The following is a 57,671-nucleotide window of genomic DNA, read 5'->3' on the forward strand; positions in this document are numbered from 1 at the left end:
TAGATAAGCTCTTGATGTTCATAATGATCTCAGTAACATCCTCTTTAACACCAGGAATAGAACTGAATTCATGCAAAACGCCGTCGATTTTTACCTGACTGACTGCAGCTCCCGGTAAGGAAGAAAGCATGATCCTTCTTAAGGAATTACCTAAAGTCGTGCCATAACCTCTTTCAAGCGGTTCAACTACAAACTTGCCATATTTCTTGTCTTCTGAGATCTCAGCGATCTCAATATTTGGTTTTTCAAAATCGAACACTAATAGCCCCTCCTTTTGGGTATTTTGTATCGAGGGTCTTATACTCAAACCTTGCCCGGAGGCCAAGGACCCCCGGGCGAAAGCCGGCTGCTATGAACAGACTTTCAATTATTTGGAGTACAACTCGACGATAAGCATTTCATTCACTGGAACATCAATCTCATCTCTTGTTGGTAACTCTTTAACAGTACCACGTAAATTCTCATGGTCAACATCAAGCCAAGCTGGTACTAAACGTCCTGCTGTGGTCTCCTGAACACTTTTGAATCTTGCATTGGTTTTGCATTTTTCTTTAACTTCGATCACATCTCCAGCCTTAACTAAGAAGGAAGGAATGTTTACGCACTTACCATTTACAAGAATGCTCTTGTGGTCAACCATCTGTCTGGTCTCTCTTCTTGTTCTTCCGAATCCCATACGGAATACTACATTGTCAAGTCTTCTCTCAAGAAGGGTCATGAGGTTTTCACCTACTAAACCATTCATTCTTTCAGCCTTAGCATAGTAGTTACGGAAAGGTTTCTCAAGAACGCCGTAGATGAATTTGGCTTTCTGCTTTTCTCTTAACTGAACGCCGTACTCACTCATCTTTCTGTTCGCTCTTTTTAATTCTCTTTTTGATTTTTTATCTATTCCTAAATAGATCGGATCAAGACCAAGGGATCTACATCTTTTAAGAACAGGAACTCTATCAACTGCCACTGTAATTACCTCCTAATTAAACTCTTCTACGTTTTGGTGGACGACAACCATTATGTGGAACTGGTGTTACATCCTTTATGCTGGTTACTTCTAATCCGCATGCCTGAAGTGCACGAATAGCTGCTTCACGGCCTGAACCAGGACCTTTAACCATAACGTCTACTGATTTTAAACCATGTATAAGAGCCGCCTTAGTAGCAGTTTCTGCCGCCATCTGAGCTGCATATGGAGTAGATTTTCTTGAACCTCTAAATCCCAGACCGCCAGCACTTGCCCATGATAATGCATTACCCTGTGTATCTGTTAATGTCACAATTGTGTTATTAAAAGATGACTGGATATGTGCTTGTCCGCGTTCAACGTTTTTCTTTACGCGCTTTTTTGTCACTTTTTTAGTAGTGGACACTTTTTTAGCCATTTTAAACTAACCTACTTTCTTTTTACTTGCTCCGCCCTGCCCTCATCGTAAGAGCCGGCGCAGGGTACGAATATCGAATCCTGTTATTCCTGTTTTTAAAACATGTAACGTGATTCTGTATTGTTGTTAATAATGATGTTCTTTTCCCTCACGGTCAAAGAACGACTTTGCCCGATAAAGCGGGGCACGCTGTCACACTAAGTTCGTGAGATACCTCACTAAGTGTTCAATGCCTATTTCTTCTTATTTGCTACAGTTTTTCTTGGGCCTTTTCTTGTTCTTGCGTTGGTCTTTGTCTTCTGACCACGAACAGGAAGGCTCTTTCTGTGACGAATTCCGCGGTAGCAACCGATTTCCTGAAGTCTCTTGATGTTCATAGCGATTTCTCTACGTAAATCACCTTCAACAGTCTGAGTTCCAGTAATTACTTCTGCAAGTCTTTTCACTTCGTCATCTGTTAAGTCCTTAACACGAGTGTCAGGATTAACGCCTGCTTCTGTGAGAATGCGGTTTGAACTTGTTCTACCAATACCGTAGATATAAGTTAAGCCGATCTCAACACGTTTTTCTCTTGGTAAATCAACACCTGAAATACGAGCCATTTGTGTAGTACACCTCCATTAATATTTTTTAACCTTGTCTCTGCTTATGCTTAGGATTTTCACAGATTACTCTGATACTGCCTTTTCTCTTGATGATTTTGCATTTTTCGCAAATCGGTTTGACTGATGATCTAACCTTCACAGCAATTCTCCTTTCCGTTATGCGCTCTTTCGCATTATGCACTTAACGCCCTTTATATAGACGTTTACGTGTAAAAGCGCTCCCCGACACTTGGCGAGCTCTCTTGCGAGCCTAGTGACGATGGAGTCTCATCTTGCAAAGAGCCTTCTGAGTATACCCGCAGTGTGTTTTATATAAAACCAGTGCTGCCTTACAGGCAATATACACCCAGTATTTCAACAAAGTCGCTCCAGCATTATACCACTAATCATGCAAAAATGCAAGCGCTTTTTCCTATATATTTATTAACCCTTTACCCTGGTGTGTCATGGTAAAATGGGTTCTTTCCGGCAAATAAATGCCTTATTTGTCTCTCCAGATGATTCTTCCCTTGCTTAAATCATAAGGGGACATCTCGATCGTTACCTTATCTCCTGGTAAAATACGAATGTAGTTCATACGGAGCTTACCGCTGATGTGGGCCAATACCTGATGACCATTCTCCAGCTCAACCTGGAACATGGCATTGGGAAGTTTTTCCACAACGGTTCCTTCAATTTCAATAACATCTGCTTTTGACATAAAGCTTACCTCCTAACAACCTGTTCTTCTCTTTTGAAACATCGGATGAAATATTTAATCTCTTCATCGGTGACTTTTTGTTCCGCCCGGATCTTTTCTCCAGGGGAATGCTTCTCCCATGCAAGGGCTTTTACATGCTTTTTCTTTTTCTTCTTTGGACAGTCAAGACACCGGTATTTTCCGTCCACCAGATATATATATTCGTCTTCTTCTTTTAATATGAAGAAATAGCTACCTTTATCGCGTCCCGCGATTGACTGTACCAGTGATCCTGCTTCTAATTCCATGGGCACTTCCTTACTTATTACCGGTAACCAGACTTAAAATCTCTGGTTCGCCTTCTGTAATCAGAATGGTATTTTCATAGTGGGCAGATAAGCTTCCGTCCTCTGTTACAACGGTCCAGTCATCATCAAGCCATTCTACTTCCGGTGTTCCTTCATTGATCATCGGTTCAATGGCAAGGGTCATTCCTGGCCTCAATATAATTCCTCGTCTTCGTTGAACAAAATTCGGTATCTCAGGCTCTTCATGGAGGTTCGCTCCAATTCCATGCCCTACCAGATCACGGACAACACCATAGCCAAAACTTTCTGCATATTTTTGAATCGCAGCAGATATATCACCTAGATGATTGCCAGATTTTGCAAATTTAATCCCTTCGAAGAAACATTGTCTCGTCACTTCAATCAGCTGGCCTGCATTTGGAGTAATTTCTCCTATGCCGTAAGTCCTGGCAGCATCGGAATGGTATCCCTTGTAAATGACGCCTGCATCAAGGCTTACGATATCACCTTCCTCTAAAAAACGCTTCTTACTTGGTATTCCATGGACCACTTCATCGTTTACAGAAACGCATATGGACGCTGGATAACCATTATAGTGTAAAAAGGAGGGGATACAGCCGTAGCTTCTTATGATTTCTTCTCCCAGATGGTCGATATCCCAGGTTGTCATTCCAGGCTTTAAGGCCTTTGAAAGTTCTTCATGGGTAATGCTGAGAATCCTTCCGGCTTCTCTCATTCGTTCTATCTCTCTTGCAGATTTAATCGTAACTGACATAAACTATGCTCCTAAAATAGAAACGATATCAATAAACACCTTACCTAATTCCTGGGTACCGTCGATATCCACTAACATGCCCTCATTCTTATAATAATTAATGAGAGGCTTTGTCTGGTCGTGATAAACGGCTAAGCGTTTTTTTACCGTCTCAGGTTTGTCATCGTCTCTTAACACAAGCTCTGAACCGCAGATATCGCAAACACCCGCAACTTTACTTGGGTTAAATACAACGTGATATGTAGCACCGCAGGAAATGCATGCGCGGCGGCCGGACATTCTGCTGACGATATTTTCATCTGGTACATCAACATTTATCGCAAAATCAATCTTCTGCCCCATTTCAGAGATAGCTTTTTTTAAGCATTCTGCCTGCGGGATGGTTCTTGGGAATCCGTCCAGCACGTATCCGTTGTTACAATCTTCCTTCTGAATACGGTCTATAAGCATACCTATAGTGAGTTCATCTGGAACAAGTGCCCCCTGATCCATATATTCTTTTGCCATTTTTCCTAGTTCTGTTCCGCCCTTTATATTAGAACGAAAAATATCTCCGGTAGAAATGTGCGGAATCTGATATTTTTCAGATATCTTTTTCGCCTGAGTACCTTTACCGGCACCAGGGGCACCTAACATGATGATCTTCATCAACAGTCCCTCCTTGGAAACATAAGGTTAAATAGCACAAATTCCAAGAGAAACACGCATGACGTGTTTCCCTTGGTTCGTGCTTTAATCATTCAAAAATCCTTTATAATTACGTACAAGCATCTGGGATTCAATCGCCTTTAATGTCTCGAGCACAACACTGACAATAATAATAAGTGAAGTACCCCCGAAGGATAAATGGCTTACACTAAATAAACCTGAGACCATAATCGGGATAATACAAATAATCGTCAAACCGCATGCACCTAAAAATACGATATAGTTTAAAATAGAGTTAAGATAATCGCTGGTCGGCTTACCTGGGCGGATACCCGGGATAAAACCGCCTGACTTCTTCATGTTGTTCGCTACTTCCAACGGATTGAAGGTGATGGATGTATAAAAATATGCAAAGACAATGATAAGAGCCACGTAAACGATCATACCTATGGAATAAAAAGGTCTATCCACTTTAAACCAACTGGAAGAATTAAGTGCAGTTAAGATGTGTCCACCAATACTGTTGTAGTCGATCCGGCTTCCAAAGAACTGGGAAATAACAACCGGGAAAGACATGATGGAAGAAGCAAAGATAACCGGGATAACACCGGCAGTATTTACTTTGAGAGGAATGCTGCTGGCCTGACCGCCAACCATCTTCCGCCCCTGCATCTTTTTAGAATACTGTACAGGAATTCTTCTCTCGCCACCCTGAAGGATAACGACAAAAACAACAATCGCTACAATTACCGCTAAAATGATAATGGCTGCTATGGCTGCCAATGCAACGGACTTACCAGTCATGAATCTGGTATATAAAGTGGAAGCATCGGAAGGGAAGCTTGAGATGATGTTAAATAACAGGACGATGGAAATACCATTTCCCACACCATTCTCTGTGATACGCTCACCAATCCACATAAGAAGCGCACTACCGGCAGTCATAGTAGCAACTGCTATGATAACACTTAAGACATTAAAGTCTCTTAACAGCCCCTGGCCGCCGAATCCTATCGCCATAGCGACGGACTCGATTAATGCCAGACCAACTGTTACATAACGGGTGTATTCTGCAATCTTCTTTCTTCCATCTTCACCATCTTTTTGCATTTCCTCAAGCTTGGGGATTGCAATAGTTAAAAGCTGCATGATAATGGAAGAAGTAATGTAAGGGGTAATGCTCAGGGCGAATACGGACATGTTAGTAAAAGAACTACCTGTCATAGCGTTGAAGAATCCAAACGCATCGTTATTCTGCCGAGCAAAAAAATCTTTAAAAAAGCTTGTTTCAACTCCTGGAATCGGTAACTGTGAACCAATTCTAGTAACCACCAGCATCAGGAATGTAAAGATAAGTTTCTTTCTTACATCCTTGATCTTGAATGCATTACGGAGTGTTTTCAACATATTAGATCACCTCGCAGGTTCCACCTAAAGCCTCGATTTTGGTTTTTGCGCCTTCGCTGAAAGCATCTACCTTTACTGTAAGCTTTTTGGTTAATTCTCCATTTCCAAGGATCTTAACTCCGTCACGCGGATTCTTAACGATTCCGCTCTCTAATAAAGTCTCAACAGTAACAACTGTACCATTGTCAAAGTTCTCTAAAGCACTTACATTAATACCGATAATCACTTTAGAATTTCTATTTGTGAAGCCTCTCTTAGGAATACGTCTGTATAAAGGCATCTGACCACCTTCAAAGCCAGGTCTTGTAGCTCCAGAACGAGCTTTCTGTCCTTTATGACCTTTTCCTGCTGTCTTACCGTTACCTGAACCATGGCCACGGCCTCTTCTGAAGTTATCGCTGTGTTTAGAACCTAACGCAGGCTGTAAATTTGATAAATCCATCGCTTGCACCTCCTTACTGTATTTTCTTAGATCTCTTCTACTTTTACTAAATGACGCACGCTGGCGATCATACCTCTAACCGCTTCGTTATTCGGCATCTCAACTGTTTTATTAAGCTTCTTTAAGCCTAATGCTAAAACAGTTGCTTTGTGCTTCGGAACTGCACCGATCGGGGATTTCACCAATGTGATTTTTAATTTATCTGCCATCTTCTTATCCTCCTTAGCCTAAAATCTCTTCAACAGATTTACCGCGAAGTCTTGCAACTTCCTCAGGAGTCTTTAACTGAGTCAATCCTTTGATTGTAGCTAAAACAACATTAGTCTTGTTGTTAGAACCCATAGACTTTGTACGGATATTTTTAATACCTGCAAGCTCAACAACTGCACGAGCAGGACCGCCTGCGATAACTCCAGTACCTTCGTTTGCTCTCTTAAGAAGTACAGATGCACTTCCGAAGTTGCCGATTAAGTCATGAGGAATACTATTGTTTTCATCGATCGGAACACTGACCATATTCTTAACAGCAGCCTCTTTTCCTTTACGGATTGCTTCTGGAACTTCACCAGCTTTGCCAAGACCTGCACCTACGCGGCCGTTGCCATCGCCAACGACTACTAAAGCAGAGAATCTCATGGTACGTCCACCTTTAACGGTTTTAGATACACGCTTGATAGCAACTACTCTGTCGTTTAATTCTACTTGATTTGCATCAACAATTGTACGTTTCACGCTGTCATTCTCCTCTCTACTTAGAATTCCAGACCAGCTTCTCTTGCTGCGTCTGCCAATGCCTGAATCTTACCCTGATATATAAAACCGCCTCTGTCAAAGACAACTTCCTTGATACCTTTTTCAATTGCTCTCTTAGCAACTACGGTACCTACATATGCTGCAGCATCAACGTCGTTAGTTTTCTCTAATTCTGCCTTTACTTCTTTTTCTACTGTAGAAGCAGCGACTAAAGTCTTACCAACTGTATCGTCAATAATTTGAGCATACACATGATTATTGCTTCTAAACACAGCTAAACGTGGTCTTTCTGCAGTGCCTGCAAAACGATTACGTAATCTGTTGTGCTTTTTAACGCGAACTTCGCTTCTTGACTGTTTGCTAACCATCTTTACACTCTCCTTAATTATTTCTTACCAGTTTTACCAACTTTACGTCTGATAACTTCGTCAGCATACTTAATACCCTTGCCCTTATAAGGTTCAGGTCTTCTCTTATCTCTGATTTCAGCAGCGTACTGGCCAACTTTTTCTTTATCGATACCTTTAATGAAAATGATGTTCTGACCTTCCATTGTAGACTCAATGCCTTCTGGATCGATCATTTCTACTGGATGAGAATAACCAAGAGACAGGATCAGCTTGTTGCCCTGCTTCTGAGCTCTGTAACCAACACCGTTGATTTCAAGCTTCTTCTCATAGCCGCTAGTAACACCAACAACCATGTTGTTTACCAGTGTTCTAGTCAGACCGTGTAAGGATTTCATTTTCTTTAAGTCATTTGGTCTTGTAACTACGATATGACCATCTTCTTCTTTGATAGCCATCTCTACAGGTAAATCTCTCTCAAGAGTTCCCTTAGGACCTTTTACAGTCACTTTATTATTTTCTGCGATTGTTACAGTTACGCCTGCTGGAATCGCGATAGGCATTCTTCCGATACGTGACATGCCGTGTACCTCCTTAAATTCTCGGAAGGAACGTTGCGTTCCCTCTGTTTTCAGATGCTTTTTCTTATTACCAAACGAATGCCAGAACTTCTCCGCCTACACCCATGGAACGAGCTACTTTATCAGTAATCACGCCCTGGTTTGTGGAGACGATAGCAATTCCTAAACCGCCAAGTACTTTCGGTAACTCCTCTTTGTTTGCGTATACACGTAAACCTGGTTTGGAGATTCTCTTAATACCTGTAATGATTTTTTCGTTTTTGTCTTTACCGTACTTTAAGGTAATCCGGATTGTCTGGAATGCACCGTCTTCTACGATATCATATTTTTTAACGTAGCCCTCTTTCACAAGGATATCAGCAATAGCTAATTTCATCTTGGATGCAGGTACATCTACTGTATCATGTTTTGCAGTATTTGCGTTACGGATTCTTGTAAGCATATCTGCGATTGGATCGCTCATTGTCATTTTGAATTGCCTCCTTCCTTAATTTACCAGCTAGCTTTTTTAACGCCTGGGATCTGACCCTTATATGCTAATTCACGGAAGCAGATTCTGCAGATTCCGTATTTTCTTAAATAAGCATGTGGACGACCGCAGATTCTGCAACGATTGTATTCTCTTGTGGAGAATTTTGCAGGTCTCTGCTGTTTGATCTTCATTGAAGTCTTAGCCATGGAATATTCCTCCTACTATTTTGCAAATGGCATATTGAATAATGTCAAAAGTTCACGGGCTTCTTCGTCTGTCTTAGCGGTAGTAACAAAAATAATGTCCATACCTCTTACCTTGTCAACTTTATCGTACTCAATTTCAGGGAAAATGAGCTGCTCTTTAATACCAAGTGCATAGTTTCCTCTTCCATCAAATGCATTGGCATTAACGCCTCTAAAGTCACGTACACGAGGAAGTGCAAGGTTGATCAGACGATCAGCAAACTCATACATTCTCTGGCCACGTAATGTAACTTTACATCCGATCGGCATACCTTCTCTGAGCTTGAAGTTAGCAATTGACTTCTTAGCCTTAGTTAAAACTGCCTTCTGTCCGGAGATGATCTCTAAATCTCTAACAGCAGAGTCTAAAACCTTGGCATTGTCTTTTGCTTCACCAATACCCATATTGATGACAATCTTGTCTAACTTCGGTACTTCCATAACATTCTTATATCCAAACTTCTTTACCATAGCTTCTACGATCTCTGTCTGGTAAATATCTTTTAATCTAGCCAATTTTTATTCCTCCTCTCCAAATTAGTCGATTACCTTACCGGTAGCTTTTGCAACACGTACTTTTTTGCCGTCTTTAACTTCAAAGCCAACTCTTGTAGCTTTTCCGTTAACAACAAGCATAACATTGGAAATATCAAATGCAGCTTCTTTCTGCACGATACCGCCCTGTGGGCTGCCTGCGCTAGGCTTAACATGCTTTGTGATCATGTTTACGCCTTCCACTGTTACTTTGTTGTTCTTTGTGTCAACATGAAGAACTTTGCCCTGTTTGTTTCTATCTTTACCTGCGATAACCTTAACCAGGTCGTCTCTTTTAATTTTATGCACAGTCCGACACCTCCTTATAATACTTCTGGAGCTAAGGAAACAATCTTCATGAACTGCTTCTCTCTTAACTCTCTGGCAACCGGTCCAAAGATACGAGTTCCTTTTGGAGTCTTGTCATCTTTGATAATTACGGCAGCATTCTCATCGAACTTGATATAGGAACCGTCTTTACGGCGTGCGCCCTTTACAGAACGTACAACAACGGCCTTAACAACGTCGCCTTTCTTTACAACACCACCAGGTGTTGCATCTTTAACACTGGCAACGATAACATCACCAATACTAGCATATCTTCTTGTAGATCCACCCATAACACGGATGCAAAGAAGTTCCTTTGCACCGGTATTATCAGCAACCCTTAATCTGGTCTCCTGCTGAATCATGCCTGTTACTCCTTCCTAAAAATAAATTATTTCGCTTTTTCGATAATCTCAACAAGTCTCCATCTCTTATCTTTGGACAGGGGTCTTGTTTCCATAACTTTAACGGTATCGCCCATGTTGCAATCATTCTTCTCATCATGAGCTTTTAATTTATACGTTCTTTTTACGATCTTGCCGTATAAAGGATGTTCTACATGGTCTTCGATAGCAACTACGATAGTCTTATCCATCTTATTGCTTACAACCTTACCAGTACGGGTTTTTCTAAGATTTCTTTCCACGTTAGGTATTCTCCTTTCGAGTTTATGGCCTCCTCGGCCCTATCTATAAGTTTACACGCACTCGTGTGTGTCATGCTTTAAAAATCACAACTTAAGCTAACTTTGCCTTCTCAGCGATAACAGTCTGGATTCTGGCAATGTTCTTGCGAACATCTTTGATTCTGCTTGTGTTGTCAAGCTGATTGGTCGCATTCTGAAATCTTAAATTGAAAAGTTCTTTCTTTGCAGCTACTAATTCTGTATTCAGTTCAGAAACTGATTTTCCTTTTAATTCTTCTACATACTTATTAGTTTTCACTGTCATTCACCGCCTTCTAAATCTGCTTTAGCAGCAATCTTACATCTGCATGGTAACTTGTGCATAGCAAGACGTAAAGCTTCACGTGCTGTTTCTTCAGGTACTCCAGCGATTTCGAATAATACACGGCCTGGTTTTACTACTGCTACCCAGTATTCCAGACTGCCCTTACCGGAACCCATTCGGGTCTCTGCTGGCTTTGCTGTTACAGGTTTATCCGGGAAAATCTTAATCCAGACTTTACCACCACGCTTAATGTAACGTGTCATGGCAATACGAGCTGCCTCGATCTGGTTAGATCTGATCCAGCATGGCTCTAAAGAAACCAGACCGAATTCACCGTTGCTGATCTTATTGCCTCTTAAAGCTTTACCAGCCATGTTTCCACGGAACTGTTTACGACGCTTAACTCTTTTAGGCATTAACATTATTTTACGCTCCCTTCCTTGTTTCCTTTAGTTGGAAGTACTTCACCATTGTAGATCCAAACCTTAACACCGATCTTACCGAAGGTTGTATTAGCCTCAGCGAAACCGTAGTTAATATCTGCTCTTAATGTCTGTAACGGAATAGTTCCTTCGCTGTAGAACTCTGTACGAGCCATATCTGCACCGCCAAGACGGCCAGCAACTGCGGCTTTAATACCTTTAATTCCAGCCTTCATAGAACGACCCATAGTAGATTTCATAGCACGACGGAAGGATACACGGTTCTCTAACTGCTGAGCGATAGATTCAGCAACTAACTGAGCATCTTTATCCGGTCTCTTGATCTCTTTGATGTCTACGAATAACTTTTTATCTGTAAGCTTCTGAACTTCAACCTTTAACTTCTCGATTTCAGATCCGCCTTTTCCGATCACAACACCTGGTTTTGCTGTGTGGATAATAACTTTAACGCGGTCAGATGCTCTTTCAATTTCAATATTAGAAATGCCAGCGCTGTATAATCTCTTTTTCAGGAATTTTCTGATCGCATAATCTTCTACTAAGTTGTCTGCGAAATCAGCTTCAGCATACCATTTTGAGTCCCAGTCTTTAATAACACCGACTCTTAAGCCGTGTGGATTAACTTTCTGTCCCATTCTTTGCCTCCTTATCTTTCATTAAGCACGATCGTGATGTGGCTCATTCTCTTTTCGATTCTATAAGCGCGGCCCTGTGCTCTAGGTTTTACTCTCTTCATTGTCGGTCCCTTGTTTGCAAAACATTCTTCAACGTAAAGCTTTGCTGGGTCCATGCCGTTATTATTCTCAGCGTTAGCTGCTGCTGATTTTAATAACTTCTCTATTAAAGTAGAAGCGTATCTTGGATTGTAAGTTACAATACCAAGTGCTGACTGAACGTCCTTGCCTCTGATAGCGTCTAATACGAAACATGCTTTCTGAACGGAAACTCTAGCATAGGATAACTTTGCTGACGGTCTTTTGTCCTTATCGGCATTTCTCTCTCTTTTAATCTGGCTTCTATGTCCCTTAGCCATGGTAAATCCTCCTTTCAACTATAACGCCCTTTGGGAGCCTATAAGACTGCCCGGAGGGAGTTTGTTTCTTTCATTACTTACGGCCAGACTTCTTCTCGTCTTTGCCATGTCCTCTGTAAGTTCTAGTAGCAACGAATTCTCCCAGTTTATGTCCAACCATATCTTCTGTAACATATACCGGAACGTGTTTTCTGCCATCATGAACTGCAATTGTATGTCCAACCATCTGCGGGAAGATAGTAGAACGGCGAGACCAGGTCTTAATTACCTGCTTCTGTCCTGCTGCGTTCATAGCATCTACTTTTTTGAGTAAATGAGCATCTGCAAATGGTCCTTTTTTAAGTGAGCGAGCCATAGATTCTAACCTCCTTCAATTATTTAACGGTCTTTCCATCTCTTCTTCTAACGATTAACTTGTTAGACTGCTTGTTTTTCTTTCTTGTCTTTAAGCCAAGTGCTGGTTTGCCCCATGGTGTACTTGGACCTGGACGGCCGATACCAGTCTTACCTTCACCACCACCGTGTGGATGGTCATTCGGGTTCATAACAGAACCGCGGACTGTAGGACGGAATCCCATGTGACGTTTTCTACCAGCTTTACCGATATTGATCAGGTTATGATCTCCATTGCCTACAACACCGATGGTAGCTCTGCAGTTGATTGGAACCATTCTCATTTCGCCGGAAGGTAAACGAAGAGTTGCGAACTTGCCCTCTTTCGCCATTAACTGTGCGCCGTTACCAGCAGAACGTACTAACTGACCGCCTTTTCCTGGGTAAAGCTCAATGTTATGAACCTGAGCACCAACCGGGATCTTGCTTAATGGTAAACAGTTACCTACTTTTGCTTCTGCGTTCTCGCCGCTCATAACCTTCATTCCGTCTGTTAAACCAGCAGGAGCGAGGATATATGCCTTTGTACCATCAACATAGCTGATCAGAGCGATGTTTGCTGTTCTGTTTGGATCGTACTCGATACCAATTACAGTTGCTGCAACACCATCTTTGCTGTTTCTCTTGAAGTCGATGATTCTATATTTTCTCTTAACGCCGCCTCCGCGATGTCTAACTGTGATTTTACCCTGGTTATTACGGCCGGCTGTCTTCTTGATGGTCTTGCTGATCAAGGACTTCTCAGGAGTATCTTTAGTGATTTCGCTGAAATCAGAACCGGTCATGTGTCTTCTGGAAGGGGTATATGGGTTATACTTTTTAATTCCCATGATTATTTCTCCTTTCAACGCCGCCTGGCGTATCTTAAATATCGTGATATAATGTTCATCACATAGGTTGACTGATAGTCTTTTGTCTGCTCTCTGACGGTGCAAAAGATACTCCTCACACTGTTCGGAGTATCCGCTGTCACACGAAGTCCGGATAACCGCTCTTTCGTGCTTCACGCGTCATCAGGCTTCCATATCTTACAGTCCTTCGAAAATTTCGATCTCTTTGCTGTCAGCTGTTAACTGAACGATAGCTTTCTTTGTCTTAGAAGTCTTACCGAAAGTCATACCTCTTCTTTTGGTCTTACCATCTAAGTTCATAGTGTTCACGCTGGCAACTTTTGTGCCTGGGAACATCTTCTCAACAGCTTCCTTGATCATAGCCTTGTTAGCATCTGTGTGTACAATGAATGTATACTTCTTGGACGCCATAGCGTTCATGCTCTTCTCGGTTACTACAGGCTTCTGGATTACGTCGTAATACTTAATATCTGCCATTATGCGTACACCTCCTCGATTGCTGCAACAGCAGTCTTGGTAGCAACAACTGTGTTGTACTTTAAGATATCGTATACGTTGATTGTGTTAACGAAAGCAGTCTTAATAGAAGCAATGTTTCTTGCGCTCAGTACTGCGTTAGAGCTGTCATCACCAACAACAACAAGTGCTTTGGATACCTTTAAGTTATTTAATACAGTCTGGAATTTCTTTGTTTTGATCTCATCAAACTTTAACTCGTCAACAACGATGAACTTATTCTCGTTCACTCTGCTTGTTAATGCAGATTTAAGAGCAAGTCTTCTTTCTTTCTTGTTCAGTCTGATTGTATAATCTCTAGGAGTTGGAGCGAATACAACTCCACCGCCTGTCCACTGTGGAGATCTTGTTGAACCCTGTCTTGCGTGACCGGTTCCTTTCTGCTTCCACGGTTTTCTTCCGCCGCCGGATACTTCAGCACGTGTTTTAGCTTTCTGTGTGCCCTGGCGCTTATTTGCAAGCTGGCTTACGACTGCCATGTGTACGAGATGCTCATTTACATCTACGCCGAACACTGCATCGTTTAACTCTAATGTGCCAACTTCTTTACCTTCCATATTGTAAACAGATACGTTTGCCATCTGTATGATCCTCCTTTCTTATAAAAGCATTAGTTAGCTGCTTTTACTGTTTCCTTGATTGTTACTAGAGACTTCTTTGGTCCTGGTACAGCACCTTTAACTAAAATCAGGTTGTTTTCAATGTCAACCCTAACGATTTCAAGGTTCTGGATTGTGATTCTCTTGTTACCCATCTGACCAGGCATCTTCTTGCCCTTGAATACCTTACTTGGATCAGAAGCAGCACCATTGGAACCAGCATGACGGTGGAACTTAGAACCGTGAGCCATAGGTCCTCTGGACTGTCCATGTCTCTTAATAGCACCCTGGAAACCTTTACCTTTGGAGATTGCGGTTGCATCAATCTTATCGCCTGCAGCGAAGATATCAGCTTTGATTTCGTCTTTAACAGAATACTCGGAAGCATTCTCAAGCTTGAATTCTCTTACATATCTCTTGTAAGAAACTCCGGCCTTATCAAAATGGCCTTTTAATGGCTTGCTAACAAGTTTTTCTCTCTTATCAACATAACCAATCTGTACTGCACTGTAACCATCGTTCTCAACGGTCTTGATCTGTGTTACTACACAAGGACCAGCCTGAAGAACTGTTACTGGAGTTAATACTCCGTTTTCATTGAAGATCTGTGTCATTCCGACTTTGGTAGCTAAAATACCCTTCTTCATGTTTTTACCTCCTGTTTGTTAATTCTACAGCGGATTGCTTTCGCAATCATCCTAGAACAGTCCAATATACGTGGAACACTATAACTCTGCCTGGCAGAGATGTTGATTCCTTACAGGAAAAAGTGTTGCTTCTATATTAAAACCCTTCAGGATATTACCTAAATTGTTTCTGATGAAGATTATTTGTTCTTCATCTTGATATCGATGTACACACCTGCAGGCATTTCCAGTCTGGATAATGCATCAACAGTTTTCTGGCTTGGTGTGATGATATCAATAAGTCTCTTGTGAGTTCTCTGCTCGAACTGCTCTCTGGAATCTTTGTATTTGTGAACCGCTCTTAAGATGGTTACCACTTCCTTCTTGGTTGGTAACGGCACCGGTCCGCTCACTTTAGATCCTGTCTTTTTTACAGTGTCGATGATTTTGCCTGCTGACTGATCAACTAACTGATGGTCATAGGCCTTTAATGTGATTCTCATTACTTGACTTGCCATAAAAAAAGTCGCCTCCTTTTCGCACTTAATAGAAGTACGACAAGCGGTGACTGTACACGTTCCCGTGTGTGTCCTCCAGGACCTCACACAGACTTTCTCTTTCAATTACAGAGTTTTAAATTGTACAGTGACTTGTCGCCAGTTTCCTAACTTGACATTCGCTCCGCGGAAAACCTGCTTATACAAGCAGCAACCTCACGCTTCAACGCTATCATGCCACAGCCTTAACAGAATAACATACTTTTTTTCCCATTGCAAGAGGTTTTTGCATTTTTTTTCTAAAACTAAGCCATGCAGAAAAAGATAAGTCATTTCCCCGTGTGAGCTCGCTCACAAAGAGGAAATGACTTATCTTTTTCTATAGGGCGCAGCCCGTGAATGAATCATTTGGCGTCAAATCATTTTATCTTTTACCAGGCATCAGGCCGCCAAATGATGAATTCCATGTCTGACCTCCATCCTACTCCCTGATCTCTCCATCCTACTGCCAAGCCGGTTCCACAGGTTCTTTCCCTTCATTCCCCTTAGGATTCTCATCATCCACCTTAATCAAATTCCCATTACTCCCGGTCTTATACTTAACACCATCCGCACTTTTAACGGTAGTATTCTTAGAAACTCTCCCAGAAGTATTAACCACATATGTAGTCTTTGTACTGCCAGTAGGAATTGCAATCGGATCATATTTATTCCCGTCATCCGCACACTGAAGCTTTCCCATATAATAAAGGTAGCCATCCTTCACCCCAGTATACCCACGACCACTGTCACTAAAGTAATAAGTAGTATCATTGCCATCGCCCTCCACTACTTTCACCTTCCCCTTTTGCATGGTACTTGTTTTCTTATCCCCAAAATAAAAAGCAGTATAATCAGAAGACCCGCCAATGGATACCTTCTGAAGTCCATACACCGGATTCCCCAGCTCATTAAACAAATATGTCTTATCATTAATCTTAGTTAAATCAGAAGTTCTTGCCTCGCCCTCTTTCGGTCCAGCTTTTGGAACACCTGCCGTAGAAAAGTAAAACCACTCTACATTCTCTTCATAACCGGAAATATCTCTGGGGGGTTCTACCGAGTACCAGCCCACTCTTAATTTCCCATTAGCATCATAGTACTTATAATTCTGAATCTCATGTTCCGCGTTATCAATTCCAACATTCCTCCAGCCAGTCTGAAGGGCACCATCTGAATTAAAGCAATAAGCAACCCCATCAATCTTATAGGATCCATAATCACCGCTTGAATCCTTAGGAACGTACTTTTTTCCATTGTCACCAAAATAATACCATAACTTGCCGTCATCACTGTCTCCAGGATTTACCCTTCCGGATTCTTCATTGCTTCCAGGGGGATAGAGCTTCTGCCAGCCTGTCCTCATGGCGCCGTCTGTTCCACAGTAATACATGTCATCTAGGACCCAGCCCGTCTGCATCTCACCATTGGAATCAAAGTAATACCACTTGTTATTGATCTTTGACCAATTGTCCATAATGGCTTTCCCGCTGCTTCCAAAATAATACCACTTATAGTTGGCAGAACCGTTATCCTGGAACTTCATCCACTTGTCTGTCACTAAAATTCCGTTGGAATCCACATAATAGGTATTCTCCACCCATGAATTAAGTGCCATCTCACCGTTGGAATTTAAGTATCTCCAGTTGTTGTCCTCACCCTTCTTCCAGGTGTTGGTTACTTTATTCCCGCTTTCGTCCACATACACCCAGTTGTTACCGGAAGCTGATTTCTCCCAGCCTGCCCAGGCGTTCACGGTCGGAACATGAACCGCCAGCACTGCACTTGCTGCCAGTACAATGAGACCTTTTCTTTTCATATCTTCACTCCTTACAGGGATTTCCTTTTCTTGCTAATTTCATTTTAACAATTATTCTCAGATTATTCAACTGTTTTAATCTTTCGATTCTATTACAAAATTATTGCTCTGTATCTCCATATGGTCATAAATATGAAAGAATACATAAGAATAAACAATATTTATTACATTCATCAGGAAGAATCCGCTAAAAGGGCTTATCACAGGAAAAAGGCGGGCCCGGCAATGCCGGGAACCCGCCCAATCTATAAAATATGAAAGAATGCTCACGCACTCTGTCAGTTACAACGATTATTTCTGCATCCACAATTATTTCCGCGCCCGCAGTTTCCGCATTGATTTCCGCAACGGTTACAACGATTGTTGCAGCGATTGCACTGATTTCCACAGCGATTTCTGCAGCATCTGCGGTTGGAGCAATTGTTAAAGCAGATATTTCCGAAGCTGCCGCAGCCATTGCAAAATCTGTAATTGCCCCAGCAATTGAGCCCACAGTTCCCTATACAAAAGCCCATACGTAAACAACTCATTAAAATTCACCTCTTTAAGCGATTTATACTATATTATATAGGACATAGCACAAAGAGGTGATTAAAGCCGTCCAAAACCTGTTTTGAGCCGTACTTGACGGTGATAGCTCTTTCCAGTATAATCATAGAATCGTAGGAAATATAGGATTGTTAGATAGAAAGGTTGGCACCGATTATGTGGATTGCAGACGGCTGGAAAGATTATGAAATTATAGATTGTTCAGAAGGAGAAAAACTGGAGCGCTGGGGAAATTATATTCTTGTTCGTCCTGACCCTCAGGTTATCTGGTCCACTCCAAAGACAGAAAAGGGCTGGACCAAGATGAATGGCCATTATCACCGAAGTGCAAAAGGCGGCGGTGAATGGGAATTCTTTCACCTGCCGGAGCAGTGGACCATTAGTTATAAGGAGCTGACATTTCAGCTTAAGCCCTTCAGCTTTAAACATACAGGACTCTTCCCGGAGCAGGCGGCAAACTGGGACTGGTTCCGTGATAAAATAAAAAAGGCCGGACGGCCTGTAAAGGTATTAAACTTATTTGCATACACCGGAGGCGCTACCTTAGCTGCCGCAAAAGCCGGAGCTTCTGTCACCCATGTGGATGCTTCCAAGGGAATGGTCGGCTGGGCCAAGGAGAATGCCCGCTCCTCTAATTTAGAATCTGCAAACATTCGCTGGATCGTAGATGATTGTGTGAAGTTCGTGGAAAGAGAAATCCGCAGAGGCAGTAAATACGATGCCATTATTATGGATCCTCCTTCCTATGGAAGAGGACCTAAAGGCGAGATCTGGAAGATTGAAGATGCCATTTACCCATTGGTTCAGCTTTGTTCTCAGCTTCTTTCTGATACTCCGCTGTTCTTCCTTATTAATTCTTATACAACAGGACTGGCACCTTCTGTATTGTCCTACATGTTATCCACGGAAGTTGGTGCGAAACATGGTGGCAAGGTTGAGGCCGGAGAAGTTGGACTTCCAGTTACCAAAACAGGTCTGGTACTTCCCTGTGGTGCATCAGGACGATGGTCATCGACCTCCGTTTAATAAGCACCAGATCCTTGGGGTGAATCTCCGTAAGAAACAAGCGATATAATAGCTAAAAAAAACGCATATGACCGGCATGAATAAAAAGATTCCAATAGGAATTTCCGGAAGGGACGGGAGCAGAAATGCTCCTGTTTTGTTTATCAGTCTCACCATGGCAAAATGTATGGCATAGAGGAAAAAGTTCTGCTTCATCCATTCCTTTGCTTCAAACAGAAGAAAATCTGGTACTATAAGCCATAAGGCCACGGGAACAAACAAGCGAAATAACACGACAGAGGCTGCCATCTCTCCCGGTGCTTCCCCAGGAAAGTCAAAGCCGTATACCAGATAAGATAAAATAAGCAGCAAAAAACCGGCGAAGAACTTCTTTCTATCCCAGCTTTTTTCTACAATCTCTTTTCCATGAACTGCTGCAAAGGCTCCAACCGAATAATAGAGCATGGCATCCAGATTTACAAATCTCAACTCAACACCTGCATAAATAGCAAAGAAGATACCCAGGATAAATATTCCCCCTATTACTTTCTTCTTTATTATAAGGTAGATGAGAGGTGCCAGTATTACAAGGATTATGAGCTGATTCAAATACCAGAACACGTAATTATAGGTATAATGAAGAACCGCATCCACAGCCTTAACGATGGAAAAAGGAATTCTCCCCTTACCCATAATATCTCTTATCACAGGAATCCTGCTTCCTATAACATATCCAAGATAATATAGAAAATTCCATACAATATAAGGAACCAGTATACTGCGTATCCTGGAGTTCCATTTGGGCCAAAGCAGCTTCAAGGCAAAGGTTCGAAAGAAAAGGTAGGAAGAAATCAAAAAAAAGCCAGGCACAGCCACCTGCGCGATGGTATCTCCTAAAAAGCGCTCCAGATAATCGGTACGGTAGGCGGTTTTGGTAGCACCTAAAAATAGCACTGCGTTATAGGAGTGGACCCAGATAACCAGAACACTAAAGAAAAAGGTAAACCAGATGATTTTATTTCTAAACTTCTGCTCTTCCATAGGTCCTCCTTTCTTCCTTATCTAATAGTAAATGATTAACACATCTTATCCAGGACTGATGCCGATACCTTCTCATTATTCCTGTCACACTGTTCAAAATACCTTCTATAATATTCCGTATACATTAAGTCGATGAGAAATAGCTGGCTGATTTCAGAGGAGGTAGACCCACCCTGAAGAGGACCTTCATTGGCACCGCATAAAAGAGTCATATCTGCAAAGGATGTAAGAGGCGATTTTAAGAACCTGGTGATGCAGATGGTAACTGCTCCTGCCTTTTTTGCAAGCTCCGCAGTATGTATGGTATCCTTAGTGGAACCGGAATAGGAAAAAAATACGGCTGCCTCTCCCTCTGTCATCATGGAAGCCGCCATGGCCTGCATATGAGCATCCTGAAGGCAGAACACCTTCGGCTCTATTCTCATAAACTTATTTGCAGCCTTTAGGGCAGATATCATACTGGCTCCAACTCCAAAAAAGCAGATCCGTTTCGCCTCATATAGAGCATCAATGACCTTGCCAAACTGCTCCTCATTTAAAAGAGAATATGTCTCTTCCAGAGCACTCATATTCGTATTAAGTACTTTTCTGGAAACCTCCTGAAAGGAATCCCTTAAGCTGATGTCTCCTTCTAAGCGTCCCTGACCGGTCGTCTCATCGTGGAGGCTTAAAGACAACCTCATCTTAAATTCCTGGTAGCCCTTTAAATCTAAGGTCTTACAAAAACGGAACACACTGGTATCTCCTACCTCACACGCTTCCGCAAGTCCGGTGATTGACATAAACAGGACCTCTCTGGAATTTTGCAGGATGTAGTCTGCTACCTTTTTCTCCGCCTTAGTAAATTGGTTGTACTCCAAACGGATTCTGGTTAAAAAATCCCCCTTCATATTATATACGCTCCTTTTTATCCTTATCTCATTTCATTTCATTTCCATTCCGACATCCGGAACCGGAAATAAAATAATTGGTGATATCTCTTGGCCTTGTTATGGCACTTCCTACCACTGCCGCAAATGCACCAGCAGAAAATGCTGCCTTTAATTGCTCTGGTGTCCAAATGCCTCCTTCTGCAATGACCGGCCTTTTTATGTCCTTCGAAAGCTGTTTCATTAATAAAAGATTGGGAAGCTTCTCATCTTTTGTCTCCTGGGTGTATCCGCTTAGGGTAGTTCCGATTAAATCAAAGCCAAGGAAAGATGCTTCCATTCCCTCCTCATAGGTGGCACAATCCGCCATGAATAACTGATTGGGGTATTTTTCCCGGACTTCTTTCCAAAAGTCTTTGAGAGTTTCTCCCCCAGGCCTCCGTCTGCTGGTGGCGTCAAGGGCAATGATCTCTGCCCCACAGGAAACCAGCTCATCTACTTCCTTTATGGTTGGAGTTATATATACTTCACTTCCAGCGTATTCCTTCTTTACGATTCCAATGACAGGAAGCGTTACCGTTTCCTTAATGGCTTTAATATCTGCACTGGAATTGGCCCGGATTCCCACTGCACCGCCCTCTTTTGCCGCATATGCCATTCGGGACATAATATAAGAACTGAAGAGAGGTTCATCCTCAAGTGCCTGGCAGGATACAATCAGGCCGCCCTTTAGCTTATGAAGAATTTCTTCTCCCATAATCTGCCCCCTTTCCATTAATAGAACAATCATATCATAAACAAAAAATATATTTCAATATAATTCAATCAGAAAATTATTTTCTTATATCAAGTCTATTTAAGTTTAAATTCAGTTAAGGGACACAACTTAGTGGTATACTTCTATTATTTCATATACAAAGGAGGAAACAACATGAGTATTTCTAATGTATCTGGTAGTTCCACCCAAGATTATCAAATGGAAATTCAGCTGCAAAATGAAAAAGAAAAAAAAGCTGCGGAACAAGCTGCATCCCAACAGGTACAGGTTACAGCGTTAACTGAATTAGGAGGAACCGCTGCTCCCAATGTACAAACACAATCTTCATCAATAAAACAAAGCCAGGATACCATTGAGATCAGTGCAGAGGGCCGAGCTTACCAGCAAAAATCCCAAGCTGCAGCTATAACCGACTCTACCGAATCAAATGATTCAAGCAGCCAGAACCTGACTGGTCTTACAGAAGATGAAATACAAAAGCTGGTTGATAAAGGGACCATAACTCAGGCTCAAGCAAATGCCGAATTGTTAAAGAGAGCTTCAAAAGAGGATCAAAAGGAAATGTCTGCTGATATGAAAGACCCCGAACTTTATATGGATGACGAATCATAAATGGAAAACCCGGTTGAAAGCCGGGTTTTCTTCTCGTTAAACTCACCAGAAAAATATTCTTTTTTTTCACATAATTTTGAGACCTGACGCGTAGGGTTTATGGTATAATACCAATAGTTTCAATGAATGCTTCATAGTAAGGAGAAAGAAACCATGAAAAAAAGAACTAGAGCCGCAGGTCTGTCCCTTGCCATTTTGATTGCCGGCCTTTCCTTTCACTTCACTGCCGGAACACCGTCAGACAATCACTCAGGGACCAAACCAGAGCTCCGCTCGTTTTCAACCGACGAAGGACAAGCCCTTCACCCCCTGGCCATAGGACCCGGACTTGTCAATCTTTCCCCGGCCGATGAGTTTTCCACCTACCAGTGGGGATTTAAAAATGACGGGGAATTTCGTCTTGTGGAATTAAAATCAAAATTCCAGGCCGTTGACAACGTTTATGACGGGTTAAAATCCAGCATGGGCCTTGGACTTCCAAAGCCTGGCCCAGGAGATTATGAATCTAAGGTTACAAAAGCAGTACCAGGAATTGATATTGATATACAGCCCGCCTGGGAGCTCTATGATAAGGCAGGAGAAAAACGTTCTGTGACGGTTGCTATCATAGATACAGGCATTGATATACGACATCAGGAGCTTAAGGACGCCATCTGGACAAACCCTGGAGAAATTGACGGCGACGGCCTGGACAATGACGGAAATGGCTTTGTAGATGATATACACGGCTGGAATTTCTACTCCGGAAACAACAAGGTGTTCTCCGGCAATGAAGACAGCCATGGGACCCATGCAGCTGGTACCATAGGGGCCGCAAGGGGTGCTTACGGAATTGCAGGAATTACGGATAACAAATACGTTAAGATCATGCCTATAAAAGCACTTGGCGGAAAGGAAGGAACCGGAACTCCTGAAGCAGTGATTAACGCCATCCGCTATGCGGAAGCCAATGGTGCTTCCATCTGCAATCTTAGCATGGGAACCTCGGCCTACAGCGAAGAACTGGCACAGACCATTAAAAATTCTCACATGCTGTTCGTTGTCTCCTCTGGAAATGGAGGAATCTCAGGCCTTGGTTACGATACGGATGCAAATCCTGTTTATCCTGCCTCCCTTCCCTACGACAACGTAATCGCCGTAGCCAATATTCTTTTTGATGGAACCTTAAGTAAGGATTCCAACTTCGGGGCAGCCAGCGTGGATATTGCCGCTCCCGGTACTTATATCTTAAGCACCATTCCAAATAACAAATACGGGTTTATGAGCGGTACCTCCATGGCCGCTCCTATGGTAACCGGAGTGGCTGCCATGGTATATTCTTACCGTACCGATATTGCCTTATCCGATGTAAAACAGATTCTTATGAATTCCAGCAGAAAGCTTGATTCATTAAATGGAAAGGTAGCCAGCGGCGGTCTTTTAGACGCATACAGCGCCCTTAACTGGAAATAAATAAACGGCAGCAAGGATTATATTCCTGCTGCCGTTTCTTTATTTATTTCTTTCTTTATTTCTCAATGGACTTCCAACGGAAATCCGGAACTACGTCAGACCACTTTTGAATTCCAATGATGGATTTTGCAAACTCTGTTGTTTCCAGAGTGTATTTCTTCTTATCAATATCCTTAAATACCTGCCAGATCTTCCGGCGCTTGGTTGCTACAATATTGTCGCCCTGGTTCATAGCACATTCCCAAAGACCAAAGGACAGTCCGCTTCTAACTTCCAGAGGCGCATCCACCTGACGGCTTAAGATATAAGCATCAATGTAAGGATTGCTGTCAACCAGGTAATAGGAATAAGCGAATGCTGCAGCCTGAACCTGTGGGATATTGCCTCGTGACTGGCTGGTAGCTGTAAATCCCTGCTCCGTAAGTATGATATGGCGTACATGGCCGGTAGGAGACTTTAATGCATCCTGAGCCATATAGTTGGTAAGGGTAGTCAAGTTTTTAAAGTTGATGACAGGGGAGTTATAATCATTGGTGATCAGTCCTGTTTTATCATCATCCCAGAACTCCGGCTCTGTCATTGGGCATGGATATGGGTGATAGGAAAGTCCCCAGTCCATCTGACCCTGATCATTGGCGATGGAGTTAAAGGTATCTACAATGGCTTTTCCGCCGTATTTTACCTTGTTATCAATCTCATTGTTCCAGTTGTAATCCAGGGAGTAATATACCCTGTCATTGGCACTGGTACTCTTAATCGCTGTATAGAACACGCGAAAAGCATTTTGATACGCCTGAACATAGCTGGTAATATCTCTGGCTCCTACGTAGTTCCATTGCTGGTTATTGATCTCATTTCCAATAATCCAGTTTGAGATCTTTCCGCTGTTAGGGTTGGAACCACTGTAGCGTTCTGCCAGGAAAGAAGCAATGGCTCTGGTCTGATCAAGTCCTTCGGGAGTCGCTGTATTAAACATATAATAAAATGCTGTGGAACTTTTCTTTGTGCCGGGGTAGATGAGGTTCGGAGTTTTATCATTCCATCCGTTTAAGATAATAGCTGTAACAGTCATTCCTTTTCCGGACAAGGCGCTGATGGTCTCATCATATCCTTTAATTACATTCTTATCAAAATGATAGGTCTTACCATCAAACTGATAATCAATGCCTTCACCAAGAATCTGATGGAAAGCGATATTGGTAGCAACATGCTTTACACCTAACTCAAAGGCATCCCCTAACATATTTAACTCAATGTTTAATCCCTTTTTCGTAAGAGGAGCGTTGAAAGCTGTGGTATTGGCTGCAACCATCTCAGGGTTTGTTATGTAATGAGGCTTGCTAACTTCTATGTATTTGGTTCCATCCCATACAGCCACTACGAATTTGCTGTAAAGTCTGTCCTGAGGGGTATTCCTGTTCAGTGGAAATGTAAAGGTAACCGTACTGTTTGGTGAAGCCTTTGCCGCGTAATCCGTTCTTCCATCCAGGTTGGACTGATAAGGCTGCAGCTCTACCAGATAAAGAACTCCGTCTGTTCCTTCCATGTTTGCAGTGTTTGAAATTTTAACGGTCACATTATTTTTATCTGAATTGATGAGACAGGACTGAATTTCTGCCTGTACTCCTGCCGAGCCCACATCTGCAAGTGAAACAAAGGCAGTCGCACAGCATAAAAATGCAGCGGAAACAAGTCCGGTTAAGGCCCTGCCTATCTTTATTCTCTTCATGTTCGCATTCCTCCATATTGTCATAATCACGTCATTTAAGATTCCTTACAATGATAACCAATTTCCCTGATATTTACAATAACGATTTTATTACTTATTTGTAATAAAACCTTAAGGCTTCTGCGAATTCAGAAAGAAAAACAGGGCAGGGATTTCATTTAAAATCCTATGCCCTGCCCTCTTATTTCAGACAATTATTTTATTATTTTGCCGATTCCGGATACAGAAAATCTGCCAGAGCTTCCATACAGTCAAAGGTTCGGTACCCTCCACCCATAAGCTCATTGTACTCAACGGTTATTATTTTCTTATTTTCAATGGCCTTTACACTTTTTATTACGTCATTGGAAAGCATGGACTCCACTGCGTTCTTATCATTTTCTTCATTATGGGTACCAAGGACATAAACAATGACATCAGGATCCATGGAGATCAGATTCTCTGCGGACAGGGCGCTTCCGCCTTTTTCCAATATATTCTCAGCATGAAGACGTTTTAACAGATCATTTTGAAGAGAGGCATTTTTTCCATAACCGCCAAAGCTTCCATCCTTATAATTTACCATAAGAAGTACCTTTAATGGCTCTCCCTCAACAGATTTTAAACGCTCTTCTGTCTTAGCAAGGCGTGCGGTAAAATCATCCGCCATTTTCTCTGCCTGCTCTTCTTTCTCAAAGATCTTACCAATGTTCCTTATATCTTCTATAATAGATTCCATTGTAATATCCTGATCCATTCGGGTAGACTCCTGAGTATAGGCGGCAATGCCCATATCATTTAAGTCGCTGACAGAACCAAGTGTTTCGGGGGTAAAGGATTTTACTCTTCCCACTACAATATCCGGTTCCATGCCTACTACCTTTTCCTTGGATATATCACGCTTGTCCGCCAATACGGGAATGGCATCATAAGCAGCTGCTAAATCCTCTGTAGTAGGATTGTCCTTTAAAACGGTTGCTATGATACGGTCGCCAAGTCCAAGTTTTAGTAAAAGCTCCGTGCTTGTCTGATTGTTGGTTATTATCTTCTGAGGTGCTTTTTCTATCTTTTGCTCATGGCTGGTTCCGTCTGCATCATAGGCGAAATATGTAATCGGAAAACCAGAGGTCTTTTCACTAGCTGAAGTCTGTGATTCTGCTGCCTGCTCTGTAGTTACCTGTTCCGCAGATGTCTGTGTCTCAGAAGCGGACTCTGTTTTACCATTTTGGGCGGTACATCCTGCGGTTGCGACAGCGATTGCACAAACGGCTGCCATAGTTAGAAACATTTTCTTTTTCATTATTAATCTCCTCTTTTTATTATGAAATCATATATTGAATGGCCAACTGACCTGTCTTTTCATCAACGGCCACCGACGCACTGACATCATAAATGTCCCGTATCATCTCTGTTGTAATCACATCTTCTGGTTTGCCCTGTCCCATTACCCGGCCATCTTTTAGCATATATATGGTATCGCAGAACATGGAAGCCAGGGAAAGATCGTGAAGCGCTGCCACGACGCAGATATCAAGCTGCTTAACAATGGACAGGACCTGAAGCTGATATTTGATATCCAGATGGTTGGTCGGCTCATCCAGTATCAGAATCTTTGGCTGCTGGGCCAATGCTCTGGCTAAAATGATTCTTTGCTTTTCTCCTCCGGACAAGGTGGAAAATTTTCGTTTGGAGTAAGACTCCATGCCCACTTTTTTAAGAGCATCGGAAACGATCTCATAATCTTCCATGGTTTCCTGCTCCAGTCTCTTTTTATGCGGAGTACGCCCCATCATAACAATTTCTTTTACGGTAAATTCAAAGCTTACCTGATTAAACTGGGATACTACCGCCATATTTTTGGCTCTTTCCTTTTCTGGTATCAGGGAAATGTCCTTTCCATTCATAAGTACCACTCCACCGCTTGGCTTTAAAACCCGATAAATTGCTTTTAACAGCGTGGACTTTCCGCTCCCATTAGGACCTAAAAGGCCGGTAAAGTGATGGCTTTCTCCCTTTAAGGATATGCCCTTTACAATCTCTGTGCTTCCTATATTCACTCTTAAGTCTTCTACATTCAGTTCCATTCTTTATCCTCCTTATCCTTCCCGGAAGGAATAGCTTTTCCGTACCAGAATATACACAAAGAACGGCGCACCAATGAGTGCAGTGACAATTCCAATGGGAAGCTCTGAATTGGGAACGGCGATTCTTGCAAAGGTATCCGCCCAAATCATGAAAACAGCACCTCCCACGGTACAAAGAGGTGTCAGTCTCCGGTGGTCAGCACCTGCCACAGCTCTGGTAATATGTGGAATGATAAGTCCAACAAATCCGATAATTCCGCAATAGGCAACCAGCACTCCGGTTAATAAGGAGGCTGCCACCATATACAGCCTTCGGTACTTAGCAACTGGAATTCCAAGAGTCACCGCAGCTTCATCCCCAAGAAGGAGAGTGTTTAAGGTTCTGTATTGAAATAGAAATCCCACAAAACAAATAATGGTAAGGACAACTGGAAAGAAGATATTCTGCCATTTTGCCCCTGCAAGAGAACCCATGGTCCAGAATTTTACGCTCTGCATTCCCTGGGCATCACCTGCCATAAATATGATAAAATTACTGAGGGCATTACATAGAGCATTGACTACAGTACCGGAAAGCACCAGCTTGGAGCTTGTCATCTTACTTCCCATGGAAGCCAGCATTAACACGCAAAATGCTGCTAACAGTGCGCCTGCGAACCCCCAGAAGGAACTGGCATTGATGGAGAGCCAGCTAAGGGAACCGATACCAAGCATGATGGAAAAGGTGGCGCCTAAGGATGCACCAGATGAAATTCCCAGAATATAGGGCTCTGCCAAAGGGTTCTGAACTGCCGCCTGCATTGCCATACCGCAAAGAGAAAGCCCGGCTCCCACCGCGGCACCAAGAATCACACGGGGAAAACGTATTTCCCAAATGATATTAACCTCTGAAAGACGACTTGTGAGGGCTGGATCCATCTGTATTCCAAAAAGCTTATCCAAAAGGATTGCATAGGTATGAGACGGCATTATTTTCATGGAGCCAAATGACATGGACAATACAACGGACAAAAGGAGCACAAATACCATTCCCGCTAGCATCAGCCCAAAAGCCTTACTGCTCTTTTGATTTTCTATGTATGCCTCTGAAATATGTTGATTCAAAGAGTAGGTCCTCCTTCTATCTTATTAGCTATAACTAACCGTAGATTATTATACGGATTGATGTTCAAAATAGGAATAGAGAATTCTGTAATACCATGGACAATTATTGAATGTATTCCGATAAAAAATATCACCACTCCATCATACGTTGACTTCCAAAAACAATGGAGCTATAATAGCTAAAATGTAGATTTATGAAAAAAGGAGGACGCACATGTCTGATTTTCGTACCCAGTTAGCAGAGGAATATGCCAGATTTCCATTGACAATTCAAAAGGCCGCCTCCTTTACAAAGCTGCCGGGACAGGTACCGGCTTCCTATGAAACCACACGGGCGGCCTTTATCTTTCCAGTGAGCGGAAAAGCTGTTATATCTTTTGACAATCAGACCTTTACAGCCGTACCTGGAAAAGTCATTCATGGCTGTCCCGGTAAAAAACTCACCTTTTATATTGAGGGAGACGAACCATTTTGCCATATTAATCTTTATTATGACCCCTTCGATTCCCAAGGCAGGGGCACAGATTTTATCCATTCTGCCTATGAGCTTGAAATTATAAACGGAGCAGAGGTTGATGACTGCCTGGAAGAGTTGCTGCGGCTCTCTCACTGCCATGATATACGTTCCCGGTTTCGAATGAATTTTACGACTCAAAAGCTTTTTGATGCCTTATTCTGTTCCCAGCTTAGCAAACAGGAATCAGAAGAGCTGAATTTTATCAATGAAGCGGCCTTATTTATACGAAACCATCATACAGAACCTCTGACACTCAAGGAAATCGCCGGTCATTTTGGAAAAAGACCTGAGAACTTTTCTTATTTATTTCACAAGGTCATGGGCATTCGCCCCATTGATTACCTGATTGAATACCGGCTGGAAACAGCGGCTGCTCTGTTAAATGAAAATGGCTGCAGCGTCCGGCAAGCGGCTGTCTCCGTGGGATATAAGGACGAGTTTTATTTCAGCCGATTATTTAAAAAGCATATGGGGATTGCTCCAAGTAAAATTAAAAGTGGATGGCAAACAGAAAGGAAGAAATTATGAATTCAGAACATTTAGATAGAACCCGTACTATAATAGAGACTCAGTGGGAAGACCACAAGATTTTTATTTATCTCCCCCCGACGTGGAAACAGAACGAAAACAAAATTTACCCAGCTATCCTTGTGCAGGATGGAGATCAGGCTATGAAGGCTCTGGTACCAGTACTTGACGAATTGGAGGCCCTATGGAGTGAGAATAAAGGCAAGGAATTCATTCTGGTCATGATATGTCCTCTGGACCGGCTCTCTGAATATACTCCATGGCCAGCTAAGGCCATGGCAACACGTTTTCCTGATTTTAAGGGAAAGGGAAATGAATACCTTAAGTCACTGGAAACAAATCTCCTTCCCTGGTTATTGGAACATTACAGGGTTGATTCCGATAATGTTTCATTGCTTGGTTATTCTCTGGGCGGCTTAATCAATGTATACGCTCTTACCATTCAGGATTGCTGGCGCCATGTGGCTGGGATCTGCAGTTCGTTTTGGTATGATGGCTGGATGTCCTGGCTGGAAGAAAACAGCATTGGAGAAGGGCTGATTTCCATCTACTTACATTATGGCACCATGGAGGGGAAGGGGAAATCAGGACCAATGGAACATGCAGCCAGATATGCAGAAGAGACCGGACAACTCCTGTCTCAAATGCTTCCAGGTAAGGTCACGGTCTCTAACGATGAGGGGGGACACCATTCCCTGGCTGGAGAGCGTTATCGGAATGGGTTGTTGTGGCTGAATGAAGAAATAGGCAAGTACTAAGGAAATGGAGTGAAATTTTTCAATTACGCCATCCCGGCGGCTGCTTAGTTAAACCTTTCGCTTAGCAAACTTTTGTTTTGCAAAATCATAGGATTCCTGAATCAATGGTTCAAATTCTTCCCATGTTTCAGGTGATGGATTTATCACACATACCCAACCCATCCATGCATAAACTGGGTGGGGCATAATGGTATTAAGAGCTGTAAAATCATAATCCATTGTTACAATTTGTCCAGCCTCCGGGCGCTTTGGAATACTACCAAATTTTTTGATAAAGGTTTCTTTTCTAATTCCTGCATTGACCCGATACACATTATCCCGGTTTAGTAAGGAGCCTTTATCGTTCTCACCATCCTTTTCTTTGATTGTGAGAACGTAGACTCCTCTTTTTAAAACATGACCCGGATTGTAGAAAATTCCTTTTTCTCCCCAGCTTTCAGTTAAAACTACATCTGGAAAATTTGATGTACAATACGTAATTATTTCTTCCGGTTTCATATATTTTCTTCCTTTATGATATTGCTTCAGCAACATACTTACATAATATAGAATAAACTTGCTCTACACTCTGTCTATTGTTCTCGTATTCTGATGGATTTCCTGCGTATCCTAAAGGTACCACATCTCTCGCAGCTTTACCACCTTGCATCCAATCGTACATACTCTCATAGTTCAAGTAATAATCACTTAGATCTTTTACTTCTTTATAATCGACATGATCCTAAAAAAATGCTGCATTTCGGCAGTTTCATACGCTCCTACATGTATATCCAATAAACCATTTTATTCAGGAAAGGAATATCCGGATATTGTGCTTTATCTATAAATATATATTCTTCACTTCCATTTACACCATAATGTGAAATTTCATAAGGTTCCATAAACAACTTTATTTTCATGCCATGTGTCTCATATGATGCCCTAATAACATCCAAAATGGTCTTAATATGCAACGAGTCCCCGTGCATATTAAGGCAATAAACCCTTTTAAATCCAAAGCGGTTTAAGTTCTCAAAAATATCACATAAGACCCTTTTTATAGTTTCTTCTTTTAATGAAAAAGAGCCCGAAATGCCACAAGTACAATAATTAATCCCCCAATAATACGGTGGTGCAATTAGACACCTTCTCCTTCTCTATTATACAACAAACTTAATACGAGAAAAAACCATTATACTGCAGGTGTCTCTAAAGAAATATAAAGCCATGTTGATGCTTTTATTTGCGCCTATTATTAATTAGGACAATTATTGCAATGCCTAATCCTAATGCTATTATAAAAAGTATCAGTACAGAATATGAAATTCCAACCATATTATCTCCCCCCTTTATGTTTTTTATATCATACCACCTCTATGAGCAAAAGAATACATATCTTGAACCACCTCCTCTCTCGTTATAACGTAAAGACACAAAAGCTGGATAGTCCCACTCTGTATTCGGTTAATCCTTATAGAATATTACCATATATCTTTCATCATAAGTAATCTATATCTTATAATACATAATATAAAATCTCTTAAATACAAAAACACCTACCATGAACAAAAAGAGACTAGAATCCATCTTACTATTAGTACCAAAAAAAAGCCTAATCCCTCACAACTAAGGGCTCGGCTTTAAATTTTTATTATTTATCTATAGTAGCAATTCTTCTTAAGAGCGTTAATAACAACTAAAACTTGACATTACAATGTTCCAATGCTATATTTAGATTATAAAAGAGCAACCGCCACACAAGGTGGAAGCTCCCAGTATAACGACTAATGTCCTAATGGACACCGCCTATCCTGTTCGCGGCAGGGTAGGCTATTTTTTTAACTTATGCCCGATGAAGAGGGGCACGCTGTCTATGTAAGTCAGCAATGCTAAGATAAAAGTTGCAAATAAAAGCACATCTGCAAATGAAAACATATCCCGCACCACCTCCCATCCCGTTATGACGTAAAGACATAAAAGCTGGAAGGTTCCACCCTGTATTCGGTTACTCCTGAAAGTATATTACCATATAATTCCAATGTCTACAATATCTATTTAACCTCTGCTATCGGAAGAGGACAAACGTCCTTTTCGTTGTGAGATACAAAAAAACGCCTCAACTCGACCAAAGCACTTATGCGTTCGTCCTCCGGCAATGACTGCCCTCTTTAAGCATATGCCCCCTCACTTTCTTTCATCATACACCAAAACTATCCAAAAGAAAAGAGACTGGGTTGGTCTCCTCTTATAATTCTCTCTTTAGGAAAACCGCTATTCCGCTCAGAATAACAACTACTGCAATCGCTCCAGTTGTAATTCTAATTCCTTTTTCGCCCCACTTAAAATTGATTAAATCATACACATATTTTTTACATCTGAGTTTCGATAGCCATTCCCATTTAAAGACATCAAGATATAATATAATGCATGCAAAAACAAATAAAATGACCTCAGCCCAATTCATATTTTTATATCCTCCGCTTACATCCATCATATCACTATAGTTCAGAAAAGAAAACACCCATCTTTCGACAGGTGTATTATTGATTTATTATTTCCAATCCCATTTGAGATTCGTATTTTATAACCGCTTTTGGTAAAACACCAGGGCTGTCCATATTCCAGATAAGCAGTGATAATTTCATCTATGTAATCGGTCTTAACAAGCCAAACGAAGTAGTTCAGAAATTAAATTCCTTATAATAATACCATACTAGTACCACAAGACAAAAAGAAAAAGCCGAAACCCTTATCAACTAAGGGCTCGGCTTTAAATTTTAATTATTCAACGATAGTAGCAACTCTACCTGAACCTACTGTACGTCCACCTTCACGGATAGCGAAACGGAGACCCTGCTCCATAGCGATTGGGTGAATCAGTTCAACAGACATTTCTACGTTATCGCCAGGCATACACATCTCTGTGCCAGCTGGTAAATCACAAACACCAGTAACATCAGTTGTTCTGAAGTAGAACTGAGGTCTGTAGTTGTTGAAGAAAGGAGTATGACGTCCACCTTCATCTTTTGTTAAAACGTAAACCTGAGCGGTAAACTTCTTATGGCACTTTACAGAACCTGGTTTAACAAGACACTGTCCTCTTTCGATTTCAGTTCTCTGAACGCCACGAAGTAATGCACCGATGTTATCACCAGCCTGAGCCTCGTCAAGTAACTTACGGAACATTTCGATTCCAGTTACAACAACTTTACGAGTCTCTTCGTGGATACCAATGATTTCAACTTCATCAGATACGTGTAATGTACCACGCTCTACTCTACCAGTAGCAACGGTACCACGGCCTGTGATGGAGAAAACGTCCTCGATTGGCATTAAGAATGGCTTATCTGTTTCACGAACTGGATCTGGAACCCACTCGTCAACTGCTGCCATTAATTCAAGAACCTTGTCGCCCCAAGAGCTTGTAGGATCTTCAAGAGCCTTTAAAGCAGAACCCTGGATGATTGGTGTATCATCGCCTGGGAATTCATACTCGTTTAACAGCTCACGGATTTCCATGTCTACTAATTCAAGTAACTCGGAATCGTCAACCATATCGCACTTGTTCATGAATACAACGATGTAAGGAACGCCTACCTGACGAGAAAGCAGGATGTGCTCTCTTGTCTGAGCCATAACACCATCGGTAGCAGCTACAACTAAGATAGCGCCATCCATCTGAGCAGCACCAGTGATCATGTTCTTAACGTAGTCAGCATGTCCTGGGCAGTCAACGTGTGCATAATGTCTCTTCTCTGTCTCATACTCAACGTGAGAAGTAGAAATTGTGATTCCACGCTCTCTCTCTTCTGGAGCCTTATCGATGTTCTCGAAAGCTACTGCCTGTCCAGTACCTAATCTCTCGTGAAGTGTCTTTGTGATAGCAGCTGTTAAAGTTGTTTTACCGTGGTCAACGTGACCAATGGTACCGATGTTACAATGGGTTTTGTTTCTTTCAAACTTAGCTTTAGCCATTTTATAACGTCCTCCTTAATTTACGCTCTCTTTCGAGCTTTGTTTATATATGTTAGGCTGTTTTTTATTATATGCTATTTGTGCACTATTTTCAAGCCTATTTGACGGGTTCCAGGCCGCCGTGACAGCCTGAAACCCAGTGGAACCAGTTAGGAATTATTTGCCCTTTTTATCTGCAAGAACTTTTTCCTGTACACTCTTTGGAACCGGCTCATATTTCTCAAAGAACATTGAGAAGTTACCGCGTCCCTGTGTTCTGGAACGTAAGTCTGTGGAATAACCGAACATCTCAGAAAGTGGTACGAATGCTTTAACCATCTTTCCGCCGCCGATGTCTTCCATACCTTCGATACGGCCACGACGGGAGTTGATATCACCGATAACATCACCCATGTAGTCCTCAGGCATAGTTACTTCAACCTTCATGATTGGCTCAAGAAGAATGGAGCCGCCCTTGTTCATCGCATCCTTAAATGCCATAGAACCGGCAATGTGGAATGCCATTTCACTGGAATCGACTTCATGGTAAGATCCGTCGTATACAGTAGCCTTAACACCAACTACCGGGAATCCGCCAAGAACACCAGACTTAGTTGCCTCTTCGATACCTTCACCGACTGCAGGAATATATTCCTTAGGAATAGATCCACCAACTACGGAAGACTCGAACTTGAACAGTTCTTCGCCATTGGCATCCATAGGCTCAAAGCGAACCTTACAGTGTCCGTACTGACCACGTCCACCAGACTGCTTTGCATACTTACTATCAACCTCAACGGTCTTAGTAAAGGTTTCCTTGTAAGCTACCTGAGGAGCACCTACGTTTGCTTCTACGTTGAACTCACGAAGCAGACGGTCTACGATGATCTCAAGATGAAGCTCACCCATACCGGAAATGATAACCTGGCCAGTTTCCTGGTTGGTCTTTGCACGGAAGGTAGGATCTTCTTCTGCAAGCTTAGCTAACGCCTCGCCCATCTTGCCCTGACCAGCTTTGGTCTTAGGCTCGATAGCGATATCGATAACTGGCTCTGGGAATTCCATGGACTCAAGAATTACCGGATGCTGCTCGTCACAGATAGTATCACCTGTTGTTGTTACCTTGAAACCAACAGCTGCAGCGATATCACCGGAGTACACTTTGTCTAACTCAGATCTCTTGTTGGCATGCATCTGAAGGATACGGCCTACACGCTCTTTTTTACCTTTTGTTGCATTTAATACATAAGAACCGGAGTTCATGATGCCGGAGTAAACACGGAAGAATGCCAGCTTACCAACGAATGGGTCTGTCATAATCTTAAATGCAAGAGCGGAGAAAGGTTCGTCATCAGAGGAATGTCTCTCGATCTCATTGCCGTCTAAATCAACACCCTTAATAGAAGCGATGTCAGTTGGAGCCGGCATATATTCAAGAATCGCATCAAGGAGTCTCTGTACGCCTTTGTTTCTGTATGCGCTACCGCAGCATACAGGAATAGCGGTACAGTTACAAGTTGCTTTTCTTAAAGCTTTCTTTAATTCTGCTGTGGATGGCTCTTCCCCTTCCAGGTATGCCATCATTAAGTCATCATCTAACTCGCAGATTTTTTCTACTAACTCAGCATGGTAAAGCTCGGCATCGTCTTTCATATCCTCTGGGATTTCAACGATATCGATATCATCACCCTTGTCGTCGTTGTAGATATATGCTCTCATCTCGAACAGGTCGATGATTCCTTTGAATTCATCTTCTGCGCCGATAGGGAGCTGGATGCAGATAGCATTCTTACCAAGACGAGTCTTGATCTGCTCTACTGCTCCAAAGAAGTTTGCACCCATGATATCCATCTTGTTGATGAATGCCATACGGGGTACGTTGTAGGTGTCAGCCTGACGCCATACATTTTCGGACTGTGGCTCAACGCCTCCCTTTGCACAGAAAACGCCAACAGCGCCATCAAGTACACGTAAGGAACGTTCTACCTCTACGGTAAAGTCAACGTGTCCTGGAGTATCAATGATGTTGATACGGTGTTCCGGAGCGCCTGGCTTTACTTTGTTGTTCTCATGCATCGTCCAGTGACAAGTAGTAGCAGCAGAAGTAATTGTGATACCTCTTTCCTGCTCCTGCTCCATCCAGTCCATGGTAGCAGTTCCTTCATGTGTGTCACCGATTTTGTAATTTACACCAGTGTAATAGAGGATACGCTCAGTCAATGTAGTTTTACCTGCATCGATATGGGCCATGATACCAATATTTCTGGTTGCTTCCAATGGATATTCTCTTCCAGCCAAAGCTTATTCCTCCTAATTAGAATCTGTAATGAGCAAATGCCTTGTTAGCGTCAGCCATCTTATGCATATCTTCTTTTTTCTTAACGGCTGCACCGGTGTTATTAGCGGCATCTAAAAGCTCATTAGCAAGTCTTTCCTCCTGAGTCTTCTCGCCTCTCTTACGAGAGTACAGAGTAATCCATCTCAGGGCTAATGCCTGTCTTCTCTCCGGTTTAACTTCGATCGGTACCTGATATGTGGCACCACCGATACGTTTTGCCTTTACTTCAAGTACTGGCATAATGTTGTTCATAGCTTCTTCGAATACTTCAACAGCTGGCTTGCCTGTCTTTTCTTCCATACGGCCGAATGCGCCGTAAACGATCTTCTGAGCAACACCTCTCTTACCATCATACATAATGTTGTTGATCAACTTTGTAACAACCTTATTGTTGTATAATGGATCTGCTAATACGTCTCTTTTTTGAGTATGTCCTTTACGTGGCACGTTACTTCCCTCCTTAATATGGCTGGATCTCCTTACTGGATTGTCCAGCTATTCATTAGATCCTAGGTACTCACAAACATTCAAGTTGCGTTCGCGCTCGGTTTCTATATATAATCCTGCAACCTACAGGTTCAATATCTAAAGTCCGGCACTAGAAATTCAAATGTGTGGTTCTAATTATTTTTTGTCTTTCGGTCTCTTCGCACCGTATTTGGAACGAGCCTGTTTTCTGTTAGCTACGCCTGCAGTATCCAGGGTACCTCTAACGATATGATATCTGGTACCTGGTAAGTCTTTTACTCTACCGCCACGAATTAAAACAACGCTATGCTCCTGTAAGTTATGACCCTCACCTGGGATATAGCTTGTTACTTCGATACCGTTAGAAAGACGAACTCTAGCGATCTTTCTAAGAGCTGAGTTAGGCTTTTTAGGTGTAGCAGTCTTAACTGCGGTACAAACGCCTCTCTTCTGGGGAGCGGAAATATCAGTAGCCTTCTTCTGTAAAGAGTTGTAACCCTTCTGAAGAGCGGGTGCTGTAGATTTCTTTTCGCTTGTCTGTCTTCCCTTTCTTACTAACTGGTTAAATGTGGGCATTCCATTCACCTCCTGTGATATTGTCTGTGGTTGCTGTTATCTTCAGCTTAATTTACGCACAAAAACATGACGCGTTTATGCACGCCTAATTATTATATACATATAGTTTTTTTTTGTCAAGGTTTTCTTTTTCGTGAAATTCAGGCCAAAAACAAGGCTGCAGCAAAGGTTTCTGCCGCAGCCATATCAATTTTATTTTATTGTTCTTTCAATTCTTTCAGCTTTTCGTTGATCACGCCATCCATTTCCTCCGCGTACTGATCTACCGTCAGCTTACCTGCTAAAACATCCACCAGCTTATCACGAAGATCTCCCTGTACCCCTCCGGTCATTGCCTGGTATCCCCACTCTGCTCCAGGACGGGAAGAAGTAGCAGCCAGCTCCTTGGAAAAAATATCAAAAAATTCTTTTCCAAATGCGTAGTTCAAGCTTTCATTTCCCTTTACCTGAGATAAGTAGCTGTTCTCCTCGCAGTACTTCGCATTGTTTTCCGGCTTGGAGATCCATTCAATAAATTCTGCTGCTTCTTTTTCCACTCCGGTATTTTTAAACGCTGCCAGATACTTTCCTCCAGGTACAGAAGAACGTGTGGCTTCTTTTGGAAGATAGGTCACTCCCCACTCAAAATCAGTAATCTGATCTTTATAATTGGCAATCATCCAGCTTCCTGAAAAATGCATGGCAACCTGCCCGGTACGGAAGAGGTTGTTGGGATTCTCTGAGCCAAGCCATACAGAGGAAGGAATGATTCCCTCATCGTGTAAATCCTTAAAGAACTGTATGGCATGTTTATTTTCCGGCGTATTAAAATCGCTCCCATTCAGCTCAGGATTTAAAAGGCCGCCGCCTGACTGGTAAAGAAGGGTGGTAAATCTCTGAGGGGACTTGTCATAAACAAGGCCGTATTTGCAGCCGCCCTTTTCCATTACGGTTTTCATGGCTTCCTTCCACTCATCCCAGGTCCATACCTCGTCCTCAGACTGAGGAACAGAAACTCCTGCCTTATCAAAGGCTGTCTTATTATAAATGAGTCCGTTGGCAGTTACGTCCATAGGCGCTGCCAGAACCTTATCATCAAAAACGAATTTCAACCCTTCCCCAAAGCTGTTTACAAATTCATCTTTATTGGATACGTACTCTCCGAGATCCACAAGCTGATTCTGGAACGGTCCTAAATTGGTAAGCCTTGCAATGGCAGGAGCTTCCTTTCCATTGATCATGTTTTTAATCTTGCTCTCTAAATCAGAATACGGAACCTCAATCAGATTGATCTTGATGTCCGGATGCTCTTTCATGTATTCGTCGGCAAGCTTCACAAAGGATTCCCCTTCTTTTCCGTCGCTGAACCATACCACATCAAGCTTCTTTTCTTTGCTGTCCGCCTGTTTCCCCCCACCGGAACAACCCACAAGGGTCGAAAGCGCCAGCATCCCCATAAGCAACCATGATACTGTTTTTTTCATAAATACCTCTCCTTTTTTAGTTGGTAACTTCATTTTATCATTCGCCTCACGGAAAAAGTTTCATATATCAGACAGGAAATCATTCTTTTTTGCTCTTTTTTGACTGGGCATATTTTTTTGGTGTAATCCCCGTCATCTTCTTAAATACAGCAATAAAATGGCTGTCACTGTTATAGGAAAGCTTTACCGCCACATCCGTGACTGAGTGGCCTTCCTTTAATAGTGCCTTCGCTGCAATGATCTTTTGATTGGCCACATACTGGGTCAAAGTAAAACCTGTCTCCTTTTTGAAATAGTGGCTTAAATAATACCGGTTCATATAAAATCTCCGTGAGATTTCATTAAGATCCAGCCGTTCCTCCACATGAGACGCAATGTACTTTTTTAACTGCTCGATTCTTTCCCGGTAAAGCACCGGGTCCTTAAACTCCTGATCTTCATAAGTGGAATCAAAGCCCAGGGTCGTTTTATGTTTTTCCTTCTCCATAAAGAACTGATACATTTCATTGACAGAAACCATGAGTTCCAGAATGGACAGCTTGATTCTTACACTGTTCTCAATGCTGCCTCTGTTTTCGGAATGAATGTTCTGCTCTATTTTTTCAAACAGCTTTTCCACCTTTTCAAGATTCTCTCCGCTTAAATGAAGGCGATGGAGAAATGGATCAGGGCGATGTTCGAAAAACATGGTGAAATCATAATGAAATGCTTCCTCTAAGTGTAACAATAGCTCAGGCTCAAACATGAGAACATATCGGTGATACGTTTTTCCTTCTCCGCCGCTGGTTCGGTGATACTCTTTGTTATTAATCAGAAACAGATCCCCTGATTTGGCATGGTAGGTGCGATTGCCTATCTCCATCAAAGCTCCGTCTGTGAGAAACAATATGATTTCATACTGGTTGTGAAAATGGAATCCCTGCATAGCCCAATTTTCAGAGCCTCCATGAAAATAATATAGTGAGTCAAATTCTTCAAAAAATACGCGTTCTTTCATCTTCACAACCAGTCCTTTCTAATGCCAGTAAGGAAGCATTGCTTCTTGCAGTACTAAAATCATAAGTGCCTGTCCATAGGTCATGGGACAGCATGGAATCGTTTTGTAGAACTCGCCGTCTAAACCAATGGGAGTGCCGTAAGAAACATTTTGAACGGTTCCATCTTCTTCGATGTAATCCATGAGGTGCTTCGTTCCAAGTTCAATCAGCTCCTGGTATTCTTCTCTTTTTAAGATACCCAGCCTTACTCCCTTCATAATACCATAAAGGAAGGCTGCACTGCAGGATAATTCTAAATAGGAAGATTCATCATTGATAATGGTATGCCACAAGCCACTTTCAGGGTCTGCATATCTCTTCAGAGCTTTCACCTGATTTTCATAAACACTTAAGAAATACCGTTTTATCCCCTCATCTAAATCAATATCCTCTAAAAGCTCCATAATAACAATGGTGTACCAGCAGTTTCCTCTTCCCCACAGCACCTTTCCATAATTGTCATTTCTCTGAAAGTTAAAGCCATGGTAAAATAGTCCTTCTTCTTTATTTAACAGATATTTGATGTGAGAGAGAATCTGATAGTTGGCTTCGTCCACATAATCCTTTCTCTCAAGAAGCTTTCCGGCTCTGGTAAGAAAGAGAACTGTCATGAAAAGGGTGTCAATGAGGATCTCATGGTCATTGGCACTTCCCGTGATCATATGCTGAAAGCAGCCATCCCCGGTACGAATCAGTTTTTTATCCTTCATAATCCAGTCAGACCAGTCCTTAATGAACGTAAGGTATTCCGGCTTTCTAGTTTTTTCATAGAGGTAGGTCAGGGTAAGCATGGGAGAGGTGGTATTTACATTTCTCTCTAATATGCCCTCCTTGATACGGCTGTCGAACCAGTTTTCTATATAATCGAGGATTTCTTTTTTCTGGCTGACCTCATAGTATTTATAAAGTCCGAAAATCCCCACTCCCTGGGGCCATTCCCAGCAGTTAAAATCAATGAGGCTGATGGGGTAAACTTCCTTCATCCCGTTATTTTTAAGAGCCATCATTTTTTCCGAAACCAGATTCAGTCTCTCTTCCATGGTTTTTATATCGATCAATTTACTCTCTCCTTCCATGTGATTCTGCCATCTACGGTTTCCGGATACTGATAGACAGGAGCTCCATTCACCTTTAATATGCTTTCCCTGTCAAGAAGATATTCTCTTCCTGTCTCATCCTTAACCTGAGTACTCTCCCCGTCCATGGTGATTGTAACGTTTCTAAATGCCTCTAAGACATCTTCCAGACTTCCGTATTCCTTTAAGCTGCCGACCCGGACCACCCAGACATTGTCTCGTCCCTGGCTGATGAACTCTCTGAACTGATTGGGCCCCTGCTCCTGTATGGTAAGTCCATTTAAGGCTTTTACTGCCACATACGCCCCGTCCTTTTCCAGTACCAGAATTCCGTCCTCACCCTGATATCTGGAAAATGAATTGATTGGGATATAGGCATGTGTATAACCAATCCGCTCTTCTTCTCCAATGTGGTACCTTAAGACTGCTGTATTCTTATATTGGGCTCCAAGGGGAAGAACACCGTTGCCCGCCCAGAAATTAGGTCTTCCGCTTCCATATGGAAAGGATTCTCCGGGGTGATTGATGAAAAGCTGGGCAGTTTCATCTATAGTCGCCTGCAAAATGTGTTCCTGATATCCTTTTTGAAATGGTTTAAAGCCAATGGCAGTGGATAAAAGAGCTTTGCTGTTCTTATATAGATAGAGATTTACGTGGTTTTCAAATCCCTGTGTATTCTGAAAAATCATTTCCTCCTCTTCCTCAAGTGCCAGGAACTTTTGGTACTCCTTAGGAGGCTGATACTCTCCAAGCACCAAAGGGAGGTAGCCGATGCAGGCTCTGTTTAAATAACCTGCATTGTATGCAACATAGAGCAGTGATGTGGTGCCTGCATTGTAATTTCCCTTCATTTCCTTTTCGTAGCTGCGGCCAAAGCTGGTCATAACAGCTCCCTTATGAGCATTGACTGCCAGGGAATAGAAGATCATGTTTAAAGCTTTTTCTGCCTTCTGATGAAGCGGGTCTTTCTCATCTGTCAGATTATAAAGGGTACCAATTCCCAATACATCAACAGGGATATAGGCGTTGGAATTCCACTCCGTAATGAATTCCCGGAAAAAGTCATCGAACCAGTGGTGGAGAAGCTCTTCCCCCCGGGCCTTAACCTCAGTCCCCACACGTCCGCTGTTGGTAAAGGTCCTGTCAGGTAAGTAGGTACCAGCCAGGTACTGGCAGCAGTGGAATAAGAGTGCATGATTTTCGCTGAAGAACCACATGACATCATCTCCTGGCTCATCGATCCAGTAGCGGTAATTTACCATGGCCTCTTCCAGTGCATTTTTTAAGGTATCTGAAATCCGGTTGTGATAGGTGCGGTAGATATAGATCATAATGATGAAATGAAAATCAGAGCAGTCCTTTCTGTTTCTCACTCCTAAAAGCTCCTCTAAAAGAATATCTTCCGCTCGTTTAAATTCCCTCTCCCTCTGAAACAGGGCGGCTGCCTTGTAGGTGTTTTCCGGGGCGAACTTGATGATTGCATCAAGAGCCAGCTTCTTTCGAACGTTTCTGTCCTCGTTGTTGCTTTCTAAGAATTCTTTTCTGACCAGCTGATTTCCGATTTTCCGTTTTATAACAATTCCCTTGTAAGTAAGAACTGCTGTAAAATAATAATACCCTGGTGATATTTCATCCGTATGAAAGAGAACCAGTCCCTTTTGCTCCGCCTCCATGGTATAATTTCTTACTTTTATAAGCTTCCAGGAATGTTCCATTTTTTCAATGAATTCTCCCGGAGTTATCATAATTTCCAAATCAAGAGGCTGGTTAAAAGGATTGTTAAGATTCATTTTTATGGTTTCACTGAAATAAGCTTCTTTATCAAAGCACATCCCATGTAACATCTGTTCCATTTGATTTAAGGTATCTTCCTCCACCTCGTCATTTGCTGGAATCAGTATCTTCAACTCCGCTTCTCCCAAACGCTTCATACGAAAATAGTAATCCGTGTCACGTTCCGCCAGATCATCAAGGCAGACCACCACTCCATTCATGCCTTTTATTAGGGGAATAGAAACAGTTGTTTTCTTAACCAGATTTCTGGTAAACGGGGTGAAATCTGTGATCAGCTGCCCATTGACCCAGAGAGTTAAGCCGCCGCAGGTTTCCAGTTCAAAATCCACGGTCCCCTCTTCTTCTGACTGAAGTATGGTATATCCATACATTCTTAAATAGGTAGGCTGATAATAAAAGCCGGACCCGTCAATGCCTGGATTTCCAAAAGGGAAATATTGCTTTACCAGCTTTTCCTCTCCAAATACACTTAATGTTCCGCCATTGGTGATATGGGTAAAATCAGGACATTGTGGTATTTCACCTTTTCTCTGTTCGATAAATTCTTTCCTGCAGGGATTTTCATGAATGGCAAATCCCTTTTTTAACCACTCGTTGACCCTTCCGCTTAAGGTAGACCTGGTGAATTGCCGGATTTGTGTATGAACCTCACTGATTAGAAAGCGATTGACAAATCCTTCCGCAAACAGCGGATATTCCAAGTATTTCATGTCTTCTTTCCTCCTGTTTACTCTTTGACTCCTCCGGCAGTCATGCCGCCGATGATATAGCTTTGCAGTGTTACGAACACAATAATTACCGGAATCATGGAAATGACGGACATCGCCAATAAGCTGTTCCAGTCTACCGAGTATTCACCGGAATAATTTGCAAGTGCCAGCTGAATGGTATAGCGTTCCTTGCTGTTGATAACCAGCTTAGGCCAAAGATAATCGTTCCATCTCCACATAAAAGAGAAGATGCAGAGAACAGAGATGACTGGCCTGGCAAGGGGCAGCATGATCCGCATTAAAATACTAGCTTCTGACGCTCCGTCGATTCTGGCGGCTTCCATATAAGCATCTGGAATTCCGACGTAATACTGTCTCACCAGAAAGACCGCTGTAGGCGAAGCTACGGCTGGAATAATCAGTCCCCATAAGCTGTTATAAAGATTGGTTGCCACAATCACCTTGAAAATAGGGATCATGATGACCTCCAAAGGAATCATCAAGGTAGCCAGCACAACACCAAAGAGAATCTTATCTCCTTTAAAACGGTATTTTGCAAAGGCATATCCGGACATCAAGTTGACCACTATGGTAAGGAAGGTGGCCACAAGGCTTGTAAATACCGTATTGAAAAAGTAGATTCCAAAGTGTCCTTCTTCCAAAGCCCTTTGATAATTGGCAAAGGACGGATTCTTTCCAATGAAGCTGGGGGGCCAGGAGAACAATTCTCCAGTGCTTTTAAAGGAAGAACCGATGACCCAGAGAATGGGCATCAGGAATATGAAGGTCAGGATAAGAAGAATGACCCAAGCACCACCTGCAAATAAGTATTTTTTACGATTAGTCTGCATCCTGCTCCCCTCCCGTATTCGCTTTAAATTGGACCACCGTGAACATGGCTAACAGAACAAATAGTATCATGGTCATGGCACTGGCGTAGCCCATCTGATTTTTTTCAAATCCTGTTTCCTGTATGGTCTGAACCATGAACTTGGTAGCCCCTGCCGGGCCGCCCTGAGTCAGCGCATATACCAATGGATACGTTTTGATAATCGTAACCGTGGATAAAACAAGGACCAAAAGACTGGTGGGCTTTAAAAGCGGCAGTGTAATATAGCGGAACTGATGAAAGAATCCGGCACCATCAATTCTTGCAGCTTCATAATAAGTCTCAGATATGGCCTTAATACCGGAAATGAACATGACCATATAATAGCCTGACATACTCCACGCGGTGACGAAGATCACAACTCCCATAGCATAATTCTGATCCGTCAGCCATTTCACCGGCGATCTTCCCATGGCAGTCAGAAGATAATTAATAACGCCAAATTCTTCTCCCAAAAGAAATCTCCAGGTGAGTCCCACAATAATACTGGAAATCATGGTGGGCCAGTAAAACACTGCTCGGAAAAAATCATTTCCCTTACGGGCACCTGTCAGCAGCAGGGCAAGTCCCATGGCTGAAACATAAACCAGGGGAACCGAAACGGCAGTGAAAAATACCGTGCGGAGAAAAGAATCCCAAAATCCCCGGTCTGAAAAAAGCTTTATATAATTATTGATCCCCACAAATTTCTGAGGATTTACCCCATCCCACTTTGTCAACGATATCCATAGCCCATTTACAGCTGGAAAGAATAAAAACAGGCCAAATATGATTAAAGTAGGAGCAAGCAGCAGATAAGGAAACATATTCCGCTCAAACTTCCTCATTGGTTCTACCTCCTTTTTTATGATTATAGCATGAAAAAAAGAGGAAAAATCCAGTTTTATTATGCAAATATTACATAATATTGTCTTTTCCTAGGAAGTTACCAAATACGCAAAAAACGCCCTGACGGCCAAAGCCAGTCAGAGCGTTTCACTTCTTATTCTTCTATATCGTCTTCACTGATGGATAAAATCTCATCTGCTTCTTCGAAACGGTCATCGGTTAATAAGATCTCATCATCTTCTGATAACAGAATCTCATCATCCTCTTCCAGTTCCGCATCTGTACTTAAATTGATGGTACGGTAACGCTTCATACCAGTACCAGCCGGAATCGGCTTACCGATAATAACGTTTTCCTTAAGACCGATCAGGTGGTCAACCTTACCGTTAATAGCGGCTTCGGTCAGAACCTTTGTGGTCTCCTGGAAGGAAGCGGCTGACAAGAAGGAATCAGTTGCAAGAGATGCCTTTGTAATACCAAGCATAACCTGCTTTCCATCTGCCGGCTCTTTGCCTTCTGCAAGGAGTGCATCATTTAAGTCATTATAATCAAGAACGTCCATAGAGGTTCCTGGAAGGACATCGCTGTCTCCGCTCTCCTCGATTTTGATCTTTTTAAGCATCTGTCTTACGATCATCTCTACGTGCTTATCATTGATTTCTACACCCTGGAGACGGTACACACGCTGTACCTCCTGGATCATATAATCCTGTACGGCACGAACGCCTTTGATCTTTAAGATATCGTGTGGATTCACACTACCTTCGGTCAGCTCATCACCAGCCTCAAGTACCTGGCCATCGGCAACCTTGATTCTGGAACCGTAAGGAATCAGATAGGTCTTGGAATTGCCAGTTTCATTCTCAGTAATGATGATCTCACGTTTTTTCTTGGTATCCTTAATAGCAACCACTCCGCCGAACTCAGCGATGATGGCAAGACCTTTCGGCTTTCTTGCCTCAAAAAGCTCCTCGACACGGGGAAGACCCTGTGTGATATCGCCACCCGCAACACCTCCGGTATGGAAGGTACGCATGGTAAGCTGTGTTCCTGGCTCACCGATGGACTGAGCAGCAATGATTCCGACTGCTTCACCAACCTGAACTGGCTGGCCGGTGGCCATGTTGGCTCCGTAGCATTTTGCACAAACTCCCTGATGGGATTTGCAGGTAAGGACGTTACGGATCTTGATGGAATTACGGCCCATCTTATCTAATACCTTCATAACAGAAGAAGCACGTTTTGGAGTACACATATGGTTCTCTTTTACAATGACCTCTCCAGTATCAGGATCAGTAATGGTTTCTGCAATAAATCTTCCGGTGATACGTTCTTCCAGGCCCTCAATGGTTTCCTGGCCGTCTGTAAACGCCTTGATCTCCATAAATGGAATGTCTTTTCCTTCGCAGCAGTCGATCTCACGGATAATCATATCCTGTGAAACGTCTACCAGACGTCTGGTCAGGTAACCAGAGTCGGCGGTACGAAGAGCTGTATCGGAAAGTCCTTTACGAGCTCCATGAGCGGAGATAAAGTACTCCAATACGTCAAGACCTTCACGGAAGTTTGATTTGATAGGAAGTTCGATGGTATGACCGGTTGTATCGGCCATAAGTCCACGCATACCTGCAAGCTGCTTGATCTGCTTATCAGAACCTCGGGCTCCGGAGTCAGCCATCATATAGATGTTGTTGTACTTATCAAGTCCGGTAAGCAGGTCATGGGTAAGCTGATCATCGGTTACCTTCCATGTGTCAATAACTTCTTTATAACGCTCTTCCTCTGTGATAAGACCACGGCGGAAGTTTTTAGCAATCTGGTCAACCGTTGCCTGAGCTTCTGCAATCAGCTTTGGCTTGCTTTCTGGCACGGTCATATCGGAAATGGAAACCGTCATGGCAGCTTTGGTTGAATATCTATAACCAATGGCCTTAATGTCATCTAAGGTCTCTGCGGTCTGTACAGCTCCGTGAACGTTAATAACCTTTTCAAGGATCTGCTTACACTGCTTCTTACCTACATGGAAATCGACTTCCATTAAGAGTTCGTTGCCTGGAATGGAACGGTCTACGAAACCAAGATCCTGAGGAACGATCTCATTGAAGATGAAACGTCCAACTGTGGATTCTACTACTCCGCTCTTCATGGTACCATCAGGCATTCTCTTTGTAACTCTTGCCTTGATTCTGGAATGAAGGGTAACTGCCTGGTTCTCGTAAGCGAGAATGGCTTCGTTAACACTTCTAAATACCATTCCTTCGCCCTTAGCACCAGGACGCTCCTGGGTCAGGTAGTAGATACCAAGAACCATATCCTGAGACGGAACGGCAACAGGGCCACCGTCGGAAGGCTTTAGAAGGTTGTTTGGTGATAACAGAAGGAAACGGCATTCTGCCTGAGCCTCTACGGAAAGAGGCAGATGAACCGCCATCTGGTCACCGTCGAAGTCGGCATTAAACGCAGTACATACCAGTGGATGAAGCTTGATTGCCTTACCTTCAACCAGGATCGGCTCGAAAGCCTGGATACCCAGTCTATGAAGAGTAGGTGCACGGTTTAGCATAACCGGATGCTCTTTGATAACATCTTCCAGTACGTCCCAGACTTCTGTCTGAAGGCGCTCAACCATCTTCTTGGCATTCTTTATATTATGTGCAGTTCCGTTGGAAACCAGCTCTTTCATAACGAAAGGCTTGAATAACTCAATAGCCATCTCTTTTGGAAGACCGCACTGGTAAATCTTAAGTTCAGGACCAACGACGATAACAGAACGTCCGGAATAGTCAACACGCTTTCCAAGTAAGTTCTGACGGAAACGTCCCTGTTTACCCTTTAACATATCAGAGAGGGATTTTAATGCACGGTTTCCAGGTCCGGTTACCGGTCTTCCTCTTCTTCCGTTGTCGATTAAGGCATCAACGGCTTCCTGAAGCATACGCTTTTCGTTACGTACAATGATGTCAGGAGCGCCAAGCTCTAACAGACGGGCAAGACGATTGTTACGGTTAATAATTCTTCTGTAAAGGTCATTTAAGTCAGAGGTAGCAAAACGACCACCATCTAACTGAACCATCGGACGGATATCCGGTGGTATAACCGGTACAACGGTCATGATCATCCACTCTGGTAAGTTGCCGGAGTTTCTGAAGGCTTCTACTACTTCCAGACGCTTGATGATTCTTGCACGCTTCTGGCCTGTGGCCTCCTTTAACCCTTTTTTCAACTCCTCAGAGTCTTTTTCAAGGTCAATGGATCGTAACAGTTCTAAAATGGCTTCTGCACCCATTCCTACACGGAATGCGCCATGGCCGTACTTCTCTGTCTCTTCACGGTATTCCTTCTCAGATAAGACCTGCTTATACTGGAGACCGGTGTTGCCGGCATCCAGTACCACGTAAGATGCGAAATAGAGCACCTTCTCTAAGGTTCTTGGAGAAATGTCCAGAATGAGACCCATACGGCTTGGTATTCCCTTGAAATACCAGATATGGGAAACAGGGGCAGCAAGCTGGATATGGCCCATACGCTCTCTACGAACGCTGGCTTTTGTTACTTCCACGCCGCATCGGTCGCATATAACGCCTTTATACCGAATTTTTTTATATTTACCGCAATGACATTCCCAGTCCTTGCTCGGTCCAAAGATTCGTTCACAGAACAAACCGTCCTTTTCCGGCTTTAAGGTTCTGTAGTTGATGGTCTCCGGCTTTTTTACCTCGCCGTGGGACCAATCCAGAATCTTTTCCGGAGAAGCCAGACCGATTTTTATGGCGTCAAACGTCATTGGGTGGTAAGTTTCATTGTTTTCAGGCATGAGCGGTTCTCCCTTCTATTATTCTTCGTCTGAATCTTCAACATCTACGTCATCGAAATCTTCAAACGAATCGTCGACTTCTTCAGTCTCCTCTTCTTCACTGACAGCAACCAGTTCATTATCCTTAAATTCCTGCTTCTGATAACCGAAATCACCGAAGGATTCCTCTTCACGATAATGTCTGTCACCCTCTATGATGGATCTTAAATCCGTCTCTTCGAAGTCTGTGCTTTCAGCAATCTGAACCTCAGTATTGTCATCACGCAGCACTCTTACATCCAGTGCCAGTGACTGAAGCTCTTTTAACAATACCTTGAAGGATTCCGGAATACCAGGCTCAGGGATATTTTCACCCTTAATAATGGCTTCGTAAGTCTTTACACGGCCTACAACATCATCGGATTTCACAGTCATGATCTCCTGAAGTGTATAAGATGCACCGTAAGCCTCGAGAGCCCAAACCTCCATCTCTCCGAAACGCTGTCCGCCGAACTGGGCTTTACCGCCGAGAGGCTGCTGGGTAACCAGTGAGTATGGTCCTGTAGAACGTGCATGGATCTTATCGTCTACCAGATGGTGAAGCTTCAAGTAGTGCATATGTCCGATGGTAACAGCACTATCAAAGTATTCTCCGGTACGTCCGTCACGGAGGCGTACTTTTCCATCGCGGTTGATCGGAACACCCTTCCATAATTCTCTGTGATCCAGGTGATCACCAAGATATTCAATTACATCAGGCTTTAATGTGTCTTTATATTTATCCTGGAAATCTGACCAGCTCATATTTACATAATCATTAGCCACATCCAGAGTATCCATAATGTCGTTCTCGTTTGCACCGTCAAATACCGGGGTGGAAACATTGAAGCCCAAAGCTCTTGCTGCAAGGCTTAAATGGATCTCAAGTACCTGCCCGATATTCATACGGGAAGGAACGCCCAGAGGGTTTAATACGATGTCAAGAGGGCGGCCGTTAGGAAGGAACGGCATATCTTCTACTGGAAGCACGCGGGAAACAACACCCTTGTTACCATGACGTCCAGCCATCTTATCGCCGACAGAGATTTTTCTCTTCTGAGCAATGTAGATGCGGACAGTCTCATTCACACCAGGAGACAGCTCGTCGCCGTTTTCTCTTGTAAATACTTTTGCATCAACAATGATACCGTAAGCGCCGTGAGGTACTTTTAAGGAGGTATCACGAACTTCTCTTGCCTTCTCACCAAAGATGGCACGAAGCAGTCTTTCTTCTGCAGTCAGCTCGGTCTCTCCCTTTGGAGTTACCTTACCTACCAGGATATCTCCGGCACGGACTTCTGCTCCGATACGGATAATTCCTCTCTCATCAAGGTCTTTTAAAGCGTCCTCGCCGACACCAGGAACGTCACGGGTAATTTCTTCCGGTCCTAACTTGGTATCACGGGCTTCTGCCTCATATTCCTCGATGTGGACAGAGGTATAAACGTCTTCCTGAACCAGTCTCTCACTTAAGAGAACCGCATCCTCGTAGTTGTAACCTTCCCAGGTCATGAATCCGATCAGAGGATTCTTACCGAGAGCGATCTCACCATTCTGGGTAGAAGGTCCGTCAGCAATAACTTCCCCTTTTACCACGTGGTTGTTCTTATATACGATTGGCTTCTGGTTGTAGCAGTTGGACTGGTTGCTTCTCTTAAACTTCGTCAGGCGGTAAACATCCTTGCCGCCGTCGGAATCCCTGCGGATGATGATCTCATTGGAAGCAGACCGTTCAACCACACCAGAGTTTCTTGCAACTAAACAAACACCGGAGTCAACAGCTGCCTTTGCTTCCATACCGGTTCCTACTGCAGGAGCATCGGTGGTTAAAAGCGGCACGGCCTGACGCTGCATGTTTGATCCCATGAGGGCACGGTTCGCATCGTCGTTCTCAAGGAAAGGAATCATGGCTGTCGCTACAGAGAATACCATCTTAGGAGAAACGTCCATTAAGTCAATGTTCTTTCTCTGGAACTCAGATGTCTCCTCGCGGTAACGTCCGGAAATATTCTTATGAATGAAATGACCTTCGTCATCAAGCGGCTCATTCGCCTGAGCTACTACGAAGTTATCTTCCTCATCAGCGGTAAGATAAACCACTTCATCGGTAACAATTGGATTTTGTGCATCTGTCTTATCTACCACACGGTAAGGAGCCTCTACGAATCCATACTGGTTTACTCTTGCATAAGTAGCAAGAGAGTTGATCAGACCGATGTTAGGACCTTCAGGTGTCTCGATGGGACACATACGGCCGTAATGGGTATAGTGAACGTCTCGAACCTCGAATCCGGCACGATCTCTGGAAAGACCACCAGGTCCTAAGGCAGACAGACGTCTTTTATGTGTTAATTCTGCAAGCGGGTTATTCTGATCCATAAACTGGGATAACTGGGAACTTCCGAAGAATTCCTTAACCGCAGCAGTCACAGGCTTAATATTGATCAGGGACTGTGGTGTAATGCCATCCATGTCCTGAGTCGTCATTCTTTCACGTACCACTCTCTCCATTCTGGAAAGACCGATACGGTACTGATTCTGAAGAAGCTCGCCAACAGCACGTATTCTACGGTTTCCTAAGTGGTCGATATCATCTGCTGTGCCCACTTCTTCTTCCAGATGCATATTATAATTTATGGAAGCTAAGATATCTTCTTTTGTAATATGCTTTGGAACCAGCTCGTTTAAGTTTCTGTGAAGGGCTTTCTTAAGAGCCTCTTCGTCGTCACTGCCAACTTCTGCCAGAATTTTTTCAAGGGCAGGATAGAATACTAATTCTGTAACGCCTGCTTCCTTTGGATCAAAACTAACATGAGCAGATAAATCTACCATTAAGTTAGAAAGTACTTTCTGTTTGCGCTCCACACCTTCCAGCCACACAAAAGGAACAGCTGCATTCTGTATCCTTTCAGCAAGCTGCTTGTCTACTGTGGTTCCAGCCTGCGCGAGGATTTCACCAGTTACGGTATCAATCACATCCTCAGCCAGATCATGACCTGTAATACGGTTTTTGAAATGAAGCTTTTTATTGAATTTATATCTTCCGACCTTTGCAAGATCATATCTTCTTGCGTCAAAGAACATACTATTTAACAAACTTTCAGCACTATCAACAGATAAAGGTTCACCTGGGCGGATCTTCTTATATAACTCTAATAAGCCATCCTGGTAATTATCAGAAGTGTCTTTACCAAAGCTGGCTAATAATTTCGGCTCTTCACCGAACAGTTCAATAATCTCTGCATTGGTACCAAAACCAAGTGCACGGATCAGTACGGTGACTGGAACCTTTCTGGTTCTGTCTACTCGTACGTAGAAGATGTCGTTGGAGTCAGTCTCATACTCCAGCCATGCTCCACGGTTAGGAATTACCGTACAGGCATAAAGTTCCTTACCTACCTTGTCGTGTTCGATACCATAATATATACCTGGGGAACGTACCAACTGGCTTACAATAACTCGCTCGGCACCGTTAATTACAAAGGAACCAGTATCTGTCATAAGCGGAAGATCACCCATGAAGATCTCGTGTTCATTAATTTCATCTTTATCTTTATTGCAAAGTCTTACCTTTACCTTTAAAGGAGCCGCATAGGTTGCATCTCTTTCCTTGCATTCTTCTATTGTGTACTTGATATCGTCCTTACATAATGTAAAGTCGACAAATTCAAGACTTAAGTGTCCTGCAAAGTCTGCAATCGGAGAGATGTCTTCAAAGACTTCCTTCAATCCTTCATCAAGGAACCACTGATAGGAATTCTTTTGAATCTCGATCAGGTTTGGCATCTCAAGCACTTCTTTTTGTCTTGAGAAACTCATTCTCAGGCTCTTACCGGCTGGGACCGGACGCATTCTGCTTTTCTCCATTGACGTTTCACCCCTGTTTTCTTTCTAATTGATTCTGTTTGGGCATAAATGTCCCTACAAGGCACACAAAGCCACAATAGTGCACATTCCATAATATCATAGCGTTGTCAAGGTGTCAAGCATTTTTTACTTGTATTTCCCAGGAAAACGTGATATACTATTACAGATAGGCCCAATTTACAAAAAGAACTATTGGAGGTATTCCCGGTGAGCACATTTTTAAACGTATTAATCGTGATTCTTTTCATCGTAGTTGTGGCATTGGCAGTCCTTTATTTTCTCGGTAAGAAGCTGGAGAAGCGTCAGGTGGAACAGCAGCAGGCATTAGAAGCTGCGGCACAGACCGTTAACATGCTGGTTATTGATAAGAAGAAGATGAAGCTAAAAGACGCCGGCCTTCCTAAGATTGTGTACGAGCAGACACCAAAGTATATGCGCAGAACAAAGCTGCCCATTGTAAAGGCAAAGATCGGACCAAAGGTAATGACGCTGATTGCAGATGCCAAGGTTTTCGAAGTCCTTCCCATTAAGACAGAAGCAAAGGTTGTGATAAGCGGTATTTACATAACCGAGATCAAGAGCCTTAGAGGTAAAGCAGTTCCTCCCGCTCCAAAGAAGAAGTCATTTTGGGACAAGTTTAAAAAGAACGACAAAAAGTAAGTGATATCCATCACCGGAATGTTCTGTGGCGAATGCCCAGGTTGCGAACAACTTCGCACCTGGGCATTCTTTGTGTGCTTATATACAATAAACTTTTAAAAAGTCTGAAAAATCATCTTGACAATGCTTAAATTCATGATATAATGAAGCTACAAACAAGTTAGCAATGACTAACCAAATAATAAATACTGACATTTGAAAATAAATGATGGAATCGAAAGGAGAACTATTATGTTTAATCAAATTCAATTACCTTATGCGTACGACGCTTTAGAACCTCATATCGATGCTCTTACAATGGAAACTCATTATTCCAAGCACCATGCAGCTTATACAAAGAATCTAAACGATGCAGCCCAAAAGGCTGGTGTGGCAGATAAGGATATTTCTCTCCTACTATCTTCCCTTGATCAGATTTCTGATGAAGCCCTAAGAAAAGCCATTCGAAACAACGGCGGCGGTTTTTATAACCATAATCTATATTTCGGAACTATGAGCCCCAATGGCGGCGGCGAACCGGATGGAGATTTAAAAGCAGCTCTTGATCAGGCATTCGGAAGCTTTTCAGATTTTAAAGACAAATTAAGTGGCCTGGCTGCCGGACAGTTTGGTTCCGGCTGGGGATGGCTCTCAAGTGATAGAAACGGAAAGCTGATTCTATCCTCCAGTCCAAATCAGGACAATCCGCTTATGGAAGGAAACGGACACGTTCCACTCCTTGGCATTGACGTTTGGGAACATGCTTATTACTTAAAGTATAAGAACCTAAGAGCAGATTATATTAAGGCATTCTTTGAAGTCGTTGACTGGAATGCAGTTGCCGCCAATTACGCTAATGTATTAAAGGGTTAAAAAATAGACTCAATACCTATGATCTCAAAAAGTACTCCTCCAAAAATAGCATATAACACATAAAAAAAGATAGGCTCCGGTACAGAAATGAACCGGGCCTATCTTTTTTTATGTGTTTCTTCTAATTTAATAAGCGTATGTCAGCAGTGGCTTTGGAATGAATATCAAGATCAATGTCGCATTCTGAAATATGCTGATAATTAATATCCAGAGAATAAGCTACATGAACTCTTAACCGGTCTTCCTCTTCTATGACCTGGATGTCGTTGGTGCTTATCCCAATCATAAGTTCCCCATAAGGAGTTGCGTAGCATGCAATATTCTTCTTGTTTTTTTCAAATGTCATATGAACGCTGGAGCTGCCCCGTTTTATAATATCAAGACCTGAGGGACTGACTTTTATGGTGTTTTTGATGACTCCCTCAAAGCCTTCCTGTATCTCATCGTATAAAACGTAATGGTTTCCATTTTTAAGAAAATAATCTCCAGAAGTAATCATCTCAACCGTGTTGTTGTCTTCCTCTGCAATTTGTATCCCGCTGATGCTGATAAGGACATCTCTCGTCATAGTAAACTCCTTTAGAACTCTTCAATATTGATCTTCTTTGTCTGTTTTACCTGGTCAGGAAGAATGGAGGAAGCGAAATTAGTAAACTTCTCTGCCAGATCGCTGACATAAAACCGGTATTTGTCCTGAGAGGAATCATCTTCCTCATGTAACAGCTGGCTCTCACTTAATACCTGCTTTAATTCCAGTGCGGTTTCGTAAGCCGGATTCACCAGCGTGACCTCAGGTCCCATCACACGGCCTACGGTGGAGCGAAGTAAAGGATAATGGGTGCAGCCCAGTACCAGTGTATCAATAAACTTCCCTTTTAATTCAGATAAATACCTGGAAGCGATTTCATCGGTTACTGAATCATGAAGGAGTCCTTCTTCTACCAGGGGAACAAATAAGGGACACGGCTTTCCAATTACCTCAATGCCACCTTTCATCTCTTCCATCACCTTGGTATAAACTCCGCTTTGTATAGTACCTTCGGTTCCAATGATACCGATCTTTCCATTTCTGGTGGCGTCCACTGCTGTCTTTGCGCCTGCATGAATCACTCCGATCACAGGAATATCCAGTTCCTTTTCCACGGTCTCAAGAGCAAAGGCTGTGGCAGTATTGCATGCAATGACAATGGCCTTTACATCCTGAGTCATCAAAAAGCGTATGTTTTGTCTTGTGTAGCGGACGATGGTATCTTTTGATTTGGTTCCATACGGAACTCTTGCCGTATCACCAAAGTAAATCAGCCGTTCCTCCGGCATCTGCCTCATGATTTCCCGCACCACCGTAAGTCCGCCTACCCCGGAGTCAAAAACTCCGATGGGTGAATTTCTATCTGCCATGATGACTCTCCTTTAGGACTGGGAGCGATCCGCTGCATGCTTCAGTAAGCGGTTCACCAGTTCTTCCTTTGTAACGCCTGCATGTTCCCACAGCATGGGATACATGCTGATGGCAGTAAAGCCAGGCATGGTATTGATCTCATTAAATACCACGGTTCCGTCTTCTTTTACAAAGAAATCCACTCTTGCCAAGCCGTAGCCGTCTACCGCCTGGAAAATGGCCTTTGCTGCGCTTCTGATTGTTTCCGCTGCTCCTTCTGGGAGCGCTGGGTCCACTACTGTTTTTGATTCGGAATTATAATACTTCGCATCAAAATCATAAAACTCAGCGGCGGCCACGATCTCGCCTACTCCGGAGGCCTCTACCGGAGTGTTGCCTCCGCCAAAGACTGCACATTCGATTTCACGGCCTACGATCATCTCTTCTACCAGAATCTTTCGGTCATGCTCTCCCGCCAGAATAAGAGCTTCTTTTAATTCTTTTCCGTCTTCTGCACGGCTTACTCCTTTAGAGGAGCCTGCATTGGATGGCTTTACGAATACCGGATAGGTAAATTTATCTTCCACCTTTTTTACAATCGGGTCTAAATCATGTAATTCATGACGCATCACTGCTATGTAATCCGCCTGTCTGACGCCTAAATCCTTGACAATGATCTTCGTATATAATTTATCCATGGACACAGCGGAGGATAACACGCCACAGCCAACGTAGGGGATGCCGGAAAGCTCTAACAGGCCCTGAATGGTTCCGTCTTCTCCATACAGACCATGGAGCACAGGAAATACCACATCTGCTCTTACAAGCTCTGTTTTTTCTCCATCTAATAAAATCACGCTCTTCATGGTAGCATCGGGAGATAACACTGCAGATACACTGCCGTTTTTCCATGATCCGTCCTGAATGGCTTCTACAGAATCTGTTTTGATCCAGTGACCTTCTTCTGTGATTCCGATCAGAAGAAGATCGTATATTTCTCTATTGATATGGTTAATGACATTGATGACCGACATGCAGGAAACTACATGCTCTGAGGACTGGCCGCCAAACAGTACAACCGCATTTTTTTTGCCCATTTTAATCTCCTTACCAATTTCTTGATTTTACAGCGTTTATATTATAGCACATATGGTTACAATTACAAATAGATTCCATAAAAAAGGAGAAGCCCAATGAAACAGAAACGTGATTTATTCTTATGTATTACATGCATATTGCTTGCACTTTTATTTTCCATGTCAGAGGAAAGAAACGCAGAGGAAGCCATGGCCGCCCGGATCGCACCTGAAATTCTTCGGTTTCACGTCCTGGCAAACAGCGATAGCACAGAAGATCAGAATTTAAAATTAAAGGTTCGCACCATGCTCTTAAACACAATATATGAGGAAATGGGAGAAAATGCATCTTTAGAAGAGACAAAAAAATACGTCAGATCCCATAAGGACCGACTGGAGAAAAAAGCAGAAACGTACATGAAGACTCTGGGATATGATTATCCCGCACATATGGAACTGGCCACAACTTATTTTCCTACCAAGACCTACGGCGATATGGTGTTCCCATGCGGAAACTATGAAGCGGTCAGGGTAAAAATAGGCGAAGGCAAAGGACGCAACTGGTGGTGTGTCCTTTATCCTCCGCTCTGTTTTGTGGATTCTTCCTATGCGGTTGTTCCC

66 protein-coding genes and 1 pseudogene (2 of these 67 cut by a window edge) are annotated in these 57,671 nt (G+C 42.8%); 9 read left to right on the forward strand and 58 right to left on the reverse strand.

Features of this window, described 5'->3' with window-relative positions; genetic code table 11:
* The 32 genes from T546_RS0112295 to T546_RS0112445 form a co-directional block, all read right to left on the reverse strand.
* Positions 1–259: the 5' end (the start) of a DNA-directed RNA polymerase subunit alpha gene (locus T546_RS0112295; protein ID WP_024834896.1), read on the reverse strand. The gene continues 710 nt to the left of window position 1, outside the view; the window shows 259 of its 969 coding nt (coding positions 1–259); its start codon is at positions 257–259; the stop codon falls past the left edge of the window.
* Positions 260–367: 108 nt separating this feature from the next.
* A complete protein-coding gene (rpsD, locus tag T546_RS0112300; RefSeq protein WP_024834895.1) occupies positions 368–961 on the reverse strand; it encodes a 30S ribosomal protein S4 in 594 nt (197 codons plus the stop codon).
* Between the two features lie 16 nt (positions 962–977).
* The gene (gene rpsK, locus T546_RS0112305; protein WP_024834894.1) at positions 978–1,379 is read right to left on the reverse strand and encodes a 30S ribosomal protein S11; all 402 of its coding nucleotides are present in this window, start codon (positions 1,377–1,379) and stop codon (positions 978–980) included.
* A gap of 233 nt (positions 1,380–1,612) precedes the next feature.
* Entirely contained in the window at positions 1,613–1,981 is a 369-nt protein-coding gene (rpsM, locus tag T546_RS0112310; protein WP_024834893.1) for a 30S ribosomal protein S13, read from the reverse strand.
* 28 nt (positions 1,982–2,009) lie between these two features.
* Positions 2,010–2,123: a 50S ribosomal protein L36 gene (gene rpmJ, locus T546_RS25050; protein ID WP_003497809.1), complete on the reverse strand. Its 114-nt coding sequence runs from the start codon at positions 2,121–2,123 to the stop codon at positions 2,010–2,012.
* A 342-nt stretch (positions 2,124–2,465) separates the two neighbouring features.
* Entirely contained in the window at positions 2,466–2,684 is a 219-nt protein-coding gene (gene infA, locus T546_RS0112315; protein WP_013274317.1) for a translation initiation factor IF-1, read from the reverse strand.
* Positions 2,685–2,689: 5 nt separating this feature from the next.
* Positions 2,690–2,971 carry a KOW domain-containing RNA-binding protein gene (locus tag T546_RS0112320; protein WP_026891876.1) on the reverse strand — a complete coding sequence of 94 codons (282 nt, stop codon included), beginning with the start codon at positions 2,969–2,971 and terminating at the stop codon, positions 2,690–2,692.
* 10 nt (positions 2,972–2,981) lie between these two features.
* A complete protein-coding gene (gene map, locus T546_RS0112325) occupies positions 2,982–3,746 on the reverse strand; it encodes a type I methionyl aminopeptidase (protein WP_026891877.1) in 765 nt (254 codons plus the stop codon).
* A gap of 3 nt (positions 3,747–3,749) precedes the next feature.
* Positions 3,750–4,394: an adenylate kinase gene (locus T546_RS0112330; RefSeq protein WP_024834890.1), complete on the reverse strand. Its 645-nt coding sequence runs from the start codon at positions 4,392–4,394 to the stop codon at positions 3,750–3,752.
* Positions 4,395–4,478: 84 nt separating this feature from the next.
* Entirely contained in the window at positions 4,479–5,801 is a 1,323-nt protein-coding gene (gene secY / locus T546_RS0112335; RefSeq protein WP_026891878.1) for a preprotein translocase subunit SecY, read from the reverse strand.
* Between the two features lies 1 nt (position 5,802).
* Positions 5,803–6,243, reverse strand: a complete 441-nt coding sequence (gene rplO, locus T546_RS0112340) for a 50S ribosomal protein L15 (RefSeq protein WP_024834888.1) — start codon at positions 6,241–6,243, stop codon at positions 5,803–5,805.
* A gap of 26 nt (positions 6,244–6,269) precedes the next feature.
* Positions 6,270–6,452, reverse strand: coding sequence for a 50S ribosomal protein L30 (rpmD, locus tag T546_RS0112345; RefSeq protein ID WP_026891879.1), 183 nt, complete (start codon positions 6,450–6,452; stop codon positions 6,270–6,272).
* Positions 6,453–6,465: 13 nt separating this feature from the next.
* Positions 6,466–6,975, reverse strand: a complete 510-nt coding sequence (gene rpsE, locus T546_RS0112350; RefSeq protein ID WP_034599189.1) for a 30S ribosomal protein S5 — start codon at positions 6,973–6,975, stop codon at positions 6,466–6,468.
* A gap of 20 nt (positions 6,976–6,995) precedes the next feature.
* Complete coding sequence (gene rplR / locus T546_RS0112355; protein ID WP_026891881.1) at positions 6,996–7,364, reverse strand: 50S ribosomal protein L18; 369 nt, start codon at positions 7,362–7,364, stop codon at positions 6,996–6,998.
* A gap of 17 nt (positions 7,365–7,381) precedes the next feature.
* A complete protein-coding gene (gene rplF / locus T546_RS0112360) occupies positions 7,382–7,924 on the reverse strand; it encodes a 50S ribosomal protein L6 (protein ID WP_024834884.1) in 543 nt (180 codons plus the stop codon).
* A 67-nt stretch (positions 7,925–7,991) separates the two neighbouring features.
* Complete coding sequence (rpsH, locus tag T546_RS0112365; protein WP_024834883.1) at positions 7,992–8,393, reverse strand: 30S ribosomal protein S8; 402 nt, start codon at positions 8,391–8,393, stop codon at positions 7,992–7,994.
* A 23-nt stretch (positions 8,394–8,416) separates the two neighbouring features.
* Positions 8,417–8,602, reverse strand: coding sequence for a type Z 30S ribosomal protein S14 (locus T546_RS0112370; RefSeq protein WP_002566501.1), 186 nt, complete (start codon positions 8,600–8,602; stop codon positions 8,417–8,419).
* A gap of 15 nt (positions 8,603–8,617) precedes the next feature.
* Positions 8,618–9,157: a 50S ribosomal protein L5 gene (gene rplE, locus T546_RS0112375; RefSeq protein ID WP_024834882.1), complete on the reverse strand. Its 540-nt coding sequence runs from the start codon at positions 9,155–9,157 to the stop codon at positions 8,618–8,620.
* Between the two features lie 21 nt (positions 9,158–9,178).
* Positions 9,179–9,484 (reverse strand): 50S ribosomal protein L24, encoded by a 306-nt coding sequence (rplX, locus tag T546_RS0112380; protein WP_024834881.1) that lies wholly within the window; start codon positions 9,482–9,484, stop codon positions 9,179–9,181.
* A gap of 14 nt (positions 9,485–9,498) precedes the next feature.
* Positions 9,499–9,867 carry a 50S ribosomal protein L14 gene (rplN, locus tag T546_RS0112385; protein ID WP_024834880.1) on the reverse strand — a complete coding sequence of 123 codons (369 nt, stop codon included), beginning with the start codon at positions 9,865–9,867 and terminating at the stop codon, positions 9,499–9,501.
* A 26-nt stretch (positions 9,868–9,893) separates the two neighbouring features.
* Positions 9,894–10,148, reverse strand: coding sequence for a 30S ribosomal protein S17 (gene rpsQ, locus T546_RS0112390; RefSeq protein WP_024834879.1), 255 nt, complete (start codon positions 10,146–10,148; stop codon positions 9,894–9,896).
* A 91-nt stretch (positions 10,149–10,239) separates the two neighbouring features.
* Positions 10,240–10,446: a 50S ribosomal protein L29 gene (gene rpmC, locus T546_RS0112395; protein WP_024834878.1), complete on the reverse strand. Its 207-nt coding sequence runs from the start codon at positions 10,444–10,446 to the stop codon at positions 10,240–10,242.
* Positions 10,447–10,448: 2 nt separating this feature from the next.
* Positions 10,449–10,874 carry a 50S ribosomal protein L16 gene (gene rplP / locus T546_RS0112400; protein ID WP_024834877.1) on the reverse strand — a complete coding sequence of 142 codons (426 nt, stop codon included), beginning with the start codon at positions 10,872–10,874 and terminating at the stop codon, positions 10,449–10,451.
* Positions 10,874–11,530, reverse strand: coding sequence for a 30S ribosomal protein S3 (gene rpsC, locus T546_RS0112405; RefSeq protein ID WP_026891882.1), 657 nt, complete (start codon positions 11,528–11,530; stop codon positions 10,874–10,876). Before rpsC ends, rplP begins: the two co-directional genes overlap by 1 nt.
* An 11-nt stretch (positions 11,531–11,541) precedes the next feature.
* Entirely contained in the window at positions 11,542–11,928 is a 387-nt protein-coding gene (gene rplV / locus T546_RS0112410; RefSeq protein ID WP_026891883.1) for a 50S ribosomal protein L22, read from the reverse strand.
* Positions 11,929–12,001: 73 nt separating this feature from the next.
* Positions 12,002–12,283: a 30S ribosomal protein S19 gene (gene rpsS / locus T546_RS0112415; protein ID WP_024834874.1), complete on the reverse strand. Its 282-nt coding sequence runs from the start codon at positions 12,281–12,283 to the stop codon at positions 12,002–12,004.
* A 19-nt stretch (positions 12,284–12,302) separates the two neighbouring features.
* Entirely contained in the window at positions 12,303–13,151 is an 849-nt protein-coding gene (rplB, locus tag T546_RS0112420) for a 50S ribosomal protein L2 (protein ID WP_026891884.1), read from the reverse strand.
* 198 nt (positions 13,152–13,349) lie between these two features.
* On the reverse strand, positions 13,350–13,649 hold the full coding sequence (gene rplW, locus T546_RS0112425) for a 50S ribosomal protein L23 (RefSeq protein WP_026891885.1): 300 nt from the start codon (positions 13,647–13,649) through the stop codon (positions 13,350–13,352).
* Complete coding sequence (rplD, locus tag T546_RS0112430; protein WP_024834871.1) at positions 13,649–14,269, reverse strand: 50S ribosomal protein L4; 621 nt, start codon at positions 14,267–14,269, stop codon at positions 13,649–13,651. Before rplD ends, rplW begins: the two co-directional genes overlap by 1 nt.
* A 29-nt stretch (positions 14,270–14,298) precedes the next feature.
* Entirely contained in the window at positions 14,299–14,934 is a 636-nt protein-coding gene (gene rplC / locus T546_RS0112435; protein WP_026891886.1) for a 50S ribosomal protein L3, read from the reverse strand.
* A 179-nt stretch (positions 14,935–15,113) separates the two neighbouring features.
* Positions 15,114–15,431, reverse strand: coding sequence for a 30S ribosomal protein S10 (gene rpsJ, locus T546_RS0112440; protein ID WP_013274341.1), 318 nt, complete (start codon positions 15,429–15,431; stop codon positions 15,114–15,116).
* 481 nt (positions 15,432–15,912) lie between these two features.
* Positions 15,913–17,268 carry a cell wall-binding protein gene (locus tag T546_RS0112445; RefSeq protein ID WP_026891887.1) on the reverse strand — a complete coding sequence of 452 codons (1,356 nt, stop codon included), beginning with the start codon at positions 17,266–17,268 and terminating at the stop codon, positions 15,913–15,915.
* Positions 17,269–17,522: 254 nt separating this feature from the next.
* Here T546_RS0112445 and T546_RS25560 point away from each other — a divergent pair, with 254 nt between their 5' ends.
* Together T546_RS25560 and T546_RS0112455 are read left to right on the forward strand one after the other, a co-directional pair.
* On the forward strand, positions 17,523–17,789 hold the full coding sequence (locus T546_RS25560) for a hypothetical protein (RefSeq protein ID WP_166429819.1): 267 nt from the start codon (positions 17,523–17,525) through the stop codon (positions 17,787–17,789).
* 184 nt (positions 17,790–17,973) lie between these two features.
* The gene (locus tag T546_RS0112455; RefSeq protein WP_026891889.1) at positions 17,974–18,843 is read left to right on the forward strand and encodes a class I SAM-dependent methyltransferase; all 870 of its coding nucleotides are present in this window, start codon (positions 17,974–17,976) and stop codon (positions 18,841–18,843) included.
* Here the strand turns inward: T546_RS0112455 and T546_RS0112460 are convergent.
* From T546_RS0112460 to T546_RS23485, 3 genes are read right to left on the reverse strand one after another with little or no spacing between them, the layout of a single operon-like run.
* On the reverse strand, positions 18,826–19,863 hold the full coding sequence (locus T546_RS0112460; protein ID WP_026891890.1) for an acyltransferase family protein: 1,038 nt from the start codon (positions 19,861–19,863) through the stop codon (positions 18,826–18,828). The two genes, T546_RS0112455 and T546_RS0112460, sit on opposite strands and share 18 nt — an antisense overlap.
* A gap of 35 nt (positions 19,864–19,898) precedes the next feature.
* Entirely contained in the window at positions 19,899–20,753 is an 855-nt protein-coding gene (locus tag T546_RS0112465) for a MurR/RpiR family transcriptional regulator (protein WP_026891891.1), read from the reverse strand.
* Positions 20,754–20,781: 28 nt separating this feature from the next.
* On the reverse strand, positions 20,782–21,489 hold the full coding sequence (locus T546_RS23485; RefSeq protein WP_051629798.1) for an N-acetylmannosamine-6-phosphate 2-epimerase: 708 nt from the start codon (positions 21,487–21,489) through the stop codon (positions 20,782–20,784).
* Positions 21,490–21,663: 174 nt separating this feature from the next.
* On the opposite strand from T546_RS23485, the gene T546_RS0112475 reads away from it, so the two are divergent.
* A complete protein-coding gene (locus tag T546_RS0112475; protein ID WP_026891892.1) occupies positions 21,664–22,122 on the forward strand; it encodes a hypothetical protein in 459 nt (152 codons plus the stop codon).
* A 153-nt stretch (positions 22,123–22,275) separates the two neighbouring features.
* Positions 22,276–23,574: a S8 family peptidase gene (locus T546_RS0112480; protein ID WP_026891893.1), complete on the forward strand. Its 1,299-nt coding sequence runs from the start codon at positions 22,276–22,278 to the stop codon at positions 23,572–23,574.
* A 55-nt stretch (positions 23,575–23,629) separates the two neighbouring features.
* Here T546_RS0112480 and T546_RS0112485 read toward each other — a convergent pair whose 3' ends face one another.
* The 4 genes from T546_RS0112485 to T546_RS0112500 all read right to left on the reverse strand — a co-directional run bounded on the left by T546_RS0112485 (position 23,630) and on the right by T546_RS0112500 (position 28,470).
* On the reverse strand, positions 23,630–25,303 hold the full coding sequence (locus T546_RS0112485) for a DUF5722 domain-containing protein (protein WP_026891894.1): 1,674 nt from the start codon (positions 25,301–25,303) through the stop codon (positions 23,630–23,632).
* A 202-nt stretch (positions 25,304–25,505) separates the two neighbouring features.
* Positions 25,506–26,582, reverse strand: a complete 1,077-nt coding sequence (locus tag T546_RS0112490; RefSeq protein ID WP_034599196.1) for an ABC transporter substrate-binding protein — start codon at positions 26,580–26,582, stop codon at positions 25,506–25,508.
* Positions 26,583–26,601: 19 nt separating this feature from the next.
* Complete coding sequence (locus T546_RS0112495; protein WP_026891896.1) at positions 26,602–27,366, reverse strand: ABC transporter ATP-binding protein; 765 nt, start codon at positions 27,364–27,366, stop codon at positions 26,602–26,604.
* Positions 27,367–27,378: 12 nt separating this feature from the next.
* A complete protein-coding gene (locus T546_RS0112500) occupies positions 27,379–28,470 on the reverse strand; it encodes a FecCD family ABC transporter permease (RefSeq protein ID WP_051629800.1) in 1,092 nt (363 codons plus the stop codon).
* Between the two features lie 214 nt (positions 28,471–28,684).
* Here T546_RS0112500 and T546_RS0112505 point away from each other — a divergent pair, with 214 nt between their 5' ends.
* Positions 28,685–29,515: a helix-turn-helix domain-containing protein gene (locus T546_RS0112505; RefSeq protein ID WP_026891898.1), complete on the forward strand. Its 831-nt coding sequence runs from the start codon at positions 28,685–28,687 to the stop codon at positions 29,513–29,515.
* The gene (locus T546_RS0112510) at positions 29,512–30,273 is read left to right on the forward strand and encodes an alpha/beta hydrolase (protein WP_026891899.1); all 762 of its coding nucleotides are present in this window, start codon (positions 29,512–29,514) and stop codon (positions 30,271–30,273) included. The genes T546_RS0112505 and T546_RS0112510 overlap by 4 nt, the downstream gene beginning before the upstream one ends.
* A gap of 48 nt (positions 30,274–30,321) precedes the next feature.
* Here T546_RS0112510 and T546_RS0112515 read toward each other — a convergent pair whose 3' ends face one another.
* The 16 genes and pseudogenes from T546_RS0112515 to rpoB form a co-directional block, all read right to left on the reverse strand.
* Positions 30,322–30,771: a DUF6194 family protein gene (locus T546_RS0112515; protein WP_026891900.1), complete on the reverse strand. Its 450-nt coding sequence runs from the start codon at positions 30,769–30,771 to the stop codon at positions 30,322–30,324.
* A gap of 260 nt (positions 30,772–31,031) precedes the next feature.
* Positions 31,032–31,172: a hypothetical protein gene (locus T546_RS26440; RefSeq protein WP_242842233.1), complete on the reverse strand. Its 141-nt coding sequence runs from the start codon at positions 31,170–31,172 to the stop codon at positions 31,032–31,034.
* Positions 31,173–31,391 (reverse strand): annotated as a pseudogene (locus T546_RS26445) (creatininase family protein); the annotation flags it as partial. It abuts the gene before it with no gap.
* Between the two features lie 1,106 nt (positions 31,392–32,497).
* Positions 32,498–32,746 (reverse strand): hypothetical protein, encoded by a 249-nt coding sequence (locus T546_RS0112530; protein WP_166429820.1) that lies wholly within the window; start codon positions 32,744–32,746, stop codon positions 32,498–32,500.
* A gap of 287 nt (positions 32,747–33,033) precedes the next feature.
* The gene (tuf, locus tag T546_RS0112535; protein WP_026891902.1) at positions 33,034–34,227 is read right to left on the reverse strand and encodes an elongation factor Tu; all 1,194 of its coding nucleotides are present in this window, start codon (positions 34,225–34,227) and stop codon (positions 33,034–33,036) included.
* 156 nt (positions 34,228–34,383) lie between these two features.
* Complete coding sequence (gene fusA, locus T546_RS0112540; RefSeq protein ID WP_026891903.1) at positions 34,384–36,504, reverse strand: elongation factor G; 2,121 nt, start codon at positions 36,502–36,504, stop codon at positions 34,384–34,386.
* Positions 36,505–36,520: 16 nt separating this feature from the next.
* Positions 36,521–36,991, reverse strand: coding sequence for a 30S ribosomal protein S7 (gene rpsG / locus T546_RS0112545; RefSeq protein WP_024834854.1), 471 nt, complete (start codon positions 36,989–36,991; stop codon positions 36,521–36,523).
* A 177-nt stretch (positions 36,992–37,168) separates the two neighbouring features.
* On the reverse strand, positions 37,169–37,588 hold the full coding sequence (gene rpsL, locus T546_RS0112550) for a 30S ribosomal protein S12 (protein WP_024834853.1): 420 nt from the start codon (positions 37,586–37,588) through the stop codon (positions 37,169–37,171).
* A gap of 197 nt (positions 37,589–37,785) precedes the next feature.
* Positions 37,786–39,051 (reverse strand): ABC transporter substrate-binding protein, encoded by a 1,266-nt coding sequence (locus tag T546_RS0112555; RefSeq protein WP_026891904.1) that lies wholly within the window; start codon positions 39,049–39,051, stop codon positions 37,786–37,788.
* Positions 39,052–39,130: 79 nt separating this feature from the next.
* Positions 39,131–40,048: an AraC family transcriptional regulator gene (locus tag T546_RS0112560; protein ID WP_026891905.1), complete on the reverse strand. Its 918-nt coding sequence runs from the start codon at positions 40,046–40,048 to the stop codon at positions 39,131–39,133.
* 18 nt (positions 40,049–40,066) lie between these two features.
* Complete coding sequence (locus T546_RS0112565) at positions 40,067–41,146, reverse strand: glycoside hydrolase family 88/105 protein (protein WP_026891906.1); 1,080 nt, start codon at positions 41,144–41,146, stop codon at positions 40,067–40,069.
* Entirely contained in the window at positions 41,143–43,668 is a 2,526-nt protein-coding gene (locus T546_RS0112570) for a hypothetical protein (protein WP_026891907.1), read from the reverse strand. Before T546_RS0112570 ends, T546_RS0112565 begins: the two co-directional genes overlap by 4 nt.
* 17 nt (positions 43,669–43,685) lie before the next feature.
* The gene (locus tag T546_RS0112575; protein WP_026891908.1) at positions 43,686–44,519 is read right to left on the reverse strand and encodes a carbohydrate ABC transporter permease; all 834 of its coding nucleotides are present in this window, start codon (positions 44,517–44,519) and stop codon (positions 43,686–43,688) included.
* A complete protein-coding gene (locus T546_RS0112580; protein ID WP_026891909.1) occupies positions 44,509–45,384 on the reverse strand; it encodes a carbohydrate ABC transporter permease in 876 nt (291 codons plus the stop codon). The genes T546_RS0112575 and T546_RS0112580 overlap by 11 nt, the downstream gene beginning before the upstream one ends.
* A 155-nt stretch (positions 45,385–45,539) precedes the next feature.
* Complete coding sequence (gene rpoC / locus T546_RS0112585) at positions 45,540–49,199, reverse strand: DNA-directed RNA polymerase subunit beta' (RefSeq protein WP_026891910.1); 3,660 nt, start codon at positions 49,197–49,199, stop codon at positions 45,540–45,542.
* An 18-nt stretch (positions 49,200–49,217) separates the two neighbouring features.
* Complete coding sequence (rpoB, locus tag T546_RS0112590; protein ID WP_026891911.1) at positions 49,218–53,084, reverse strand: DNA-directed RNA polymerase subunit beta; 3,867 nt, start codon at positions 53,082–53,084, stop codon at positions 49,218–49,220.
* A 207-nt stretch (positions 53,085–53,291) separates the two neighbouring features.
* Here rpoB and T546_RS0112595 point away from each other — a divergent pair, with 207 nt between their 5' ends.
* Positions 53,292–53,744 (forward strand): hypothetical protein, encoded by a 453-nt coding sequence (locus T546_RS0112595; RefSeq protein ID WP_024834844.1) that lies wholly within the window; start codon positions 53,292–53,294, stop codon positions 53,742–53,744.
* A 231-nt stretch (positions 53,745–53,975) separates the two neighbouring features.
* The gene (locus T546_RS0112600) at positions 53,976–54,596 is read left to right on the forward strand and encodes a superoxide dismutase (RefSeq protein WP_026891912.1); all 621 of its coding nucleotides are present in this window, start codon (positions 53,976–53,978) and stop codon (positions 54,594–54,596) included.
* Between the two features lie 121 nt (positions 54,597–54,717).
* On the opposite strand, the gene T546_RS0112605 is transcribed toward T546_RS0112600, so the two are convergent.
* From T546_RS0112605 to T546_RS0112615, 3 genes are read right to left on the reverse strand one after another with little or no spacing between them, the layout of a single operon-like run.
* Positions 54,718–55,164: a DUF1934 domain-containing protein gene (locus T546_RS0112605; RefSeq protein ID WP_024834842.1), complete on the reverse strand. Its 447-nt coding sequence runs from the start codon at positions 55,162–55,164 to the stop codon at positions 54,718–54,720.
* 11 nt (positions 55,165–55,175) lie between these two features.
* On the reverse strand, positions 55,176–55,994 hold the full coding sequence (murI, locus tag T546_RS0112610; protein WP_026891913.1) for a glutamate racemase: 819 nt from the start codon (positions 55,992–55,994) through the stop codon (positions 55,176–55,178).
* A gap of 12 nt (positions 55,995–56,006) precedes the next feature.
* A complete protein-coding gene (locus T546_RS0112615; protein ID WP_026891914.1) occupies positions 56,007–57,071 on the reverse strand; it encodes a D-alanine--D-alanine ligase family protein in 1,065 nt (354 codons plus the stop codon).
* Positions 57,072–57,167: 96 nt separating this feature from the next.
* On the opposite strand from T546_RS0112615, the gene spoIIR reads away from it, so the two are divergent.
* Positions 57,168–57,671, forward strand: partial view of a stage II sporulation protein R gene (gene spoIIR, locus T546_RS0112620; protein ID WP_026891915.1) — the 5' portion only. It continues 147 nt past the right edge of the window; only the first 504 of its 651 coding nucleotides appear in the window; the start codon lies at positions 57,168–57,170; its stop codon lies off the right edge, out of view.

The sequence above is a fragment of the [Clostridium] aerotolerans DSM 5434 genome, assembly GCF_000687555.1.
Lineage (GTDB): Bacteria > Bacillota > Clostridia > Lachnospirales > Lachnospiraceae > Lacrimispora > Lacrimispora aerotolerans.

Coding starts and splice junctions, on each gene's coding strand:
- T546_RS0112600 (WP_026891912.1), top strand. CDS start 53,976: ATGTTTAATCAAATTCAATTACCTTATGCGTACGACGCTTTAGAACCT.
- rpsC (WP_026891882.1), bottom strand. CDS start 11,530: ATGGGACAGAAAGTTAATCCACACGGCTTAAGAGTCGGTGTTATTAAA.
- T546_RS26440 (WP_242842233.1), bottom strand. CDS start 31,172: ATGAAAATAAAGTTGTTTATGGAACCTTATGAAATTTCACATTATGGT.
- T546_RS0112615 (WP_026891914.1), bottom strand. CDS start 57,071: ATGGGCAAAAAAAATGCGGTTGTACTGTTTGGCGGCCAGTCCTCAGAG.
- rplR (WP_026891881.1), bottom strand. CDS start 7,364: ATGGTTAGCAAACAGTCAAGAAGCGAAGTTCGCGTTAAAAAGCACAAC.
- T546_RS0112475 (WP_026891892.1), top strand. CDS start 21,664: ATGAGTATTTCTAATGTATCTGGTAGTTCCACCCAAGATTATCAAATG.
- infA (WP_013274317.1), bottom strand. CDS start 2,684: ATGTCAAAAGCAGATGTTATTGAAATTGAAGGAACCGTTGTGGAAAAA.
- tuf (WP_026891902.1), bottom strand. CDS start 34,227: ATGGCTAAAGCTAAGTTTGAAAGAAACAAAACCCATTGTAACATCGGT.
- map (WP_026891877.1), bottom strand. CDS start 3,746: ATGTCAGTTACGATTAAATCTGCAAGAGAGATAGAACGAATGAGAGAA.
- T546_RS0112530 (WP_166429820.1), bottom strand. CDS start 32,746: ATGATGGATGTAAGCGGAGGATATAAAAATATGAATTGGGCTGAGGTC.
- rpsJ (WP_013274341.1), bottom strand. CDS start 15,431: ATGGCAAGTCAAGTAATGAGAATCACATTAAAGGCCTATGACCATCAG.
- T546_RS0112605 (WP_024834842.1), bottom strand. CDS start 55,164: ATGACGAGAGATGTCCTTATCAGCATCAGCGGGATACAAATTGCAGAG.
- T546_RS0112485 (WP_026891894.1), bottom strand. CDS start 25,303: ATGAAGAGAATAAAGATAGGCAGGGCCTTAACCGGACTTGTTTCCGCT.
- rpsS (WP_024834874.1), bottom strand. CDS start 12,283: ATGGCTCGCTCACTTAAAAAAGGACCATTTGCAGATGCTCATTTACTC.
- T546_RS0112575 (WP_026891908.1), bottom strand. CDS start 44,519: ATGCAGACTAATCGTAAAAAATACTTATTTGCAGGTGGTGCTTGGGTC.
- murI (WP_026891913.1), bottom strand. CDS start 55,994: ATGGCAGATAGAAATTCACCCATCGGAGTTTTTGACTCCGGGGTAGGC.
- secY (WP_026891878.1), bottom strand. CDS start 5,801: ATGTTGAAAACACTCCGTAATGCATTCAAGATCAAGGATGTAAGAAAG.
- T546_RS0112515 (WP_026891900.1), bottom strand. CDS start 30,771: ATGAAACCGGAAGAAATAATTACGTATTGTACATCAAATTTTCCAGAT.
- T546_RS0112330 (WP_024834890.1), bottom strand. CDS start 4,394: ATGAAGATCATCATGTTAGGTGCCCCTGGTGCCGGTAAAGGTACTCAG.
- T546_RS0112460 (WP_026891890.1), bottom strand. CDS start 19,863: ATGGAAGAGCAGAAGTTTAGAAATAAAATCATCTGGTTTACCTTTTTC.
- rpsK (WP_024834894.1), bottom strand. CDS start 1,379: ATGGCTAAAAAAGTGTCCACTACTAAAAAAGTGACAAAAAAGCGCGTA.
- rpoC (WP_026891910.1), bottom strand. CDS start 49,199: ATGCCTGAAAACAATGAAACTTACCACCCAATGACGTTTGACGCCATA.
- rplO (WP_024834888.1), bottom strand. CDS start 6,243: ATGGATTTATCAAATTTACAGCCTGCGTTAGGTTCTAAACACAGCGAT.
- rplF (WP_024834884.1), bottom strand. CDS start 7,924: ATGTCACGTATCGGAAGAATGCCTATCGCGATTCCAGCAGGCGTAACT.
- T546_RS0112490 (WP_034599196.1), bottom strand. CDS start 26,582: ATGAAAAAGAAAATGTTTCTAACTATGGCAGCCGTTTGTGCAATCGCT.
- rplN (WP_024834880.1), bottom strand. CDS start 9,867: ATGATTCAGCAGGAGACCAGATTAAGGGTTGCTGATAATACCGGTGCA.
- T546_RS0112560 (WP_026891905.1), bottom strand. CDS start 40,048: ATGAAAGAACGCGTATTTTTTGAAGAATTTGACTCACTATATTATTTT.
- T546_RS0112445 (WP_026891887.1), bottom strand. CDS start 17,268: ATGAAAAGAAAAGGTCTCATTGTACTGGCAGCAAGTGCAGTGCTGGCG.
- T546_RS0112465 (WP_026891891.1), bottom strand. CDS start 20,753: ATGAAGGGGGATTTTTTAACCAGAATCCGTTTGGAGTACAACCAATTT.
- T546_RS0112455 (WP_026891889.1), top strand. CDS start 17,974: ATGTGGATTGCAGACGGCTGGAAAGATTATGAAATTATAGATTGTTCA.
- rpsM (WP_024834893.1), bottom strand. CDS start 1,981: ATGGCTCGTATTTCAGGTGTTGATTTACCAAGAGAAAAACGTGTTGAG.
- T546_RS0112480 (WP_026891893.1), top strand. CDS start 22,276: ATGAAAAAAAGAACTAGAGCCGCAGGTCTGTCCCTTGCCATTTTGATT.
- T546_RS0112580 (WP_026891909.1), bottom strand. CDS start 45,384: ATGAGGAAGTTTGAGCGGAATATGTTTCCTTATCTGCTGCTTGCTCCT.
- T546_RS0112320 (WP_026891876.1), bottom strand. CDS start 2,971: ATGGAATTAGAAGCAGGATCACTGGTACAGTCAATCGCGGGACGCGAT.
- rplP (WP_024834877.1), bottom strand. CDS start 10,874: ATGTTAATGCCTAAAAGAGTTAAGCGTCGTAAACAGTTCCGTGGAAAC.
- rplB (WP_026891884.1), bottom strand. CDS start 13,151: ATGGGAATTAAAAAGTATAACCCATATACCCCTTCCAGAAGACACATG.
- rpsL (WP_024834853.1), bottom strand. CDS start 37,588: ATGCCCACATTTAACCAGTTAGTAAGAAAGGGAAGACAGACAAGCGAA.
- T546_RS23485 (WP_051629798.1), bottom strand. CDS start 21,489: ATGGGAGAAGAAATTCTTCATAAGCTAAAGGGCGGCCTGATTGTATCC.
- T546_RS0112570 (WP_026891907.1), bottom strand. CDS start 43,668: ATGAAATACTTGGAATATCCGCTGTTTGCGGAAGGATTTGTCAATCGC.
- T546_RS0112370 (WP_002566501.1), bottom strand. CDS start 8,602: ATGGCTAAGACTTCAATGAAGATCAAACAGCAGAGACCTGCAAAATTC.
- T546_RS25560 (WP_166429819.1), top strand. CDS start 17,523: ATGAAAGAATGCTCACGCACTCTGTCAGTTACAACGATTATTTCTGCA.
- rplW (WP_026891885.1), bottom strand. CDS start 13,649: ATGGCAGATATTAAGTATTACGACGTAATCCAGAAGCCTGTAGTAACC.
- rplD (WP_024834871.1), bottom strand. CDS start 14,269: ATGGCAAACGTATCTGTTTACAATATGGAAGGTAAAGAAGTTGGCACA.
- T546_RS0112495 (WP_026891896.1), bottom strand. CDS start 27,366: ATGGAACTGAATGTAGAAGACTTAAGAGTGAATATAGGAAGCACAGAG.
- T546_RS0112510 (WP_026891899.1), top strand. CDS start 29,512: ATGAATTCAGAACATTTAGATAGAACCCGTACTATAATAGAGACTCAG.
- rplV (WP_026891883.1), bottom strand. CDS start 11,928: ATGGCTAAGGGACATAGAAGCCAGATTAAAAGAGAGAGAAATGCCGAT.
- rplC (WP_026891886.1), bottom strand. CDS start 14,934: ATGAAGAAGGGTATTTTAGCTACCAAAGTCGGAATGACACAGATCTTC.
- rpmD (WP_026891879.1), bottom strand. CDS start 6,452: ATGGCAGATAAATTAAAAATCACATTGGTGAAATCCCCGATCGGTGCA.
- rpsH (WP_024834883.1), bottom strand. CDS start 8,393: ATGACAATGAGCGATCCAATCGCAGATATGCTTACAAGAATCCGTAAC.
- T546_RS0112555 (WP_026891904.1), bottom strand. CDS start 39,051: ATGAAAAAAACAGTATCATGGTTGCTTATGGGGATGCTGGCGCTTTCG.
- rpoB (WP_026891911.1), bottom strand. CDS start 53,084: ATGGAGAAAAGCAGAATGCGTCCGGTCCCAGCCGGTAAGAGCCTGAGA.
- T546_RS0112505 (WP_026891898.1), top strand. CDS start 28,685: ATGTCTGATTTTCGTACCCAGTTAGCAGAGGAATATGCCAGATTTCCA.